The organism is Myxococcus llanfairpwllgwyngyllgogerychwyrndrobwllllantysiliogogogochensis (genome assembly GCF_006636215.1).
Classification (GTDB): Bacteria; Myxococcota; Myxococcia; order Myxococcales; family Myxococcaceae; genus Myxococcus; species Myxococcus llanfairpwllgwyngyllgogerychwyrndrobwllllantysiliogogogochensis.
Genome location: NZ_VIFM01000072.1, coordinates 1 through 44862, shown reverse-complemented (window position 1 = coordinate 44862; position 44862 = coordinate 1). Strand labels below are relative to the sequence as shown.

The following is a 44862-nucleotide window of genomic DNA, read 5'->3' as shown; positions in this document are numbered from 1 at the left end:
AGACGTGTATAAGAGACAGGAGCAACCCCAACCGCTCCCCCACCAACTCCAGCTCCCGTACGTTGTGGGGCCATGGGTAGTCCGCCAGCAGGCGCCGGGCATCCGCGCCCAGCACTGGAGGCTCCCGCCGCACCCGGCGCGCGGCGCGCGCGAGGAAGCCCTCGAACAACACCAGCACGTCCGCCCGGCGCTCGCGCAAGGGAGGCACCTCCAGCTCGAAGCCCATCAAACTCCGAGCGAGCGACGCGTCCACCTCACCGTGGGTTCCCAGCAGTGTCACGGGAACCGACGCGGTGACGAGCAACCGCACGTCCACGGGCTCCTCGCCGCCCTGCCGCGCTGGCGCCACCCTTCGAGCCAGCAGTCGAGCCAGCCGCTCAGCGGCGCTCCGGGGCAGCGCCTCGACGTGCTGGAGCAGCAACGAGCCCCGGTCCGCGCGAAGCAACGCAGACGCCACGGGAGGCTGTCCAGGCGCGCTGGCGCGGCCGAAGAGGGCCTCCTCGACGACTTCCATGGGCTGACGGCAGTCCACCACCACCAGCGGCTCCAGCGCCCGGGGCGAGCGAGCGTGGACGACCCGCCCCAACATCGTCTTGCCCGTCCCGGACTCGCCATGGAGCACCACGGGAGCGGCGCTGTTCGCCGCCCGCCGAGCACCGTCCATCAGCGCGCGCAGCGGCCTGGACGTCCCGATGAGCACGGGCGCGGGCGACTCCGCCTCCATCCGGGAGCGCACCGCCGTATAGGCCTCGCCCCCCAGACGCCCGAGCGCCGCGAGCAGTTGCCCCTCGCCCCCGGTGAACGAGGAGTCCGAGCGCGTCGCATAGAGCACGCCGAAGGGCATCCCTCCGGAGGCCACGAGCGGCGCGCACATCTCCGTCTCCGACTGGACCAGCTCCTTGCGCTCCAGCGCCACCTGCGCCAGCGAGCGAGGCACGGACATGGACTCCGCGCCCGACACCGCCGCGGTCAGCAGCCCTGTGTTGCTTCCCAGCAGCGCCGCGGCCCGGTCGGCGCTGAGGGCTCGAGCGACTTCATCCGCCAGCCGCCGCAACACCATGGCCTCGCTGGTGGCCCCCAGCAGCGCCGTGCCCGCCGAGTACAGCGCCGCGGCGGCGCCCACGTGAGGCAGCACCTCTTCAATCGGGACGTGGCCAGGCGACGTCGGCCCGCCTTCCACGAGGGTCACCGGGGGCGGCTCGAAGACAGCCACCGTCAAACCCACCCGGACGCGGTCTCCGGGATGCAGCACCACCTCGCCGCTGATGCGCGCGCCGTTCAGCAGCGTCCCGTTGCGAGAGCCCAGGTCCGTCAGTCGGACCTCTCCCTCGTGGACGGTCAGCTGGGCGTGCTTGCGGGAGACCTGGTCATCGCGCAGGGGGATTTCGCAGGACGGGCTGCGGCCAATGGCCATGTCCGAGAGCACCTCGAAGCGGCGCCCCGCGGACGGGCCAGTGAGCAGCAGGAGTGCGGGCATGGGGCGCGGAGCCTAGCGTCCCGGAGGACGCGGGCAAGCGCCGCCGTGTCGCCCTACATCGGCCTTTCGGCGTTCAACAGGGTCCGGATCTCCCCTTCATCCAGGGCGCGGCCCTCGCGGCTGAGCGCCAGGGCGTTGACCTGGGTCTCTTCGACCTCGACGTGAGCGCCCTTGCGCCACTCGGTGGTGTGCACCGCGCCATCCACGAGCTTGCCGACGAGGGTGCCGTCGTCCCGGGCCATGAGTTCCAGCCAGAGGTTCTCCACCACCGTGTTTCCATCCGGGTGGGTGTCGAAGGGGGCTCGGACGAGGAAGGTGAGCGGCTCCATCAGCCCCCGGCGCTGGAAGCGCGCGAGGAAGGAGGGCAAGAGCGCCTGGGCCTCACGGCGCATGGACTCCGTCTGCTCCTCGGGCTCCTGGGTGAAGCGCTCCCGGTACGGCGCCAGGAGCTGGGACGTGTTGTGGCGCCCCAGGGGGGACACCACCGTGAGGAAGAGGCCCTCATGCCCCTCGAAGGTCTCCAGCGGCACGCCCAGCAGGTTGGCGCGCGCCTCCTCGGAGGGCACCACCATGAACGCCTGCCCCTCGCTGGTGCCCACCTGGGAGCGCAGCGCGGGCCCCTGACCGAAGGCCAGGTCCGTGCACAGCTCGTGCAGGAAGCTCTCCGCGGGCAGCAGGTCCTGCTCCGCGAGGTGGAAGATCTCCAAATCCCGGGCGCCGAACTTCTCCATGCCGTGCGAGTGCACCCACAGCGGCGTGTCGCCCTCCGTCACCTCCACCGCGTGCAGGTGGACGTGGTCCCGGATGTCGAAGTCCAGCTCGGTGATCTCCACCACGTCCTCGGGCTCGTGCAGCTTGAAGGCCGCCAGGTCCACGAGCACGCCGGGCACGTGCTCCAGCAGGGTGCGCACGGCCCACAGCGCCTCGAACACGGGCAGCGTGGGCTGCGCCCCACCCGGCTCCAGCGACAGGTGGTAGTAGGCCTTCGCCTTGCTCAGGCGCGTGAAGGCCTCTGGACTGCCGCTGTACGCGGCCTTGTTGAACTTGGGCAGGCCCTCGGGGCCCACCGTCAGCCGGACATGCACCTCCGAGCTGTCCGCCCGGAGCACGAAGCCCTGGCCGTCCTCGTCTGGCGTGAACTCCACCTCGTCCGTCGCGAACGAGGCTCGCAGGGCATCCAGCGGTGCGGGCCCTTCTTGCTCGGTCGCCAGGAGGTAGACCTCCATCACAGGTGCTTCTCGATTTGCTGAAAGAGGTCCACGCGGTCCACCAGGTCGGTCAGGTAGTCGAGCTTGTCGGTGGCCAGCACCAGGACTGGAGACAACCGGTAGGCACCGAACCATTCCTCATACAGGGCATTGAGGCGCTGGAGGTAGCGGGTGGGGATGTCCTTCTCCATGGAGCGGCCGCGCAGGCGGATTCGCTCCTTCAGCGTCTGCACGGGGCAGCGCAGGTAGATCATCAGGTCGGGCGGACGCAGCGACTCGGAGATGGTCTCGTAGAGCTCGCAGTACGTCTTCCAGTCCCGCTTGTCGATGAGCCGCTGGCGGTGGAGGTTCTTGGCGAAGATCTCCGCGTCCTCGTAGAGGGTGCGGTCCTGCAGCACGGTACCGGGCGTGCGCTCCAACTCCCGGTGGAGGCGGAACTTATGCGTCAGGAAGAAGAGCTGTGAGCGGAAGGCCCACGTCTTCATGTCCTTGTAGAAGTCCGCGAGGTAGGGGTTTTGGTCATTGGGCTCGAAGGACGGGGTCAACCCGTACTTCCGGCAGAGGAACGACGTGAGCTCCGTCTTCCCGGCGCCGATGTTGCCCGCGATGGCGATAAACTTTTTCCTGGCCACGCCACCCCTGCTTGTAACCCCGCCAAGCTGCGCGCACCAGCAACAAGGTAAGGAAGGCTCGTGGTAGAAGAAGTGCATGCCCCCGAGCCGTCCCTCTCGCCGCGCCCCTGGGCGCCGCCACCTCCCGGGGTGCGGCCGCCTGTCCGGCCGTCCGGGACAGGACATCTGGCCTCGGGGCTGCCCTCGGGCCGCGACTTCCGTCGGCCCGACGAACCGGCCCCGAGGAGGGGGCTGAGGGATGCGTAAGCTCTTCTGTGTCGTGACGGCGGGCGTGTGGACCCCCATCAGCTTCGTCCTGGCCATCCTGGCGATGGTGTTGACGTTGAGGCCGGCCAACTCCGTCTGGGTGGCTCGCAGGATCTGGTCCCCGGTGTTGCTCTGGGCGGGTGGCGCGAAGTTGGAGGTCCTGGGTCAGGAGAACGTGGACCCGCGGCGGGCCACCATCTACGTGGCCAACCACCAGTCCACCATCGACATCCCGGCGCACTTCATGGCCGTGCCCGTGCCGTTCCGTTACGTGGCGAAGGACCAGCTCAAGTGGGTGCCGTTCATCGGCTGGTATCTCGCGCTCGCCGGTCACGTCTTCGTCAACCGGAGCAACCGTTCCAAGGCCATCGCCTCGCTGGACGCGGCGGCGGCGAAGATTCGCGGCGGGACGAGCATCTTCCTCTACCCCGAGGGCACTCGCTCCCCGGACGGCCACATCCTGCCCTTCAAGAAGGGCCCCTTCGCGCTCGCGCTCAAGGCCCGCGTCCCCATCTGCCCCGTCACCATCGAGGGCTCCGGCAGCCTGATGCCCAAGGACAGCTGGAACATCACTCCCGGCCCCATCCGCGTGAAGATTGGCAAGCCCATCGACACCACGGGCTTCGCGGAGAATGACCGGGAGGGCCTCGCCCGCGCCGTGCGAGAGGTCATCATCGCCGACAGCCTCGCGCTGGGCGGCAAGGGTGGCGACCCCGAGGACTCCGTCGCCGCCGCGGGCCTCGAAGGCATCAGCGCCGCCCGCGCCACCTCCACTCCCTGAGACGTTCTCCCGTGCCGACGACTCCCGCCTTCCGCTTTCGCCCCTGGGCCCGCGCCGCCGTACTGGGCCTGGGTCTGCTCGCCGCCGGCTGCGGCCACACCACCTCGGCCACGACGGGCGCCCCCCGGCCCACCGACGAGCGCTCCCGGGCGCGGGCGTACCTGGAGGAGAACCAGCCGCAGAAGGCGCTCGGACTCCTGAAGGACCTGCACGCGAAGGCCCCCGAGGACCTGGACGTGGCCCGCACCCTCACGGAGGCCCAGGTGAAGGCGGGCCGCACCGACGCGTGGATCGAGGAACTCCAGGCGCGCATCGCCACGAGCGAGCGGGCGGTGGACCAGTACATGCTCGGGCTGGCCCTGTTCTCCCGGGCGAAGGACGCCGGCGCGCCGGCAGTCACCGCCTTCGAGCGAGCCATCACCCTCTCGCCGGACACGGCCGAGTACCATCACCGCCTGGGTGTCGCCCGCCTGGAGTCCGAACAGTACGCCGCCGCCGTGGAGCCCCTGCGTCGCGCGGCGGCGTTGGCCCACGAGCGCACCGCCTGGCGCCTGCCCCTGGCCAAGGCGCTGCACCGCACGGGAGACCCGGCGGGCGCGGTGGAGGCCCTGGGCGTGGTGGTCCGAGGCCGGCCCGCCCCGTCCGACGTGGCCACGGCGCGCGCGCTGATGGAGCAGATCAGCGACCCCTTCGGTGGCATCCCCAAGGCAGCCGAGGCCAAGCTCGAAGAGGGCCTGCGCTACCTGAACGACCTGGATGCCCCCCAGCACGCCATCCTCGCCTTCGAGGAGGTGCTGCACGACTACCCGGATCTGGCGGTGCTGCACTCGCTGCTGGGCCTCGCCTATCAGCGCCTGGACGACGCGGGCCGCGCGGTGGACGAGTTCAAGCAGGCCATCGAAAGCGCTCCTCGCGACGGGAAGAACCACCTCTACCTCGGGGAGCTTTACGCCTCCCGTCAGCGTCCGGACGCGGCCCGTGCGTCGTTCGAGAAGGCCGTCGCGCTGCATCCGCTGCTGGACGCGGCCTGGTTCCGGTTGGGTGACCTGCATCTCGATCGCAGGGACCTGGCGGCGGCCCGCGAGGCCTTCATCGTGGCGGTGTCCCTGTCGCCCGACTCCATCCCCGCACGGGGAAAGCTCGCGCTCGTGTACCAGCTCGACGGCGACTACCCCGCCGCGGAACGCGAGCTGCGCTACGTGGTCGAAAAGGACCCGGAGAATGTGGAGTTCTCGCTGCGGCTGGGGCTGCTCTTCACCGAACAGTCGATGAAGTCCACGCGTCCGCAGGTGAGGAAGACGGCGGCCGAGGAGGCCGAGCGCTGGCTCTCCAAGGTGCTGGAGGCGCAGCCGGAGAACGCCATCGCCTCGCGTGCGCTGCAATCCCTCAAGGGCCAGTAGCCACCAACGGGTCGTGCCCTCTACACTTCGCGCTCGATGAGTGATGGCCGCAAGTCTCCGCGCACGGCAACCAATCCCGGCACGCAGCCCCGGACGCCGAGCAGTCCAGGCATGCCTCGCACGCCGACGGATCCAGGCACCCTGCGGGTGATGTCCGCCGCGCGCACCGCGCCGCTCCAGAAGGGCAAGCAGGACGGCGCCCTCGGACAGCGGCTCGCGGGCGAGGCGTCCAATCAGGCCCTCAATGCGCTCTCCATCCTGAAGGAGTTCGCGGGCGACTTCCGTCAGCGGGATCGCTTCTTCAAGTACAAGGCGTCCATCGTCGCCGGGTGGCTGGCGTTGACGGTGGCGAGCTTCGCCATCGCCTGCCCCGGCAGCTCCGTTCAGACAGGGGACATGGACGCGCGGCTGGTGCTCAGCGACAAGTTGGACCGGCCCTCCATCACCATCTGGAACGAGAGCAAGGAGGCGTGGAAGGACGTCACCCTCATCGTCAACGGCCAGTACCGCGCGGCCGTGCCTTCGGTGGGCGCTGGTGAGTTCATCACCATCACCCCCAAGCAGCTCATGGGCACCAGCGGCGCCGCCCCCGCGGACCTGCGCTTCAACACGCTGGAGATGCGCAGCAGCGACGACAGCGCGAACCTCACCGAGGACCTGCTCAACGAGTGGAAGCGCCTGCTCGGACCGAAGTAGCTCCGTGAAGCCCCGCAAACACGAAGGGCGCCCTTCCCCACGGGAAGAGCGCCCTCTGCGTTTCCACCAGCCCCTCCTCACGAAGGGGCATGGAGACGGGCCTTACTCGGCCTTGGTCTCTTCGGCGGGAGCGTCGGCGGCGGGCGTGGCCTTCTTCTCGGGCCGGTCCACCAGCTCCAGCAGCGCCATCTCCGCGGCATCACCCCGGCGGAAGCCGAGGCGGATGATGCGGGTGTAGCCGCCGGGACGCGTGGCGTAGCGGTCCTTGTACTCGCTGAAGACCTTCTGCAGCACGTCGCGGTCCTTCACCGTCCGAGCCGCCAGACGCACGTTGGAGAGCCCACCACGCTTACCCAGCGTGATGATGCGCTCCGCCAGCTTCCGGGCCTCCTTGGCCTTGGGAACCGTGGTGCGGATGGCCTGGTGCTCGAGCAGCGAGGTGACCATGTTGTTGAGCATCGCGAGCCGGTGGCTCGTGGTGCGGTGCAGCTTTCGTTGTCCGACCTTGTGACGCATCGTCGTGCTCCGGGTCCCCGCGTGGGGGCCACCACTCCGGCCGTATCAGGTACCGGGTGGGAAGGGCGAACCCGACACGAGGCTCGCCACTGCTGGTTGGGCCTGGTCAACCGCACCAGTCCCCTTCCCTCCGCGCCGCGTGCTGCCATGTCGCGGGCACGGAGGAAAGTACCACGAAGACTCTACGCCTTCGGCGCCGCCGGGGCCGGAGCCTGCTTCGGGGGCCAGTTCTCGAGCTTCATGCCGAGCGACAGGCCCATCTCCGCGAGGATCTCCTTGATCTCCTTCAGCGACTTGCGGCCGAAGTTCTTCGTCTTGAGCATCTCGGCCTCGGTGCGCTGCACCAGGTCGCCGATGGTCTTGATGTTCGCCTGCTGCAGGCAGTTGGCGGAACGCACCGACAGCTCCAGCTCATCCACCGAGCGGAACAGGTTCTCGTTCAGCTTCGCCTCTTCCTTCGGCGCCTCGGCGATGACCGGCTCCTCCGTCTCGTCGAAGTTCACGAAGACGGTGAGCTGCTCCTTGATGATCTTCGCCGCGTACGCCACCGCGTCCTGAGGGGACACCGAGCCGTCCGTCCAGACCTCGAGCGACAGCTTGTCGAAGTCGGTGACCTGACCGACGCGCGCGTTGGTGACCTGGTAGTTCACCTTGCGGGTGGGCGAGAACAGCGAGTCGATGGGGATGGTGCCGATGGGCGCGCCGATCACCTTGTTCGAGTTGGCCGGCACGTAGCCACGGCCGCGGCGGCACGTCAGCTCCATGCGGAGCTTGCCACCCTCGGAGATGGTGCAGATGTGGTGACCCGGGTTGAGGATCTCCACGTCGGCGTCGGTGATGAGGTCGCCCGCCTTCACTTCCTTGGGCCCTTCCGCCTCGATGCGCAGCGTCTTCGGCTCGTTCGTGTGCATCCGAAGGAGGACTTCCTTCAGGTTCAGCACGACGTCCGTGACGTCCTCGGACACCTCGGGGATGGTGGTGAACTCGTGGTCCACGCCCTCGATCTTCACCGAGGTGATGGCCGCGCCCTGCAGCGACGACAGGAGCACCCGGCGCAGCGAGTTGCCCAGGGTGGTACCGAAACCACGCTCCAGCGGCTCCGCGATGAACTTCCCGTAGGTGGGCGTCAGGCTGTCCTGGTCCACCTCCATGCGGCGCGGCTTGATGAGGTCACGCCAGTTCTTCGCAATGTACGTATCAGCCATGGTGTACGACTCCTCGAGACGTGCGCCACCACCGACTTACCCACCGGAAGGGCGGGAGGATGGCCACGTAGGGGACTGCGATAAAGCACGACGCCCCGGCCTCGTCGGCCAGGGCGTTGAGTACGTCGTCCAGGCCCGAATTGGCCTGGCGCGGCGATTACTTGGAGTAGAGCTCCACGATGAGCTGCTCCTGGATGGGCATGGTCAGGTCCTCGCGGTTGGGGACCGTGCGAACCGTGCCCTTGAACGACTTCTTGTCCAGGTCGATCCACTGCGGAACGCCACGGCGGTCCACCGTCTCCAGCGCCTCGGAGATACGGAGCACCTTGCGGCTCTTCTCCACGACCTCGACGGACGTGCCGGGCTTGATGGAGAACGAGGGGATGTTGACCTTGCGGCCGTTCACCTGGAAGTGGCCGTGGCGGACCAGCTGGCGCGCCTCGTTGCGGGTATCCGCGAAGCCCATGCGGAACACCACGTTGTCCAGGCGGAGCTCCAGCTGCTGCAGGAGGTTCTCACCCGTCTTGCCCTTGGCGGCGGACGCGCGGTGGTAGTAGCCGCGGAACTGGTTCTCCAGCAGGCCGTACATGCGCTTGACCTTCTGCTTCTCGCGCAGCTGCACGCCGTAACCAGAGAACTTCACGCGGCCCTGGCCGTGCTGGCCGGGGGGATACGGGCGGCGCTCGATGGCACACTTGTCCGTGTAGCAGCGGTCGCCCTTCAGGTACATCTTGAGGTTTTCGCGCCGGCAGATACGGCAAGCGCTCGCGGTGTAACGGGCCACAGACTTCTCCTTAAAGGTGATCTGGAGCCGCCCCCACGCCGGTGGCGCGAAGGGCGGCCCGGACGAAGGGGTTAGACGCGGCGGCGCTTGGCCTGACGGCACCCGTTGTGCGGGATGGGCGTCACGTCGCGGATGAGGTTGATCTTCAGACCGGCGGCGGCCAGCGCGCGCAGCGCCGACTCACGGCCCGCGCCCGGACCCTTCACGAACACGGACACGTTCTTCAGCCCGTGCTCCATCGCCTTCGCCGCGGCATCACCGGCGGCCACCTGAGCGGCGAACGGGGTGGACTTGCGGCTTCCCTTGAAGCCACGCGCCCCGGCCGAGGACCAGGAGATCACGTTCCCGGACACGTCCGTGATCGTGATGATGGTGTTGTTGAACGTGGACTGGATGTGGACCACGCCATTGAGAATGCTCTTCTTGCCCTTGCGCTTGGCCTTCTTCGCGGCAGGGGCCTCGCCCTCGGTGCCCGTGGGCGCCGCAGCCGAAGTATTGGTCTCGTCAGCCATGTGAGTTGCTGCTCCTGAGAGGAGGTGATCGACGCCGGCACCTCACGGGCCGGCGCTGCGGTTTACCGAGCCGGAGCGGCCGGCTTCGCCCGAACGATGCCGCGCTTGGGACCCTTGCGGGTACGCGCGTTGGTGTGGGTGCGCTGGCCACGGACAGGCAGGCCCTTGCGGTGACGGAGACCCCGGTAGCAGCCCAGATCCATCAGGCGCTTGATGTTCATCGTCACTTCACGCCGGAGGTCACCCTCGACCTTGTAGCTGGCCTCGATGATCTCACGGATCTTGCGAGCCTGGTCCTCGGTGAGGTCCTTGGTCCGGGTGGTGGGATCGATGCCCGCCGCCTCGATGATGTCTTGCGCGGACTTGTTGCCGATCCCGTAGATGTACTGAAGCGAGATCACGGCGCGCTTGTTGGGCGGCAGGTCGATGCCGGCGATACGAGCCATCTTCGGTCTTCCTTCTGGAGTGGAGTTGGTCTGGAGCCAACAGCCTGTCGGCGGTTAGCCCTGGCGCTGCTTGTGCCGGGGGTTGGAAGCGCAAATCACGCGCACGATGCCCTTGCGGCGAACAACCTTGCACTTGTCGCAGATCTTCTTGACGGACGCCCGAACCTTCATGGAGCGAACTTCCTTCCTTCGAACAGATGAAAAGCCATGAGGGTCGCCACCCTAGTCCCAGAGCGGCGCCCTTTTCTACTTCGCCCGGTACGTGATCCGTCCGCGCGTCAGGTCGTACGGAGACAGTTCGACCTTCACCTTGTCTCCCGGGAGGATGCGGATGAAGTGCATCCTCATCTTGCCCGAGATGTGCGCGAGCACCTTGTGGCCATTATCCAGCACCACGCGGAACATCGCGTTGGGGAGGGGCTCCATCACCGTCCCCTCAACTTCGATGGAATCATCCTTCGGCAAGCGTCAAACCCTCTTCCCGGACCACGAACCTTCTGGAAGCGCGGCGGATTATCACTTTGGTCCGCAAGTGGCAAGCGTCCCGCGCGGGAAAACTCGGATTCCTACCAACCCACCATAACACCCTCATATTTCACCCGCAGTCCCGGCCCCTTCACGCCCCTCGGGTGAGCACCTCGGCTCCGCCATCCGTGATGAGGATGGTGTGCTCGAAGTGGGCGGACAACTTCCGGTCCGCCGTCACCGCCGTCCAGTCATCGTCCAGGAGCTCCACCTCGTGGGTTCCCTGGTTCACCATCGGCTCCACCGCGAGGACCATCCCCGACCGGAGCTTCATCCCCGCCCCCGCCTGCCCATGGTTGGGCACGTGGGGGAGCTCATGGAGCTTCCGGCCAATCCCATGGCCGGTAAAATCCCGGACGACAGCGTACCCCCGAGCCTCCACGTGCCGCTGGACGGCATGCCCGATATCCCCCAACCGGTTGCCCGGCTTCATGGCCTGGATGGCCTTGTGGAGGGACTCACGCGTCGTGTCCAACAGGGACCTGGCCTCGGCTGACACCTTTCCCACCGCCACCGTCCTGGCCGCGTCCCCGAACCACCCCCGGTACGACACCCCGAAGTCGAGCTTCATCAGGTCGCCCTCGGCCAGCTTCCGCCGCTTGCTGGGGATGCCGTGGACCACCTCATCGTTGATGGAGGCACATAGCACACACGGAAAGCCGAGGTAGCCCTTGAACGCCGGCCTGGCGCCCCGCTCCGCCGTCAGCCTCTCCGCCAGGGCATCCAAGTCCCAGGTGGTGATTCCCGGAGCGACCGCCTTTTCCAGCGCGTCCAGGACATCGGAGACAATCCGACCCGCCTGGCGCATGAGGGCTATCTCGTCCCGGGATTTGCTCGCCACCTGGCTCATCAGCGCTCCGTACGCGCCATCCGCGCACGGAGAACGGGTGGCAAGCGGCAATGGGCGCCGCAAGCGCCCAACGTCCGCTCGCCGGCCCGTCCGGCCATCAGACCTTGCCCCGACCCGCGGCGCTCTTGATCTCCTCGTAGATGCCGTCTGGCGAGCCCACACCGTCCACGCTCTTGAGCACGCCCTTCTTCGCGTAGAAGGCCTTCAGCGGGGCCGTCTCCGCGTCGTACTTCTGGAGGCGCTTCTCGATGACGTCTGGCATGTCATCCGGACGCTGCACCAGCCCCGTGCCGCACTTGTCACAGTACCCCGCGCGCTTCGGCGGGCTCTGATCCACGTGGTAGACGCTGCCGTCCACGGGGCAGACGCGCCGGCCGGAGCCACGCTCCACCAGCGTCGTGTGCGGCACCTCGAGCGAGACGACCGCGTCGAGCTGCTTGCCCAGCCGCCCCAGCATCCTTTCCAGCGCGTCAGCCTGGCCCGGCGTGCGCGGGAAGCCATCCAGCACGAAGCCCTGGGCCACGTCTGACTGCTTCAAGCGCTCCTCGACGATACCGATGACGACTTCGTCCGGCACGTACTGGCCCGCCGCCATCAACGGACCCGCGACCTTCCCCAGCTCCGTCCCCTCCGCCACTGCCTTGCGGAGAATGTCACCGGTGGAGATCTGCGGGATGTGGAAGTCGGCGAAGAGCTTCTTCGCCTGGGTACCCTTCCCCGCGTTCGGCGGTCCCAACAGGATCAGGTTCATGTGCTCCTCTCAGCTCCCAAGGAAGGCACGGAAGTCGTCGGCCACGAAGCTTCCAAGCGCCCCCCATGTGCACCACCGAATACCTTGAACGACTCCATCCCGGAACGACGAGGCGCCCCTCCCCACGACGGGGAGAGGCGCCCGGGACGTGGAACGTCGTGACTCAGGCCGCCACGCGCACCCGGCCGCGGATGCGGGGGCCACGCGGCCCGGCGAAGCCTTCGTAGTTGCGGCTGATGAGGTGACCCTCGATCTGCTGCACCGTGTCCAGCGCCACGCCCACCACGATCAGCAGCGCGGTGCCGCCGAAGGTGAAGCGAACGTTGAGCATGCCGCTGATGACGGATGGAATCACACAGATGACCGCCAGGTACAGCGCACCACCGAACGTGAGCCGGTTCAGCACTCGCTCGATGAACTCCGCCGTCTGACGACCCGGACGAATGCCCGGGATGTAGCCGCCCTGCTTCTTGATGTTGTCCGCCACGTCATCCGGCCGGAAGGTCAGCGCCGTGTAGAAGTAGGCGAAGAAAATGACCATCAGCACGAAGAGGCCGTTGTAGATCCACAGGTTGCCTTCGATGGCGCGCTGCAGGTCCTGCAGGAACGGGAACCACGTGCCCAGCGTGGCCGGGAACGACAGCACCGCGCCCGCGAAGATGGGAGGGATGACGCCAGCGGTGTTGACCTTCATCGGGAAGTACGTGGCCTGGCCCGCGAACATCCGGCGGCCCGCCATGCGCTTGGCGTACTGGATGGGGATGCGGCGCATGCCGCGCTCCACATAGACCACCACCGCGATGATGAGGAGCATGAAGACCAGCAGCGCCAGGACCTCGGCCACCGCGATGACTTCCTGCCGCGTCAGGTCCAGCAGCGACTTGGCGCCCGGGAGCACGCCAGCGACGATGCCCGCGAAGATGATGAGCGAGATGCCGTTGCCGATGCCGCGCTCGGTGATGCGCTCACCCAGCCACATGATGAACGCCGTACCAGCCGTCAGGCTGATGACCGTCATGAAGGTGAACCAGACGCTGTCGTCCGGAACCACCACTTGGTTGAAGCCACTCTGGCCCCCATCGGAGCGCCCCAGGGACGCCAGCCACCGGGAGATTCCAATACCCTGGATGACGGAGAGGACGATGGTGCCGTAGCGGGTGTACTGATTGATCTTCTGCCGCCCCGCGGCGCCCTCCTTCTGCAGCCGCTCCAGGCTGGGGATGACCACCGCCAGCAGCTGCATGATGATGGAGGCGCTGACGTAAGGCATGATGCCCAATCCGAAGATGGACATCTGCTCCAGCGCGCCGCCGGAGAAGAGGTTGAACAGCGACACCAGTCCGCCCGACTGCTTCTGGGCGTCCATGAAGGCGTTCATCGCGGCCCGATCCACGCCGGGCGTATTGATGAAGATGCCGATGCGGTAGACGGCCAGCAGGGCTAGCGTATACGCAAGCCGGCTGCGCAGCTCCGCGATGCGGAAGACGTTGGCGAAGGCATTGAGAGCCACGGGGTAGCCATCCTCTTCGTGAGGGTTCTGCCAGGACGACAAAACGCCCCTGTTCCACGGACGGGAAAGGGGCGCAGAAGCCTACACAAGCGAAATGGCGCGCACCACCGTCAAGTGATGCGCGCCGAACATGCTCAAGCCTTGGGCTGCCGAGGGGCCTTGACGCCCTTGCCAGCATGGGCCTTCGCGGCCGCTTCGGGCTTGTGGGCCATCAGCGGAAGGACATCCACCGCGCCGCCCGCCTTCTCGACCGCGGACTTCGCGGCCTCGGAGGCCTTGTGGACACGGATGGTGACCTTCTTGGTCAGCGCGCCGTGTCCCAGCAGCTTCACGCCGTGGTAACGACCCTTGACCAGACCGACCTTCTTCAGAGAGGCCTCATCCACCGTGGAGCCCGCGTCGAAGTGGGTGTCCACATCCGACAGGTTCACCACCGCGTACACCGTGCGGTTGGGGGAGTTGAAACCAAACTTCGGAAGGCGGCGCTGCAGAGGGCTCTGACCGCCCTCGAAGCCCTCGAACCGCATATTGCCGGAACGGGCCTTCTGACCCTTGCCACCGCGGCCGGCCGTCTTGCCCAGGCCAGAACCCTGGCCGCGACCCACCCGCTTCTTGCGGTGCCACGAGCGCGAGGGACGCTTCAAATCGTGCAGAGTGCTCATTGTCTCAGTCCTCTCGTGCTCAGGCCTTGGTCTGCTTGGCCTGGTAGGCGCGCGCGCGATCCCGCAGGGCGATCTTGCGCGGCTTGCGGCGCTTCGGCGCCGGCGCCTCGGTGCTCACCGTCTCCAGGGAGACCAGGTGCTTCACCTTGAACGCCATCCCACGGATGGCAGGGGTGTCCTTGAGCAGGCGCTCTTGACCAAACTTCTTCAGACCCAGGCCACGGATGGTGGCCAGCATGTCCTCGGAAGCGCCCGCGTAGCTCTTCGTCAGCTTCACCTTGAGCGCCATGACTAGCCCCTCTGCTCCCCGGCGAGCTTCGCCGACTCGACGTCCTTGCCACGCAGCCGCGACACCTGCGCCGCGCTCCGCAGCAGCTTCAGGCCAGCAACCGTGGCCTTCAGCACGTTGTGCGGATTCCGCGAACCCTGGCTCTTCGTCAGGATGTTGCGGATGCCCGCCGCCTCAAGAACCGCGCGCACCGCGCCACCGGCGATGACGCCCGTACCTTCGCTGGCCGGCTTCAACAGCACCCAGCCGGCGCCGAAGTGCCCGAGCACCTCGTGCGGAATCGTGTGACCCATGAGCGGGACGCGGAAGAGATTCTTCTTCGCGTTCTCGCCACCCTTGCGGATGGCCTCGGGGACCTCGTTGGCCTTGCCCAGGCCGACGCCCACGTGTCCAGCGCCGTCGCCCACCACCACCAGGGCGGCGAACGAGAACCGGCGGCCGCCCTTCACGACCTTGGCCACGCGGTTGATGTTCACCACGCGGTCGGTGAGGTCCAGATCGTTCGGATTGATCGGAGTTGCCACTTGGAAATCCTTTCGAAAGCTAGAACTTCAGCCCGGCCTCGCGCGCGGCGTCAGCCACGGCGGCGATGCGCCCGTGATAGGGGAAGCCGTTGCGGTCGAACACCACCGCCTCGACGTTGGCAGCCTTGCACTTCTGCGCGATCAGGGCACCCACCCGCTTCGCGTCCGCCTTCTTGTCGCCTTCGTCCTGGCCCTTCAGGTCCTTGGACAGCGACGAGGCAAACGCGAGGGTCTTGCCAGTGGTGTCGTCCACCACCTGCGCGTAGATGTGCTTGAGGCTCTTGTAAACGGAAAGCCGCGGCCGCTCGGTGGTGCCCGAGAGCTTCTTGCGGATGCGGTTCTTCCTCTTGAGACGGGAATCGATCTTCGTCGGCATGGCTGCTTCCTTGTCCTTCCGGCGGCGATGCGGACTTCCGCCGCCGGATGATGCCGTCGGACCCCACGGGCCCGACGGGATTGGGAACCCTCAGGACAGACGAAACGACTAGGTCGTTCCGGTCTTGCCCTCCTTACGGCGGATGCGCTCCTCGGAATACTTGATGCCCTTGCCCTTGTACGGCTCAGGCGGACGCAACGAGCGGATGTTCACCGCCGTCGCGCCAAGCGCTTCCTTGTCCGCCGAGCGGAGCGTCAGCCCCACGGTGGGGAGGCTGTCCTCGGTGCGGGCCGCCTTGTCGACTTCGGCCGTCACACCCTCCGGCAGGTTGAACACCACCGGGTGCGAGTAGCCCAGCGCGAAGTGGATGGCCTTACCCTTCACCTCGGCGCGGAAACCAACGCCGCGGATGTCCAGCTTCCTCTCGAAGCCGGTGGACACGCCCTTCGCCGCGTTCGCGAGGATGGTGCGGGTCAGGCCGTGCAGGCTGCGCGCCTCGCGAGAATCATCCTCGCGCAGCACGTTGACCTGGCCGTCCTTGATCTCCACCTTGACCCGGGCGGGCAGCTTCACGGACAGCTTGCCCTTGGGGCCCTCGAAATTCACCTGCTGGCCGGCGACGATGGCCTTCGTCTTGTCGCCGAGCTTGATCGCCAGTTTTCCAATCCGACTCATGGTTGCCTCGGTCCTGTATGCCCGGGGCGCGCACTCTCACGAGGCGCGGCCACCAGGCAGCTGGCTAGTAGACGGTGCAGAGCAGCTCGCCGCCCGCCTTCTGCTTGCGGGCCTCGGAGTCCACCAGGATGCCGCGGGACGTGGACAGGATGGAGATACCCATTCCACCCAGCACCTGCGGGATGTCGCTCACGCCGCAGTAGCGGCGCAGGCCCGGCTTGGACACGCGGCGGATGCCGGTGATGGCGGGGCTGCGGTCCGGACCGTACTTGAGCTGCACGGTGATCTCGCTCTGCGGCGAGCCCTCGGGGGTGGCGACGGCGAACTCCCCGATGTAGCCCTCATCCTTGAGGACCTTGATGATCTCGAGCTTGAGCTTCGAGTGGGGAATGACGACCTTGTCGTGACGCGCGCGCGAAGCATTGCGCAGGCGGGTCAGCATGTCGCCAACAGGATCATTGACCGGCATGAGCTACCTTCCAAGCAAGAGCCCTCATCGAGCATCTCGCGTTCGCGGCCGCCGCGCCTGCCGGGCCCATCCCGGGGGTTCGCGCCGACCGCCACTGCTGAGGTTGAAACTTCGATTGAGCGAGCTCCTCCCGGAGCGCGCCCAGGGTGCCGATGAGCCCTTCCGAGCCCTTCAGCACCCTGCCCTTCCGGCTACCAGGACGACTTGGTGACGCCGGTGATCTCGCCGCGCAGCGCACGGTTGCGCAGGCAGATACGGCACATCTTGAACTTGCGAAGGAAGGCGCGCGGCCGACCGCACAGCGGGCAGCGGTTGTACTGGCGCACGGCGAACTTCGGCTTGCGCTTCGCCTGGGCGATCTTGGAGAGCTTGGCCATTGTCTTGAGGTCCTTGGCTCGAGGGCTTACTGACGGAACGGCAGGCCGAAGTGACGCATCAGCGCCAACCCCTGCTCGTCGTTCGCGGCGGTGGTGACGAAGCTGATGTTGAGCCCCTTCACCTTCTCGATCTGGTCGTAGTTGATCTCAGGGAAGATGATCTGCTCGCGCACGCCGAGCGTGTAATTGCCCTTCCCGTCGAAAGCCTTCGGGGACACGCCCTTGAAGTCACGCACGCGCGGCAGCGCCACGGTGATGAGGCGGTCCATGAACTCGTACATGCGAGTACCACGCAGCGTCACGGCGGCACCGATGGCCTGACCCTGACGCAGCTTGAAGTTCGCGATGGACTTGCGAGCGCGCGTGACGATGGGCTTCTGACCCGTGATCGCCGCGAGCTGGTCCACCGCCGACTCCAGGATCTTGTTGTTGGCGAGTGCCTCGCCGAGACCCATGTTGACGACGATCTTCTGGAGACGCGGAACCTCCATCGGGTTCTTGAGGCCCAGCTCCTTCATCAGGGCGGGCACCCCTTCCTTGCGGAAGCGCTCCTTCATGCGGGCCGGCTTGCTCTCGAGGCCTTCCTCGATGTTCGCCGCGAAGCCAACCTTCTTGGCCTCTTCCTTCTTGCCCCGCTTCGCCTTCTTTTCCTTCTGGTCCGGCTTCTTCTCGTCAGCCATCGTCGTATCCTCTGCTTCGGGGCGCCGTTGTGGACCCAGCGCGTCCGATCAGTCCTTCATCTGGAAACTGAAAACACCGCGAGGGCCCCGGAACCACCCAGGCCCTCGTTGCCTGCACTCCCCCCTACCCGCCCACCAGGGCGGGCAGAAGGGCGCGCATACATGCCCCAACAGGGACTCCTAGTCAATCAGCGCGTCGCAGTTCTTGCAGAACCGCTGGAGCTTCTCGCCCTCGGTCTTGACCCCCACGCGGGTCGGCTTGTCGCACTTGGCGCACACGACCTGGACATTCGCCAGGGCGATGGTGCCGGGCTTCTCGACAATGCCACCCTCGGGATTCTGGGGCGTCTTCTTCTGGTGACGCTTGACCAGGCGCAGACCCTCAACTGTCACGCGACCCGCCTCGCGGTCGATCTTCAGCACCTTGCCGCGCTTCGTCGCAGGACTCTTCTCGGAGGCTTCGGCCCCGGCCATGACCTGGACCGTGTCTCCCACTTTCATCTTCTGCATGGCTTCCTCGTCTCTCTGGCTGCTCGCCGTCCGGCCTGCGGTCCTCTCAGAGGACTTCGGGCGCCAGCGAGATGATCTTCATGAACTTGCGGGCGCGGAGCTCACGGGCCACCGGCCCGAAGATGCGCGTACCAATGGGCTCCATGTCCTTGTTGATGAGGACCGCGGAGTTGCCATCGAACTTGATGAAGCTGCCGTCGGGACGACCCACCTCGCGCTTGGTGCGGACGATGACGGCCTTGGCCACGTCACCCTTCTTCACCTTCGAGTTGGGCAGCGCCTCGCGGATCGACACGACGATGACGTCGCCGATGGACGCGTACTTGCGCTTCGAACCGCCGAGCACCTTGATGCAGAACACCTTCTTCGCGCCCGAGTTGTCCGCCACGTCGAGCACGCTCGTCATCTGAATCATCTGAGAATCTCCTATCGCCGGTGACTCCACCACACCGCCTCACGGCCGCGCAGGTGGAGGTGCGTGCTAGACGTTCTTGCTCTTCTCCAGCACCTCGACCACACGCCACCGCTTGTCCTTCGAGGCAGGCTTGGTCTCGGCGATCCGGACCCGATCACCCTCGTTGATGGTGATCTTCTTCGGATAGTCGTGGTCCTCCACGTGCGCCTTGTACTTCTCGCGCAGGCTCATGATCTTCCCGTACTTCGGGTGGGGAGCCCGGCGCTGGACGGTGACCACGACCGTCTTCTGCATCTTGTTGGAGGTGACGATTCCCACGCGCGTCTTCGGACGGCCGCGGGAGGAGGTCTCTGCCTTGGGCGCTTCAGTCGTTTCAGCCATCTTTGTTCTCACTGTCTCTCATGCACCCGGGCGCTCTCGCGTCCCGGATGGCCGCACGCACCCGCTTCCGGGCGAGCGCGCTTGGAGGAATCGCGACGTCGGCCTTAGGCCTTCGCCGCCTTCTTCTTCTCGCCGAGAACCGCCAGCACCCGGGCCAGGTCACGCCGGTGCAGGGTTCGCTCCGCCGGGCTGTCCAGCGAGCCGGTCCGCCGCTTGAGCTGGTCCTGGAACAGCGTCTCACGCAGTTCCGTCGCCCGCCGCTGCAGGTCGTCCGCCGACAGCTCCCTCAGTTCCTTCGCAGTCGCCATTGCTATCTCCACATGCGTGCGGGAGCCCACCCGAAGGCGGCTCCCGCCGCGGTGCCTAGAGGCTCAGGTCCGTGCGCGTCACGATACGCGTGAGCACCGGCAGCTTCGCCTGCGCCAGCTTCAGCGCCCCCGTGGCCACCTCGGTCGTCATCCCCTCCATCTCGTAGAGGATGCGGCCGGGCTTCACCACCGCGACGTAGTACTCCACGCCACCCTTACCGGTACCCATTCGGGTCTCGGCGGGCTTCTTGGTGATGGGCTTGTCCGGGAAGATTCGGATCCAGATCTTGCCGCCGCGCTTCACGTGGCGGGTCATCGCGATACGAGCCGCCTCGATCTGCCGGGACGTAATCCACCCCGGCTGCAGGCTCATCAGGCCGAACTCACCGTAGGTCAAGTCGCTGCCACGGTGCGCGGCGCCGGGCGTGCGGCCCTTGTGCATCTTGCGGTACTTCGTACGTGCAGGCTGAAGCATCGTCGCTGTCCTTCACTGCCCTGCCCCGGGCGCCCTCTCTCGAGAGCGCCCAAAGCGGGAGGGCTCTTAGCGGTTGGAAGGCATGGGGGCCTGGCCGCCCTTGCCCGGGAGAACCTCGCCCTTGCAGACCCAGACCTTGCAGCCGATCTTGCCGTAGGTCGTCTTGGCCTCGGCGAAGCCATAGTCGATGTCCGCGCGGAGGGTGTGCAGGGGCACGCGGCCCTCGCGGTACCACTCGTAGCGAGCCATCTCGGCGCCACCCAGGCGGCCCGAGCAGGCCACGCGGATGCCCTTGGCTCCGAACTTCATCGCAGTCTGAAGCGCCTTCTTCATGGCGCGACGGAACGCGATGCGACGCTCGAGCTGCGTGGCGATGTTCTCCGCCACCAGCTGCGCGTCGGTCTCCGCCTTGCGGACCTCGACGATGTTGAGGAAGACCTCGTTCTTCGTGAACTGCTGGAGGTCCTTCTTCACCGTCTCGATGCCCGCGCCGCGCTTGCCGATGACGATACCCGGACGCGCGGTGTGGACGTTGACCTTCACCTTGTTGGCTGCGCGCTCGATCTCCACCTTGGACACGCCCGCGTGGTTCAGCGACTTCTTCACGAACTCGCGGATGCGGATGTCTTCATGGAGCCACTGCGCGTAGTTCTTGTGCTCGAACCACTTGGAGTCCCAGGTCTTGATGACGCCAAGCCGGAACCCGATCGGATGAACTTTCTGTCCCAACGTGAATCTCCTTGAACGTCCGGGCTGGGCCCGACGGGTCCTACTTCTTGGCCTCGGCCAGCACCACATGGACGTGGGCGGTCTTCTTCTTGATCGGGGTGGCCCGACCCATGGCGCGCGGCATGAACCGGCGCTGGGTAGGACCCTGGTCCACCGAGATGGTCTTGACGTAGAGCGTGTCCACGTCGACCTGACCCTTGGACAGGTCCGTCGCGTTGGCCACGGCGCTCTTGATGAGCTTCTCCACCGGCAGGGCCGCGGCGCGCTTGGTGAACTTCAGGATGTTGAGGGCAGCCTCGACGGGCTTGCCCCGGATGAGCGCCGCAACGACAGACAGCTTGCGGGGGCTCATGCGCAGGAAACGCAGATGTGCAGTCGACTCCATGGTCATCTCCTCAGGCTCTCAGGCAATGCGCCAGGCTACTTGCCCGGGGCCTTGGCGACCTTCTTCTCCGCCGAGTGTCCACCGAACGTACGCGTCGGGGCGAACTCGCCGAGCTTGTGGCCCACCATGTTCTCCGTGACGAACACCGGGATGAACTTCTTCCCGTTGTGCACCGCGAAGGTGTGACCCACGAACTCCGGAAGGATGGTGGAGCGGCGGGACCACGTCTTCACGACAGTCTTCTTGTTCGTCTTGATCATGTCCTCGATCTTCTTGACGAGGAAGTCGTCGACGAACGGACCCTTCTTGATCGAACGAGCCATGGCTTGCGAATCCTCTTACTGGCTGCGCGCGCCCTGGCGGCGGCCGCTCACGATGAACTTGTCAGTACGCTTGTTGGTGCGCGTGGTCAGACCCTTGGTCTTCTTGCCCCACGGCGACACCGGGTGCGGGTTGCCCTGACCGGACTTACCCTCACCACCACCGTGCGGGTGGTCCACGGGGTTCATCGCGAGACCACGAACCGTCGGGCGGATGCCCAGCCAGCGGCTCTTACCCGCCTTACCGATGCGGATGATCTCGTGCTCGATGTTACCCACCTGGCCCACGGTGGCGCGGCACTCGATGAGGACCATGCGGACGGTTCCAGAAGGCATACGCACCTGCGCGTAGCGGCCCTCCTTCGCCATCAGCTGTCCAGAGGTTCCTGCGGAGCGGATGACCTGGGCGCCACGGCCCGGCTTCAGCTCCACGTTGTGGATGATGGTACCCACCGGGATGTTCTGCAGCGGCAGGGAGTTGCCCGGACGGATGTCGGCGGTCTCGCCGGCGAACACCGTGTCGCCCACATTCAGGCCCACCGGGGCCAGGATGTAGCGCTTCTCACCGTCCGCGTACGTCAGCAGGGCGATGTTGGCGGTGCGGTTCGGGTCGTACTCTACCGCGGTGACCTTGGCCGGCACGCCGTCCTTGTCACGACGCTTGAAGTCGATGACGCGGTAGCGGCGCTTGTGACCACCACCCTGGTGACGTCGGGTGATGTGTCCGTGCACGTTGCGGCCACCCGAGCGCTTCAGCGGCTCGGTCAGCTTCTTCTCGGGCGCGTCCTTGGTGATGTCCGCGAAATCGGACACCGTCATGTGACGGCGGGCGGCGCTTGTCGGCTTGTACTTCTTGATGCCCATGGTGTGTTCCTCAGGCTGACCTCAACGCCGTAGCGTCAGGCCGCCCCTCCCTCGAAGAGTTCGATCGAGTCGCCTTCCTTGAGGGTGACGACCGCCTTCTTGAAGTTGGGCCGCTTGCCGATGCTCCGACCCACGCGCTTGATCTTGCCGCGAACGACGTTCGTGTTGACGCCCTCGACGGTGACCTTGAACAGCGTCTCCACCGCGCGAGCCACGTCGTGCTTGGTGGCCTTGCGGTCCACGATGAACGAGTACTGGCGGAACTTCTCGCGGGCCTTGTCCAGCTTCTCGGTGATGAGCGGGCCCTTGATGACGTCGCTGAGATTCATGAGAGCGCCCCCTCGAGGGTCTTCGCGGCCGCGGAGGTGAGCACGAGGTGCGAGTGCTTCAGAACGGCCTCGAGGTTGAGACCCTCGGGAGGAAGCACGTCGAACTTCGCCAGGTTCCGCACGCTGCGGTGCAGGTTGGTGTTGCTCTTCTCGTCCACCACGAGAGCGTTCTGCAGCTTCAGGCGCTTGGTGAGCGCCTCGAAGGCCTGCTTGCTCTTGGGGGCGTCCAGGGAGAACCCGCTCAGGATGATGAGCGTCTTCTCCTTGGCGCGCAGGGACAGCGCCGACTTCAGCGCGCCGCGACGCACCTTGCGGGGCGGGCGGTAGAAGTAGTCGCGAGCCTTGGGCGCCATCGCCTTGCCGCCGCCCACCCAGTGGGAAGCGCGGATGGAACCCTGGCGGGCGCGGCCGGTGCCCTTCTGCTTCCAGGGCTTCTTGCCGCCGCCGCTGACCAGCGAGGTGTTCTTCACACCCACCGTGCCGCGACGCCGGTTGATCTGCTGCATCTTCGCGACCTCGTAAAAGAGGTGCGCGTTCGGCTCAGCGCCGAAGATGTCGTCGGAGAGCTCAATCTCCGACACCTTCTTCAAATCGAGGTCGACAACGTCAAACTTCGCCATGGCACTTTCCTCGCGGGGGTCGGAGTGAAACCACTCGGACGCCCACCCGCTTCCTAGGACTTGATCTCGACGTCAACGCCGGCCGACAGATCCAGCTTCATGAGCGCATCCAGCGTCTGCTGCGTGGGCTCGAGAATATCGAGCAGGCGCTTGTGCGTGCGGATCTCGAACTGCTCGCGGCTCTTCTTGTCCACGTGCGGCGAACGCAGCACCGTGAACTTGTTGATGCGCGTAGGAAGGGGGATCGGACCGGCCACCTTCGCGCCCGTGCGCTTGGCCGTCTCGACGATCTCACCCGCGCTCTGGTCCAGGAGCTTCGAGTCGTATGCCTTCAGCCGGATGCGGATCTTCTGTGTCGCCATTCGCAAGAACCTCTTAGAACGAACTTTGTGCCAACGCCCCGGGAGGCGCTACGACCGACGTCCCCTGGTTGTCACAGAGCCGTTTCTTCAGAACGAAGGGGCGCGGTGATTACCATCCCGCCCCGGTGTATGCAACTGGATTTCCTCCGGCTCCCTGGAAATTCCCCGAGGGGATGTCCATGGGAGCCGGGAGGAGGCCTGCTACTCGATCACTTCCGCCACGACGCCGGCGCCCACCGTGCGGCCACCCTCGCGAACAGCGAAGCGCAGCTCCTTGTCCATCGCCACCGGGGTGATGAGCTCCACCTCGATCGCGATGTTGTCGCCCGGCATCACCATTTCCACGTTCTCAGGCAGCTTCACCGTTCCCGTCACGTCCGTCGTGCGGAAGTAGAACTGGGGACGGTATCCCTTGAAGAACGGGGTGTGGCGACCACCCTCTTCCTTCGACAGCACGTAGATCTGCGCCTTGAACTTGGTGTGCGGCTTGATGCTGCCCGGCTTGGCCAGCACCTGCCCGCGCTCCATGTCCTCGCGCTTCAGACCACGCACCAGCGCGCCGATGTTGTCTCCCGCCCGGCCCTCATCCAGCAGCTTGCGGAACATCTCCACGCCCGTGACGACGGTCTTCTGCGTATCGCGCAGACCGACGACTTCAACTTCCTCGCCAACCTTGATGATGCCACGTTCCACGCGGCCCGTCGCCACCGTTCCACGGCCGGCGATGGAGAACACGTCTTCCACCGGCATCAGGAAGGGCTTGTCCGTCGCGCGCTGCGGCGTCGGAATGTAGCTGTCCACCGCCTCCATCAGCTTCAGGATGGCGCCCTCGCCGACCTCGCTCGTATCACCCTCGAGCGCCTTCATGGCGGAGCCAGGGACGATGGGAATCGAGTCGCCGGGGAAGTCGTACTTCTTCAGCAGGTCCCGGACTTCCATCTCCACGAGCTCGCGCAGCTCGGGGTCGTCCAGCAGGTCCACCTTGTTCAGGAAGACCACGATATACGGGACACCGACCTGGCGCGCCAGCAGGATGTGCTCACGCGTCTGGGGCATCGGGCCGTCCGCGGCCGACACCACGAGAATCGCGCCGTCCATCTGCGCCGCGCCCGTGATCATGTTCTTCACGTAGTCGGCGTGACCCGGGCAATCCACGTGCGCGTAGTGCCGGTTCTTCGTCTGGTACTCCACGTGCGCCGTGGAGATGGTGATGCCGCGCTCACGCTCTTCCGGCGCCTTGTCGATCTGGTCGTACGCCAGGAACGTGGCGCCGCCGGTCTTCGCCAGCACCTTCGTGATGGCCGCCGTCAGCGACGTCTTGCCGTGGTCCACGTGTCCGATCGTGCCGATGTTCACGTGGGGCTTGTTACGCTCGAACTTTTCCTTGGCCATGACAACTCCTCAACCGGGGCTGAGCCGGTCAACCACCCGGCGCGTCTCGAATCCCGCAAAACTCACTGCGAAGGTGCTGCGTCCTGCTCCAAACCCGCCACAACGTCAACTGAAATCGCCCGCAGGGCCGCCTGCCGTGGCCGTCAGTACCGGTTCAGCGCCGTCTTGGGCGCTGGCGCGTAGTGACTGAACTGCATCGTGTACGTCGCCCTTCCCTGGCTGCGGCTGCGCAGGTCTGTCGAGTACCCGAACATGGCGGCCAGGGGGACCTGCGCCTGGATGGCCTGCAACCGGCCGGGCCGGGGCGCCATGCCCATGACCTTGCCGCGGCGGCCGTTGAGGTCGCCAATCACGTCGCCCATGAAGTCGTCAGGCGTGACGATTTCACAGCTCATGATGGGCTCGAGCAACACCGGGGAGGCCGCGCGCACCGCGTCCTTGAAGGCCAGGGAGCCGGCGATCTTGAACGCCATCTCGCTGGAGTCCACGTCGTGCATGGAGCCGTCGTAGGCCTCCACCTTCACGTCGACCATGGGGTAGCCCGCCACCGGACCGTTCTGCAGGGCCTCGGCGACGCCGTCGCGGACCGCGTCCACGAACTCCTTGGTCACCGCGCCGCCCGTCACCTTGTTCTCGAAGGCGAAGCCCTTGCCAGGCTCGTTGGGCATCACCCGAAGCCAGATGTGGCCGTACTGGCCCCGGCCGCCCGTCTGACGGATGAACTTCCCCTCGGACTCCGTCTGGGTGGTGATGGTCTCGCGGTACGCCACCTGCGGCTTGCCGATGTTCGCGTCGACCTTGAACTCGCGCAGCAGCCTGTCGACGATGATCTCCAGGTGCAGCTCGCCCATGCCGGCGATGATGGTCTGCCCCGTCTCCTCGTTCGTCTTCACGCGGAACGACGGGTCCTCCATCGCCAGGCGCTGGAGCGACTGGATGATTTTGTCCTGGTCCGCCGTGGACTTCGGCTCAATCGCGATGTCGATGACCGGCTCGGGGAACTCCATCCGCTCCAGGATGATGGGCTGCTTGTCGTCGCAGAGCGTGTCGCCGGTGCTGGCCAGCTTCAGCCCCACCACCGCGCAGATGTCACCGGCGTAGCACTCGGTGAGCTCGTCCTTCTTGTCCGCGCGCATCTGCACCAGGCGGCTGACGCGCTCGCGCTTGCCCTTCACCGAGTTCCACACCGCCGTCCCCGCCTCCAGCTTCCCGGAGTACACGCGAAGGAACGTCAGCGTCTGGGACTGGAACGCCGGGTCGTTCATGATCTTGAACGCGAGCGCGCTGAAGGGCGCATCGTCCCGCGTCTCGCGGATGGCATCCTCGCCCTTGGGCGTCTTGCCATGCACCGGGGGGATATCCAGCGGGCTCGGCAGATAGTCGATGACCGCGTCCAGCAGCGGCTGCACGCCCTTGTGGCGGAACGCCGATCCGCAGAACACCGGGAACAGCTTCAGCGCCACACAGCCCTTGCGGATGGCCGCGCGGACCTCCTGCTCGGTCAGCTCCAGGCCCTCCAGGAACTTCTCCGTCAGCGCGTCGTCCTGCTCCGCCGCCGCCTCGAGCAGTTCCGCGCGCGCCGCCTCCGCCTGCTCGCGGTAGTCTTCCGGAATCTCCGCGACGTCGTAGCGACTGCCCTGCTCCGAGTCGACGAACACCAGCGCCTTCATCGTCAGCAGGTCGATGACGCCGCGGTGCTTGTCCTCGGCCCCCAGCGGCAGCTGCATCCGCACCGCGCGCGCGCCCAGCTTCTCGCGGATGGTGCTCACGGACATCTCGAAGTCCGCGCCCACCCGGTCCATCTTGTTGATGAAGCAGATGCGGGGGACCTTGTACTTGTCCGCCTGACGCCAGACGGTTTCGGACTGCGGCTCCACGCCGTTCACCGCGTCGAACACGGTGATGGCGCCGTCCAGGACGCGCAGCGAACGCTCCACCTCGATGGTGAAGTCGACGTGCCCCGGGGTGTCGATGATGTTGACGCGGTAGCGATGCTCACCGCGACTCCAGAAGGCGGTGATGGCCGCCGACGTAATCGTGATGCCGCGCTCGCGCTCCTGGACCATCCAGTCCGTGGTGGTGTTCCCCTCGTGCACCTCGCCCATCCTGTGGATGGCGCCGGTGTAGAAGAGGATCCGCTCGGTGGTGGTCGTCTTGCCGGCATCGATGTGCGCCATGATGCCGATGTTGCGGTAGCGCTCCAGGGGATGCTCGCGAGCCATTGCGTCGGTACCTCTCCATGAGGGCGGGAGGGCACAGGGCCCCGTCTCACGTACCCACCCGGACGATTTCAGAGAACCTGCTTCACCTAAAGAAACCGCCCGGATGCAACCTCTGCATCCGGGCGGGATACCGCGAGGCCGAAAGACCTACCAGCGGTAGTGCGCGAAGGCCTTGTTGGCTTCCGCCATCTTGTGCGTGTCTTCACGCTTCTTCACCGCGTTACCGCGGTTGTTGGCGGCGTCCATGATCTCGCCGGCCAACTTCTCCTGCATGGTCTTCTCGCCACGCGCCTTGGAGTACGTGATGATCCAACGCATCCCGAGGGCAACGCGACGGTCCTGACGGACCTCGACGGGCACCTGGTAGGTGGCGCCACCGACGCGGCGGCTCTTGACCTCAAGCACCGGCTTGACGTTGTCGAGGGCCTTCTTGAACGTCTTGAGGGGGTCTTCCTTCGCGCGCTCTTCGATGAGGGCAAAGGCTCCGTAGCAGACGCCTTCCGCGATGGACTTCTTGCCCTTCCGCATCAGGTCGTTGACGAACTTGGTGACGAGCCGGTCCTGGAACTTCGGATCCGGAAGAATCTTGCGCTTGGCGACTACGCGACGACGAGGCATCTCTTCTCTCTTCCCTTACGCCCCACTCTCCTTGGAGAGTCGCTGCAACCGGGGCTTCTTGATCTGCTGAAGGAAACAACCAGGACGCTCCCCAGGGTGCGGGGCTCAACGTCCAAACTCTGAAACAACGAAGGTGGTCTGCTGCTCTCAGCTCGGGCGCTTGGCGCCGTACTTGGAGCGGCTCTGCTTGCGGCCCGCCACGCCCACGGAGTCGAGCGTTCCACGAACGATGTGGTAGCGCACACCCGGGAGGTCCTTCACACGACCGCCACGGATCATCACCACCGAGTGCTCCTGGAGGTTATGGCCCACGCCGGGGATGTAGGACGTCACTTCGATTCCGTTGGTCAGACGAACACGCGCCACCTTGCGGAGGGCCGAGTTCGGCTTCTTCGGAGTCGTGGTGTACACGCGGGTGCAAACGCCGCGCTTCTGGGGGCACTCCTTGAGCGCGGGGCTCTTGCCCTTGATGTTCAGCTTCTCGCGGCCCTTGCGGACCAGCTGGCTAATGGTCGGCACTGATACCTCTTCCTCGGGTTGGCCACCGCCAGAAATACGGGGCGGCGCATATCTACCTACAGGACTACTGAAAAGGGCCGCGAGTATAGGGACCGACCCCACCGTGTCAAGCACGGCATGACGCAGACCCGAACAGGTCAGCGCCAGCGAGGTCATTCCCAGTGACTCGACAACCCAGGGTACAACAGGTCGCTCCTCTACTCCGCGTGCGCTCAGAAGTCGAGGACCATCACCACCGCGTCCTCGCCCTCGTCCGCGTAGTAGTTCGGACGGATGCCCACCGGCCGGAAACCGAACGCGCGGTAGAGCTGGATGGCCGCCTCGTTGCTCTTGCGGACCTCCAGCGTGGCGAGGCAACAGCGCCGCCCCTTGCCCCGCTCGAGCACCTCTTCCATCACCGCCCTCGCCACGCCCCGCCGCCGATGCTGGGGCGCGGTGGCGACGTTGAGCACGTGAACCTCGTCGTGGACGATCCAGAAGATGGCCAGGCCCAGGAGTAGCGGTGGCCCGGACTCCTGGGCCTCTTCGACCAGGAGGATGGTGGACCACTCGTGCTGGAGCTCGCGCTTGAGCAACTCCTGCGACCACGGATTCTTGAAGGCCGCCTGCTCCAGCGCCATCACCGCGGCCAGGTCGTCCACCGTCATCTGACGGATCAGGAAGCCATGGGGCGCGCCATCCTCCCGCAGCCGCCTCATCGCTTCGCCTCCCGCGTGAAGGGCGCCACCCGACGCACCTGCGCCGAGGCCCGGACCTGAGCGAGTTCCTCCACCGCCAGGGCCGCATACCGCTCGCGGAAGAGCTTCTCCCGGATGACGTCTCGCACCGTCTCGTAGTCCGCGGGGTAGTCCGCCGAGTGCTGCTCGTAGTAGCGGCGAATCTCCGTCTCACCCACCTGGGCCCTCAGCCGGATGCGGCTGTCCAGGACGCGCTCGGCCCGCAGCCCCCGAGCCAGGACCGCCTTGAGCCCCTCCAGGTCCACGTCCCCGCGCGCCAGGAACCGCGCCAGCGCCGCGGGGCCACCGATGCGTGCGCGGAAGGACTCCAACCGCGCCTCCACCTCGGAGGGCTCGGCGGGGAACGCCTGGAGCCGGTCGGCGTTGAGCACCTGGACCCGCTGGTTGATGACCAGCTCCAGGGCGCCTCGGAGGGTCTCCTCGTCAAGAGGGGCATCGAGAGCCTGGACGCCGCCTCGCTGGACGAGGGCCACCCGGGCCTCGAACTCCAGCTCGCTCAAGGACAGGACCCGACCTTCGATGATGGCGACGACCCGGTCCACCACCCTGCCCCGCGCCTCCTTGGAGGCACCCTGGGCCCGAGCCTCGGAGACGGGCAGCACCAGGAGCCAGCCCGCCAACCACAAGGTCCCCGCTCCTGCTCGGCGCGGCGCTGCCATGGCCTCCCTCATCTTTCGGCGACTTTATACATCCGAGACCAGCCGAACAGTCCTTGCTGGCGCACTCCCACCGACTGGTTACTTTCATTCACGTACAGCCCGGCGGGAACAAATGGCGGACGACTACTACCAGATCCTCGGCGTTGATCGGACGGCCTCGGAGGAGGCCATCAAGAAGTCGTACCGGAAGCTGGCTCGGAAGTACCACCCCGACGTCAACCCCAACAACAAGGGCGCCGAGGAGAAATTCAAGCAACTCGGCAACGCCTTCGAGGTGCTGTCGGACCCGAAGAAGCGCAAGCTCTACGACGAGTTCGGCGAGGACGCGGAGAAGATAGGCTTCGACGAGAAGAAGGCGGAGGCCTATCGCCAGTACCGGGCCGCCGCCTCTCGTGGCGGGGCGGGCGGCATCCCCTACGAGGGTGAGGACTTCGACCTGGGCGACCTCTTCAACGACCTCTTCGGAGGACGCAGAGGTGCCGGAGGTTCCAGCCCAGGAGGCTTCGACCCCGGAGAGGTGTTCAACCGAGGCAGGCGCCGCCCCCCCATGGGCCCCGAGCGGGGCAACGATTTGTCCACCCAGGTTCGCGTCACACTGGGGGAAGCCGTCAACGGCGCGGAGCGGTCACTGTCCGTCACCCGGCCGGGACGGGGGGGGACCGGCCCGGACGAGCCCAGCCGCCTGACGGTGAAGATTCCCGCCGGCGTCCAGACGGGCTCCAAGGTGCGGCTCGCGGGCCAGGGCGCTCCTGGCCTGCGCGGCGGCCCACCGGGGGACCTCTTCATCGAAACGGAGGTGCTGGAGCACCCCCTGGTCCGCCGCGAGGGCGACGACCTGCACGTGGACCTCCCCGTGACGGTGTCCGAGGCGATGTTCGGCGCGGAGGTGCGCGTCCCCACCTTCCAGGGCGAGGTCACCGTCAAGGTTCCGTCAGCCTCCCAGTCCGGTCGGCAGATGCGGCTCAAGGGGCGCGGGGTACCATCCCTCAAGGGCGGAACCCCGGGCGACCTGTACCTTCATCTCCAGGTCAAGGTGCCGGATACCGACACCCCGGAGACGCGGGCCGCCGCGGAGACCCTGTCCAAGGCCTACCGCGACGATGTCCGTCGCGAGCTGACGCTCTGACCGTCTTGTCTCTTGTCCTGGGCGCCGCCCCGTCATAGACGGCCCCTCTACCTTCTTCCTCCTTACACGTCGCCGCAGGAAACGGAGCACACGCGCACATGGGCCTCTTCGACATCTTCACGGGCGGCTCGGGGCCCGAGAAAGCCCTCAAGCTCAAGCCCAAGGTCACCCAGAAGTACGGCGACCCGGCGACACGGCAGAAGGCCATCCAGCAGCTGGGGGAGATGAAGTATCCCGAAGCCGTCTCCGTGCTGCTCGCCCGCTTCACCATCACCGTGGACCCGCTCACCACGGACGCTGACGAGAAGGAGCACACGTTCGAGCTGGTGAAGGCCTTTGGCAAGGACGCCGCCGTCCCGCCCATCGTCGAGTTCCTCAGCAAGACGGAGCAGGCCACCTCCTGGGCCCTCCGGCTCCTGGGAGAGCTGGTCACCGAGGAAGAAGCCACGGGCGCTTGCGTGAACGCGCTCCAGCACCTTTCCGCCACCTATACGAAGAACCCGGAGAAGAAGGTCGTCCTCCTTCACCACGTCACCGGTCGCGAGGACGCGCGCGTGCCGCCCGCCGTGCTCCCCTTCCTCGAGGACATGTCGGACGACGTGAAGATCGCCGCCCTCAAGGCGCTCGCCTCCTTCAAGTACGAGCCGGCGCTCGAGCCCATGCTCAAGCTGTTGACGGCCGACGAGACGGCCCGCCGGGTGCAGACGTCCGCGATTGCCGCCCTGGCGGACTCGGGCTTCAGCGTGGCGAGCCATCGGGCGAAGGTGGAGTCGCTCCTGGTGGAACCGTTCGTCCTGGACAAGGACGGCCGCATCCAGCGCCGCGCCTGAGGCCGGGCTGTCGGGCAGCCGACACGGCCACTGTCCTCCGGATGGCCCTGCACATCAGGGCCGTTCCCAGGCGCTCGGAACTTGAAGCAGGATTCTCCCGTGCGCTCGAAGAAGAAAGGGGCCCTGGCAGAGGTCGTGCCGCTGCGCCCCAACACCTCGAAGAAGTCCACCCGTCGCGCCGTGAAACCGCCTCCTCCGGCGGACTCCGACGCCACCGCGCGCGCCCTCCTGGAGATGGCGCGTCACCTCACCGACAACGCCGGCCCCACCGAGGCGCTGCGCTCCCATCTCCAGACGCTCCACGCACTGCTCAAACCCAAGGTCTGCTACGTGGCCCGCTACTTCCCCTCCCGGGAGCAGCTCCACGTCGAGCATGTGCGCGGTCGCTACGACAGCCGCGTCGTCGCCGCCGTCCCGGGCGAGGGCGTGGTGGGGCGCGCCTTCTCCGAGAAGAAACTGCTGCACGAGGCGGACACGCTCGCCGTGCCGCTCGAGAGCCCCCACGGCGTCACGGGTGTCCTCGTCGTCCTCGGCGCGCGCCGCACCGTCTCCGACACGGTGCTCCAGTCACTGGCCGCGCAGCTCGCCGCCGCGTACGAGGTGGCTCGACTCCGCGACGACAGCGCCCGCCGGAACAAGGACCTCCAAACAGCCATCGCGGGCCTCAAGAGTCTGGAGCAGAACCGCGAGGAGCTGCTCGGCAACGTCTCCCATGACTTGAAGAACCCGCTCACCACCATCAAGTCCTATCTGGCGATGATGGGGCGCGAGAAGCTGGGAGCCCTCACTGACTCCCAGCGCCGCGCGGTGCAGATCTGCGACCGGAACTCCGACCGCATGCTGCGCATGGTGAATGACCTGCTGCTCATGTCCCGGCTCCAGTCCGGGAAGATGCAGCTCAACCAGCGCCCCTTCGGCCTCAAGGCCGTGGCCGAGGAAGTGGTCCGCTCCCTGGGCGTCCTCGCCGAGCACGGCAAGGTCAGCGTGTCGATTCCACCCTGCCCCGAGGTCTTCGTCCGCGGAGACCGCGAGCGCATCGCCGAGGCCATCCACAACCTCGTCGAGAACGGCATCCACCACAGCGAGGCGGATGACACCGTCGAGGTCAGCGTCTCCGCCGAGGATGGGCTCGCCACACTCAGGGTGAAGGACAGCGGCCCCGGCATGTCCGCCGAGGCGCTGGAGCACGTGTTCGATGCCTTCTACCGGGCGCAGCCGGGCGTGCCTCGGCCGCCGGGCGCGGGACTGGGAATCCCCCTGGTGGGGAAAATCGTCGCGCTGCACGGGGGGCGCGTGGAGGCGAAGAGCGTGCTGGGCGATGGGAGCACCTTCGAGATGGTGCTGCCCATGTTCGCCGGGGCGGTGAGCTCGCCGGACCTGAACCAGGCGGCCCCCAAGGCGGGCGGCATCCTGCTCGTGGAGGACGACGCGGACTGCCGGGAGGTCCTTCAGCAGGTCCTCGAGCAGGAGGGCTACCGGGTGATGGCCACCTCGGGAGCCTCCGAGGCCCGCTCCATCCTTTCGCACATCCGGCCGGCCATGGTGCTGCTGGACCTGAGGCTGAGCGAAGAGGACGGGCAGTCGGTGCTCCGCTTCATCCGAGGCAACGAGTCGCTGGCGGACATCGTCGTGTACATCATCTCGGGTGCCAGCGAGGTGGCCTCGCTCACGTCCGGACAGGGCCTGGAGCGCATCGACGGCTTCTTCGAGAAGCCACTCCAGTTGCCCAAGCTGCTGGACACCGTGGCGGCGGTGGTGCGGCCCAGCCGCCGGGCTCCGGCTGTCCCCTAACGGGGAGGAATGGACCGCGGAACGAACAAGAGGTGGCCGTAAGCCGCCTCTGCTTGGCTAGTATCCGCGCCGTCCCATGAGCTCTTCCGTCTATTCCCGCCACCGCGCCGCGTTCGCCCAGGCCCTTGCCAGCGCCCTGGGCGTGCCGGCCGCAGACATCGAACCCCAGGTCAAGCCCGCCGATCCGGCGCACGGTGACTTGAGCTTCGCCACCTTCCCTCTCGCCAAGGCCCAGAAGAAGGCGCCTCCCGCCATCGCCGCCGGACTCGCCCAGACGCTCAGCGTGCCGGGGCTCGAAATCAAGGCGGTGGGCCCCTACGTGAATGCCCGCTTTGCCCTCATGCCCTTCACGGCGGAGGTCCTCGACGCCGCTCGCTCGGCGGGCCTGGCCTACGGCGGTGACGCGGACGCGGGACGCGGCAAGACGGTGACCGTCGACTACTCGTCGCCGAACATCGCCAAGCCCATCGCGTTCCACCACATCCGCACCACGTTCCTGGGCCACTGCATCGCCAACATCTACCGGGCGCTCGGCTGGCGGGTGGAGGGCATCAACTACCTGGGCGACTGGGGCAAGCAGTTCGGCCTCGTGGCCGTGGGCTTCCAGGAGTACGGAGACCCCGCTCGCATCGACGACATGGGCCACCTGGTGGAGGTCTACGTCAAGGCGAACACGCGCGCCGAAAAAGAGCCCGAGTTCGACGCGAAGGCCCGCGACTTCTTCCGCCGCATGGAGGCCGGTGACGCCGAGGCCCTCAAGGTGTGGAACCAGTTCCGCGAGACGAGCATCCGCGGCTTCAAGACCATCTACGCGCGGATGGGCATCGAGTTCGAGCACATCGAAGGAGAGAGCCGCTACCAGGGGAAGATGGACGCGGTCATCGAGCAGATCGCCAAGAAGCCCGGCGTGAAGGAGTCGCAGGGCGCGCTCATCGTCGACCTGCCCTACGCGGAGAACGAGCCGCCCATCCTCCTCAAGAAGAACGACGGCACCACGCTCTACGCCACACGAGACCTGGCCGCCGCCGAGGACCGGTACGAGCGGTTCCACTACGACAAGGCGCTCTACGTCGTCGCGCAGGACCAGGCGCTGCACTTCCGCCAGGTGTTCCGCACGCTGAGCGCGATGGGCCAGCCGTGGGCGGACCGCTGCGTTCACGTGGCCTTCGGCCGCATTCACGGCATGAGCACGCGCAAGGGCCTGGTGGTGCAGCTCAACGACGTGCTGGACGAGGCCAAGGAGCGCGCCTCCGTCAAGGTGAAGGAGAACCAGGAGGCCGGTCGGCTCCAGTCGAATGACCCGGACCTGCTGGCCGAGCAGATCGGCCTGGGCGCCATCGCCTTCGGCGACCTCAAGCACAAGCGCGCCAGCGACTACACCTTCGACTGGGACGAGGTCCTCAGCTTCGAGGGCCACACGGGCCCGTACCTCCAGTACGCCCACGCACGCGTCGTCAACGTGCTGCGCAAGGGTGGAGGCGTGCCCGCGAGCTACGACGCGAGCCTGCTGACGCTCCCCGAGGAGCAGGCCCTGGTGCGCGAAATCATGCGGCTGCCCGAGGTCGTCAAGGACGCGGCCGAGCAGTACGAGCCGAGCCTCGTGGCGCGCCTGCTGCTGGACGTGGCCGCCGCCCTCAGTCGCTACTACACGCTGGGCAATCAGGAGCGGGACAAGCGCATCCTCGTCGAGAACGATGACGCGCTGCGTTTCGCACGACTCGCCCTCACGGACGCGGCCCGGGTTACTCTCGCGGCGGGTCTGACACTTCTGGGCATTCCAACGCCCGAGAACATGTAGCCCCGGGGGCTGCCTTGGAAACCGCGCTGTCGCCGTCTGCGAATCAGGGAGAGTCCTTGCTGAAGGCCGAGTTCGGCCCGATGGGCCGGGCATTGGGTGCTCGCTATCTGGAGAGCGTCCACTTCCCGCCCGAGGCCGAGGATGAGCTGCGCAACCTGCACGCCAAGGGTTTCGTGGTGCATGTCATGCGCTCCACGGCCTGGGTGAACTTCCTCTATCTGACCTGGGCCATGGTGCGCAGGACGCTGCCGCCCATCCGCGCGGTGTCCAACCTGCGCCCGTGGTTCACCAAGCCCTGGCGCCAGACGAAGCAGTCCGGCGCCTTCCAGGAGCGCTTCGAGTACGCGCAGCAGAACGGGGGCAGCGGTCTGGTCTTCCTGCGCCGCACCGCGCTCATGCACGCGTCGGGGAAGGAGACCCACGAGGACCCCTTCCCCGCGCTGGTGGAGCTGGCGCGCAAGTCGGACCGGCCCGTGTACCTGGTGCCGGAGCTGTTCGTCTGGGAGAAGAGCAGCGCCCGGCTCAAGCCCAACTGGGTGGACGTGGTGTTCGGAAGCCCGGAGGCACCGGGCTTCCTGCACTCGATGCTGGCCTTCTTCCGCAACTACAAGCGCGCCCAGTTCCGCGTGGGAGAGCCCATCGACCTGCGGGCCTTCGCCGAGGAGAACCCGAAGGACTCGGTGGAGGTGCTCGCGCGCAAGGTGCGCAGCACGTTGCATGTGCACCTGTCGCGGGAGACTCGCGCGGTGTTCGGCCCTCCGGCCAAGCCCCACGAGCGCGTCATCGACGAGACGCTGCGTGACAGGCAACTGCGCAAGGTGGTCGACGAGCAGGCCGTCGAGTCCAACCGCAAGCCGGAGAGCGTGCTGCGCGAGGCTCGCCGCAATCTGGAGGCCATCGCCGCGAAGCCCAGCCCCACGACGCTGGCCTTCGTCGCGCCCGTGCTGGAGTGGGTGTTCAACCGCATCTACGACGGCATGCACGTGGACGAGGCGGGCCTGCACCGCGCACTCAAGGCCGCGACGCGCGCCCCCATCGTCCTGTGCCCCAGCCACAAGAGCCACGTGGACTACCTGGTGATGAGCTGGGTGCTCTGGAACCGGGGCTACGCGGTGCCCCTGGTCGCCGCGGGCGCCAACCTGTCCTTCTGGCCCCTGGGCAGCATCTTCCGCCGCTGCGGCGCCTTCTTCCTGCGGCGCTCGTTCAAGGGCGACAAGGTCTACGCCGCGTCCTTCAAGGCGTACGTGCGCAAGCTGGTGCACGACGGCATCCACCAGGAGTTCTTCCCCGAGGGCGGCCGCTCGCGCACGGGCAAGCTGCTGGCGCCCAAGCTGGGCATGTTCACCTGGCAGGTGGAGTCCGTGCTCGAGGGCGCGCGCAATGACCTGCTCTTCGTGCCGGTGGCCATCGACTACGAGAAGGTCGTCGAGTCGGGCAGCTACTCGAAGGAGCTGGCGGGCGGAGAGAAGAAGCCCGAGGACCTCAAGGCCCTGTTGAGCACACCCAAGGTGCTCGCGGCGCGCTACGGCCGCATCCACCTGGGCTTCGATGAGCCCATCTCCCTCCTGGAGTTCATGAAGGAGCGCGGCCTCAACCCCGACGAGCCCGTGACGGACGAGCAGAAGAAGGGCCTGGTCCGCGCGCTCGGCAACCGCGTCATGTACGGCATCAGCAAGGTGTCCACCGTGACGCCGCATGCCCTGGTGAGCACGTCCCTCCTGGCGCACCGCCGCCGCGGCCTGACGCAGCGGGAGCTGGCGGACCGCATCAGCATCCTGCGCCGCATCGCCCAGGAAGACGGCGCGCCCCAGTCTCGCGAGCTGGGCAACGCCCCCAGCAACCCGGAGACGATGGGCCCCATCCAGGACGCGATGCGCACCTTCATCGACGACGAGATGGTGCGCACGCAGGAGGCGAAGGGCGACGTCATCTACCAGGTGGAGGACAACCGCCGCCCGGAGATGTCCTTCTACAAGAACACGCTGATGAACCTCGTCTCGGCGCGCAGCCTCGTGGCCAACGCCATGCTGGCCGCCGGTTCGCCCGCGCCCTACGACGCGGTGAAGGCCCGCGCCCTGTTCCTCTCGCGCCTGTTCAAGGTCGAGTTCATCTACCGGGTGAACACGACGTTCGACACCATCTTCGCGGAGACGGTGGAGCGGCTGGTCCGCATGGGCCTGGTCATCAACGAGGGCGAGTCCCTGCGCGTGGCCCCCGAGCCCCACGCCCAGCCGGAGCTGGAGTTCCTGGCCGACCTGCTGCGCGACTACCTGGAGGCCTACCTCCTGGCGGCCATGACGCTCAACGACGTGGCCAACGGCGTCGCCGAGGACCGCAAGGCCTTCATCCGACTGGCGCTGGAGACGGGCCGCGCGGAGTACCACGCCGGCCGCGTCACCGCCGCCGAGTCCCTGGCCAAGGTGACGCTGGAGAACGCAGTCACGTACCTGCAGGACCAGAAGCTCCTCGTCGAAGAGGACAAGAAGCTCAAGCTGGGGCCGCAGGCCACGGACGCGGAGGCACGCCGGCAGCTCGCCGACGCCATCCGCGAGTACCTCAAGCGCTGACCCTCACTCACGCGGGCCGCACTGTCGCCATCGGCGGTGCGGCCCGTCAGCGAGGCATGTGAGGATGCGGACATGCTCGTCCGCCCTGCCCTCCTCGCCCTCGCGCTCTGTGGTGTCCCCCTCCTCGGCTGCAAGTCGACACCACCCGAGCGCGAGACGCCCTCGCGCACCTGCGGGGACTCCATCCATGACCTCGCATGGATGTCGGGGAGCTGGCGTCAGGACAAGGCAGGCAGCACGGTGGAGGAGCACTGGACGCACGCGGACGCCGGCACGCTCTTCGGGGTGAGCCGCGCCATCGTCCGCAACAAGACGGTGTTCTTCGAGTACATGCGCATCGAAGCCCGCGCCGACGGCCTCTACTACGTCGCCCAGCCCATGGGCCGCCCGGGCACGGACTTCAAGCTGGTGCGCTGCAACAGCAACGGCGCGCTCTTCGAGAACCCCCAGAACGACCACCCCAAGCGCATCTTCTACCAGCGCCCCTCGGCGGGCCGCCTCACCGCGCGAATCGAAGGCGACGAGAACGGCAAGGCCGTGGCCCAGGACTTCGACTTCACGCGGATGTAGCCGGGCGCGCTCGGCTCACGGCGCGGTGCGGAACACCACCCGCACCTCGGTGGCCAACGGGTTGCCCTCGTAGTCCGTGAGGACGTCGCGCAGCACCAGCGTGTACTGCGTGTTGGGCGACAGCGTGGAGCCCTCGGCGACCCTGGCCTCCACGGTGTACTCCACGTCGCCCCGCTCCACGTCCTGCTCCAGCTCCGGAACTTCCGGCGCGAGGACGGTGAGCGGGACTTCATCGCGCGCGGCGAACACGGCAATGCCGGGACGCAGGCTGCGCACGTCCATCGCCTCCGAGAAGGTGATGCGCAGCGTGCCATCCGTCGCCAGCACCCCACCGCCACCCGGGTCGGTGGAGATGACCCTGGGCGGCACCGTGTCGCGTCGGTCGTAGATGGCGTCCCCTGGCTCCAGACACCCCGAGAGCGACGTCACCGACAAGGCCACCAGCAGCGTGCCCCTCACGAAAGACTGGCGCGCGCGCATCACCGGCACCCCTTCTGCGCCAGGCTCTCCGCCGAGTGGCACTTGAGGCAGGCCCGGTCATTCGCGGACGCCAGCTTCTTGCACGTCTGCGCGAAGCCCGCCGGGTGCGGGTTGATCTGCCGCCGCGACGACAGCTCGGAGTGGCAGCTCGTGCAGGACTCCTCACGGTGGCAGGAGATGCAGCTCGTCAAATCACGCGACGCGGCGATGCCGTGGTGCTGCGGGCCAGGCAGCTCCACCCAGGCCCTGTAGTCCGGGTGCACCTTCTGGTTGCGCGGACGCAGCGACTTGTCCGCGTCCATGCCCACGCCCACCCGTTCATGACACGCGGCGCAGAAGGACTGCGCACGGTGGCAGCTCTCGCACCGGGGCGAGCCCGCTCGCGCCTGCACCGGGTGCAGCGTGATGTAGTCGTTCGGGTGGATGGACAGCGGTTTCTGCATGCCGTCGTGGCACGTCTGGCAATAGCTCTCGCTGTGGCACTGCATGCACGTCATCCGGTCCGTCGACGCGCGCGCCCCGTGGTTGAACTCGTAGCGCGGCCCGTGGTCCAGGCCCAGCGGGTTGCCCTGCATGGGACGCAGCAGGCCCGAATCAAAGACGAGCTTCAGTCGCCCGGAGGGCTCCGTCGGATGGCACGTGGCGCAGGTGTTGGAGGCCACGTTGCCGTCATGGCACTTGAAGCACGTGGCCATCTTCGGCAGCTGGTTGCGCGTGGCGAGCTTCACGTCCGTCATCTCGCCGTGGCACACCGAGCACTCCACCTTCTTGTCCACGTGCTGCTGGTGGCTGAAGATGAGGTTGGCGGTGGGCATGGACAGCTTCGCGGGCTCCTTGCGCACCGTGGCGTCGAAACCCGGGTGACACGTGTTGCAGCTCGACTTCGGGTCCGTGGGCTTGCCCTTCCGCCCCGCCTCGATGTCGTGGCACGTCTCGCATTCCTCGTGCCCCGGGAGGTTGACGTCCTTGGGGGACTGACTGGCGCGGGCCGCGTCGTGGCACGTGGCGCACTCAGCCCCGGCCTCCAGGTGCTGCGCATGGTCGAAGCGCAGGGGCACGTGCTGCGCGGGATACACGGCGAGGCTGCGCTCGCGGGCCGTGGCGGCCCAGGCGACGCCGGCGCCCACCATGGTGGCAAGCGCGGCCAGGGCGAGCAGCGCGTTTCGGTTCTGGCGGTGCGGCAGCATCTACAGGCTCGCCTTCAGGTCGAAGAGCAGGAAGCCCTTCGTGTCCGAGTCGGTGAACGGGTTGAAGTTCTGCTCCACCACCAGGGAGAGCCGCGTCGCCCGCGTCAGCGCTCGACTGGCCCACACCTGGGCGCCGTAGAAGTTGCCACCCAGGCGCGCGTTGAAGCTGTCGAAGATGCGCGCGAAGGACACCCGCGCGTCCAGGGTGAAGCGCTCCCGGTCGAACGTGTAGCCGCCGGTGAGGTCCCCCCAGAGCTGGTCGCCGCCGTAGCCCGTGCGGTACGTCACATCCAACGCCGACCGGAAGGACCCCGAGCGCCACGCCGCGCCCGCGGAGCCACCGACGCTGGTGGACTCGGGAGCACCTTCGGCGTCCACCTGGGCGGCGATGGCGAGGTCCGGGTTGACGTTCTCGTTGTACTTGCTGCCAAGGCCCTGCACGTAGAAGCGCAGCGCGCCAGGGGTGAACAGGTCCACGCGCAGCCGCGCCTCGTCACGGGGCGCCCACGCGAAGTAGTACCAGATGGAGTCCGCGGCCAGCACGGGCGACAGCCGCATCACCTCCGCAGTGGCCGCGAAGCGCGTGGCATCCCAGCGCAGCTGCGTGCGCACCTGCGCCACCTTGCCCATCAGCACGTCGTAGTCCACGCCCGCCAGGACGTTGACCCCCAGCCCGCGGCCGTAGCGCGCCTCCACCGTGGCGCGCTCCAGGTTCGTCTTCCCCTCCACCAGCGCCTTGCGATAGCCGACCGACGCGTGGAAGCCCTTCACGTCCTCCATCAGCAGCTTCGCGCCGATGAGGGGCTCCATCGCATCGAGCGTCGAGTCCGCGCCCGTCACGCCTGCATCCAGGCGCCGCGCGTCGCTCTCCCGCGTCCCTTCCAACTGGTACACGGAGGAGCCCAGGAAGCTCGTGCCCTTTACCCACAGCCCGCCGTACACCTCCGCGCCCAATCCCAGGCGGCTCATGTACCGCACGCGCAAGCCGTCGAACGCGAGGATGTCCGACACGTCCGTGTAGAGCTGTCGGCCCAGGCGCCCCTCGAAGCCGCCCTTCGCGTAGCGCACGTACGCATGCAACAGCTCTGCGTCTTCGGACTTCAGACCGTCGACGCGCTCGGCCTCGCCCTTGGGCAAGCCGAAGTCAGCCCAGATGCGCAGGTTGGACTCGAAGCCCAGGTCCTGCCCGGTGGCGATTTCGAAGGCGCTGAGGCCCAGGTACTGGACGATTCGCCGCCGAGGAAGCAGCACCGGGTCATCTGGTGTGCTGCCACGCCACGCACGAATCTGGTACGCCTGCGCCTCGGTTCGCGCTTCCACCAAGAACGCCGACGCGTGCGACGTCGCCGCTCCCAGCCCCACGCCCAGGGCACACCACACACCCAGGGATTGTGAGAGCTTCCAACACGTCCGCTGCGCCGTTCGAGCCAGGATGAAGGACGTCAAGGTGCGCACAGTATAGAGAAGTCGAAGTGCGGACAGTTCAGCTTTTCGCTCCAAGGAGACGCCAAATTGGAAGATTCCGCTCCCAGCGACGCCCGGCCTCATGAGCCGACGGGTCCCTCCGAGCCGCCACCCCCAGAGCGCCCTGAGCCAGGGAGCCCACGGAGGCTCGCGCTGGCGGGGGCGGCGCTGGCGTTGGTGCTGTTCATCGCGGTGGGAGGTTCGGTCCAGTTCCTCAACGCGGCCTTCGGAATCTGGTTCACCGAGGTGTTCATCTTCCTGGGCCTGGGCTGGTTGCTGCCGCGGATGGGCGGATGGAAGCCCGCGCTGTACACCGGGCTGACGCCGCTGCCCGCGCTGCCCACCCTCTTTGGCTTCCTGCTGGGCGTGGCCAACTTCTTCGCGCTGGTGGTGCCCATCCAGTTCGTTGCCCAGAAGCTCGCGCCCGAGTGGCTGACGGAGATGTTCGACGGCTCGCGCCTCTTCGATCAGCAGACGCCCGTGGAGCTGGCCGTCATCCTCGCGGGCGTGACGGTCGCCGCTCCCTTCTGCGAGGAGCTGTTCTTCCGGGGCGTCTTCCAGCGGGGCATCACGCCTCGGCCTCCGGCATCACCGGTGAAGGCCCTGGTGATTTCCGCCGTGGTGTTCAGCGCGTTCCATCTGGACCCGGTGGGCTTCGTGGCGCGCGTGGAGCTGGGCCTGCTGTTCGGCTGGCTCTACCTGCGCACCGGCTCGCTGTGGCCGGGCATCGGCGCGCACGCGGCCAACAACCTGGTGTCCTCCGTGCTGTTCCTCGCGGCCAAGGCGATGGACCAGGGGGCGACGGACACGGACACCTCGCCGCTGGCCGTGCTCTCCCTGGCGGGACTGGGCTGGGTGGGGCTGCTGGGGCTGATGACCTTCGCGCGCCACCACGCGTCGGTATGGGGCGTGGGCGCGCCACACAGCGACGAGAGCGCCCGGGAGACTCGGCCGGTGCCGTCCCTGCCGACGCTGCTGTTTCCCTGGGTGGCGGCCGCGACGGTGTCCCTCGTCCTGCTGGGCGTCGTGGACAGGCGAGGCGTCTCCCTCAACCTCTTCGACGTGGCCAATCCCCTGACACCGCTCAAGAAGGACGCGGAGCCCGGGCTGCAGGCGGAGCGAGAGGCGTTGGAGGAGCTGCGGGCCGCCGCTCGTCGAGGCGCGGCCCCCATGGAGGCGTACCACGAGGAGCGGCTGCGTCAGGCCCGCGCCCACAAGAGCGCGGGCGGCCCCAAGCAGCCCTGACAGGCGAGAGGGGCAGCGCGGCCCCTCACACCTCAGACGAAGCGATACGAGCTGACGTGGAACACGGGGCCCACCATGGCGCTGGTGAGCACGTCACGGTCCACGTCGCCCTCGGCCTCGATGCGCTGGCCGTCCTTCTTGATCTTCCGGTCGCCACCCGCCAGTTGGTAGGTGGTGCCGTCGTCGCCTTCCAGCACCCAGACGCCCGTCTCGACGTCCCGGAAGACCACGCGCCCGGACAGCTTCAAGGCACGTCCTCCTTCTTGAGCATGGCCCGGGCGACGACGATGCAGAGGACGGTGTTGAAGCCCAGCCACGGCTTCGCCAGGAACGTGAAGGGCATCCACGACAGCGCGGGCGCGCCGGCCCACGCCGAGTACGCCAGGAAGCCCGCGAAGCCCAGCGCGAGTCCGCCCACCGCCGGACGCAGACCCTTCCAACCGATGGCCGGCAGCGACAGCAGGACCGGGATGAGCGCGCTGTAGAACAGCGGGCTCACCGTGCGACGGCCGAAGATGATGCGCTCCCAGTCGGGGATGGGCAGCGACGCCATCTCCACCACGCTCCCCGTCACGTCCGCCGAGCTCACGAACCACGTGCGCACGAAGTACACGCCCACCGTGGACAGCAGCAGCGGCACCAGGAAGGCCGGACGCAGGAGCGCGTTGAGGTAGCCCGGACGCTCGCGGCCCCGCAGGGTCAGCAGCACGAAGGCCAGCAGGCCCAGCGCCCAGTACAGCGGCGGCCAGCGCGACATCCCGCCACCCAGCGACGCGAGCGACGCCTCCGCGTTGAGCAGACCGTGGCCGTACTGCTCGGTCCACGCCTGGTCCGCGACCTTCGCCGCGCCGGCGTACAGCGCCTTCTCCACCGCGTCCGGAGTCTTCGCGCCAGCCGCGTACAGCATCGCGGCCACCGCGGCCACGTGCGGGGTGGCCATGCTGGTGCCCTGGTACGACGCGTAGACGGAGCGCGAGGGGTCTCTCGGGTCGATGGTGTTCTGGAGGATGCCACCCTGGTCGCCCTTGCGCTTGTCACCACCGGGCGCCGCGATATCCAGCTCCTTGCCGTAGGACGAGTACGGCGCGAGCGAGCCCTCGGGCCCCACCGCCGACACCGACACCGCGCCGGGATAGGCCGCGGGGAACTCCACGCGCGCGCGCCCACCGTTGCCGGCCGCGGCCACCACGGTGACGCCCTTCTTGCGCGCGTACTCCACCGCGTTGGCCATCACCTGCGAGTAGCCGCCACCGCCCAGCGACATGTTGATGACGTTGGCGCCCTTGTCCGCCGCGAAGCGGATGGCGTCCGCGATGTCCGCCGTGGTGCCGCCACCGAAGTGGTTGAGCACCTTCACCGGCATCAGCGTCGCCTCGAAGGCCACACCCGCCACGCCCTCGCCGTTGTTGGTGGCCTGGGCGATGGTGCCCGCCACGTGCGTGCCGTGCCCGTGGTCATCGTTGGCGTGCTCGTCGTCGTTCACGAAGTCGTAGCCCGGAACGAACTTCACGCCCTTCAGGTCCGGCACCTGCTTGAAGTCGTCGTGGTCCTCGTACGCGATGCCGGTGTCGAGCACCGCCACCACCACGCCCTTGCCCCGGCTGCGCTCCCACGCCTTGGGCATGTCGATCATCTTGAGGTTCCACTGCTGCGCGTACTCCGGATCATTCGGAGTGAAGCTGGCGCGGACCTCCATCAGCGGCTCGGCGGCCTCGACGCTGGGATGCTGGCGGATGCGCTCCAGCACGCCCTGCACGTCATCCACGCCCACCGCCAGGGTGAGGGCCTCGTCGGCGCTCTCCACGGAGTTGAGCTCCAGGTCCACGCCCCAGTCGGCCTCCCAGGCGTCAAACTGGGCCTGCGTGGTGCCGTCCTTGAAGTCCACGAGGATGGCGTGCGGGACGACATCCACGTCGTCCGCCAGGTTCTCGAGCGAGGCGGGAGGCGCGGGCGCACGCTCGGCGTCGCTCTCCGCGGACTTGCACGCAGGGGCTACCGTCACGGCCAGGGCCAGCGCGGCGCCACCCAGGGTCCATCGCACCATCCGCATCGGGCTACTCCTTGAGGAACGAGGCACGCTTCCGGAAGACCCTACGAACGAACGGCGAAACGATTGGGTCTGCGCAGACAGTCTGTACGTCCGCTCTCCCGGCGTGCAAGTGCGGGAGGCTGAAGAAATGTGAAGGAGTCCGGTGGGTTGCAGCGCATCGGTCATCCGCCGGAGAGCCGCTGGAGCCAGGTGGACACGGCCCGTCCCACCTGCGGCAGGTTGCGTTGGAACGTCGCCCCCGCGTCATCGATGACCTCGAAATCCCCCCCGGCCCGCGCCACCGCGGCCGCCATCGCCGCCCGGGGCATCCGCCCGTCC

At 67.2% G+C, this 44862-nt stretch carries 54 protein-coding genes; 10 read left to right on the top strand and 44 right to left on the bottom strand.

Going from position 1 to position 44862, the window contains the following annotated elements:
• The 3 genes from FJV41_RS19525 to FJV41_RS19515 all read right to left on the bottom strand — a co-directional run.
• A partial coding sequence (locus FJV41_RS19525) for an FHA domain-containing protein (protein ID WP_141644018.1) occupies positions 1-1477 on the bottom strand: 1477 nt, incomplete at its 3' end.
• Between the two features lie 53 nt (positions 1478-1530).
• On the bottom strand, positions 1531-2703 hold the full coding sequence (locus FJV41_RS19520; protein WP_141644017.1) for a DUF2314 domain-containing protein: 1173 nt from the start codon (positions 2701-2703) through the stop codon (positions 1531-1533).
• Positions 2703-3317 carry a deoxynucleoside kinase gene (locus FJV41_RS19515; protein WP_141644016.1) on the bottom strand — a complete coding sequence of 205 codons (615 nt, stop codon included), beginning with the start codon at positions 3315-3317 and terminating at the stop codon, positions 2703-2705. The genes FJV41_RS19520 and FJV41_RS19515 overlap by 1 nt, the downstream gene beginning before the upstream one ends.
• A gap of 238 nt (positions 3318-3555) precedes the next feature.
• Between FJV41_RS19515 and FJV41_RS19510 the strand changes: the two genes are divergently transcribed.
• The 3 genes from FJV41_RS19510 to FJV41_RS19500 all read left to right on the top strand — a co-directional run bounded on the left by FJV41_RS19510 (position 3556) and on the right by FJV41_RS19500 (position 6440).
• The gene (locus tag FJV41_RS19510; RefSeq protein WP_141644015.1) at positions 3556-4344 is read left to right on the top strand and encodes a lysophospholipid acyltransferase family protein; all 789 of its coding nucleotides are present in this window, start codon (positions 3556-3558) and stop codon (positions 4342-4344) included.
• A gap of 11 nt (positions 4345-4355) precedes the next feature.
• A complete protein-coding gene (locus FJV41_RS19505) occupies positions 4356-5744 on the top strand; it encodes a tetratricopeptide repeat protein (RefSeq protein ID WP_141644014.1) in 1389 nt (462 codons plus the stop codon).
• A gap of 111 nt (positions 5745-5855) precedes the next feature.
• Positions 5856-6440: a hypothetical protein gene (locus FJV41_RS19500; protein ID WP_246137287.1), complete on the top strand. Its 585-nt coding sequence runs from the start codon at positions 5856-5858 to the stop codon at positions 6438-6440.
• A 102-nt stretch (positions 6441-6542) separates the two neighbouring features.
• Here FJV41_RS19500 and rplQ read toward each other — a convergent pair whose 3' ends face one another.
• The 36 genes from rplQ to FJV41_RS19320 form a co-directional block, all read right to left on the bottom strand.
• A complete protein-coding gene (gene rplQ / locus FJV41_RS19495; protein ID WP_141644012.1) occupies positions 6543-6956 on the bottom strand; it encodes a 50S ribosomal protein L17 in 414 nt (137 codons plus the stop codon).
• 182 nt (positions 6957-7138) lie between these two features.
• Positions 7139-8161 (bottom strand): DNA-directed RNA polymerase subunit alpha, encoded by a 1023-nt coding sequence (locus FJV41_RS19490; protein ID WP_141644011.1) that lies wholly within the window; start codon positions 8159-8161, stop codon positions 7139-7141.
• Between the two features lie 157 nt (positions 8162-8318).
• Complete coding sequence (gene rpsD, locus FJV41_RS19485; protein ID WP_141644010.1) at positions 8319-8945, bottom strand: 30S ribosomal protein S4; 627 nt, start codon at positions 8943-8945, stop codon at positions 8319-8321.
• Between the two features lie 71 nt (positions 8946-9016).
• Complete coding sequence (rpsK, locus tag FJV41_RS19480; protein WP_141644009.1) at positions 9017-9457, bottom strand: 30S ribosomal protein S11; 441 nt, start codon at positions 9455-9457, stop codon at positions 9017-9019.
• A gap of 62 nt (positions 9458-9519) precedes the next feature.
• Positions 9520-9903 (bottom strand): 30S ribosomal protein S13, encoded by a 384-nt coding sequence (gene rpsM / locus FJV41_RS19475; protein WP_141644008.1) that lies wholly within the window; start codon positions 9901-9903, stop codon positions 9520-9522.
• A 54-nt stretch (positions 9904-9957) separates the two neighbouring features.
• Entirely contained in the window at positions 9958-10074 is a 117-nt protein-coding gene (rpmJ, locus tag FJV41_RS19470) for a 50S ribosomal protein L36 (RefSeq protein ID WP_002633586.1), read from the bottom strand.
• 75 nt (positions 10075-10149) lie between these two features.
• Entirely contained in the window at positions 10150-10368 is a 219-nt protein-coding gene (infA, locus tag FJV41_RS19465) for a translation initiation factor IF-1 (RefSeq protein ID WP_002614803.1), read from the bottom strand.
• A gap of 151 nt (positions 10369-10519) precedes the next feature.
• Positions 10520-11236: a type I methionyl aminopeptidase gene (map, locus tag FJV41_RS19460; protein WP_281291452.1), complete on the bottom strand. Its 717-nt coding sequence runs from the start codon at positions 11234-11236 to the stop codon at positions 10520-10522.
• Positions 11237-11375: 139 nt separating this feature from the next.
• Positions 11376-12029, bottom strand: coding sequence for an adenylate kinase (locus FJV41_RS19455; RefSeq protein WP_141644006.1), 654 nt, complete (start codon positions 12027-12029; stop codon positions 11376-11378).
• A gap of 163 nt (positions 12030-12192) precedes the next feature.
• Positions 12193-13539 (bottom strand): preprotein translocase subunit SecY, encoded by a 1347-nt coding sequence (gene secY, locus FJV41_RS19450; RefSeq protein WP_141644005.1) that lies wholly within the window; start codon positions 13537-13539, stop codon positions 12193-12195.
• A gap of 134 nt (positions 13540-13673) precedes the next feature.
• Positions 13674-14201, bottom strand: a complete 528-nt coding sequence (gene rplO / locus FJV41_RS19445; RefSeq protein ID WP_141644004.1) for a 50S ribosomal protein L15 — start codon at positions 14199-14201, stop codon at positions 13674-13676.
• A 19-nt stretch (positions 14202-14220) separates the two neighbouring features.
• Positions 14221-14490 carry a 50S ribosomal protein L30 gene (rpmD, locus tag FJV41_RS19440; RefSeq protein WP_141644003.1) on the bottom strand — a complete coding sequence of 90 codons (270 nt, stop codon included), beginning with the start codon at positions 14488-14490 and terminating at the stop codon, positions 14221-14223.
• A gap of 2 nt (positions 14491-14492) precedes the next feature.
• Positions 14493-15014: a 30S ribosomal protein S5 gene (gene rpsE / locus FJV41_RS19435; protein WP_046714290.1), complete on the bottom strand. Its 522-nt coding sequence runs from the start codon at positions 15012-15014 to the stop codon at positions 14493-14495.
• 19 nt (positions 15015-15033) lie between these two features.
• Entirely contained in the window at positions 15034-15390 is a 357-nt protein-coding gene (gene rplR, locus FJV41_RS19430; protein ID WP_141644002.1) for a 50S ribosomal protein L18, read from the bottom strand.
• 108 nt (positions 15391-15498) lie between these two features.
• The gene (rplF, locus tag FJV41_RS19425) at positions 15499-16065 is read right to left on the bottom strand and encodes a 50S ribosomal protein L6 (protein WP_141644001.1); all 567 of its coding nucleotides are present in this window, start codon (positions 16063-16065) and stop codon (positions 15499-15501) included.
• Between the two features lie 64 nt (positions 16066-16129).
• The gene (gene rpsH, locus FJV41_RS19420) at positions 16130-16534 is read right to left on the bottom strand and encodes a 30S ribosomal protein S8 (RefSeq protein WP_141644000.1); all 405 of its coding nucleotides are present in this window, start codon (positions 16532-16534) and stop codon (positions 16130-16132) included.
• 191 nt (positions 16535-16725) lie between these two features.
• Positions 16726-16911 (bottom strand): type Z 30S ribosomal protein S14, encoded by a 186-nt coding sequence (locus tag FJV41_RS19415; protein ID WP_015350175.1) that lies wholly within the window; start codon positions 16909-16911, stop codon positions 16726-16728.
• Positions 16912-16937: 26 nt separating this feature from the next.
• Positions 16938-17468, bottom strand: a complete 531-nt coding sequence (rplE, locus tag FJV41_RS19410) for a 50S ribosomal protein L5 (RefSeq protein ID WP_174459338.1) — start codon at positions 17466-17468, stop codon at positions 16938-16940.
• Between the two features lie 303 nt (positions 17469-17771).
• Positions 17772-18101 carry a 50S ribosomal protein L24 gene (gene rplX, locus FJV41_RS19405; protein WP_141643998.1) on the bottom strand — a complete coding sequence of 110 codons (330 nt, stop codon included), beginning with the start codon at positions 18099-18101 and terminating at the stop codon, positions 17772-17774.
• Positions 18102-18147: 46 nt separating this feature from the next.
• Positions 18148-18516, bottom strand: coding sequence for a 50S ribosomal protein L14 (gene rplN, locus FJV41_RS19400; protein WP_046714296.1), 369 nt, complete (start codon positions 18514-18516; stop codon positions 18148-18150).
• A 66-nt stretch (positions 18517-18582) separates the two neighbouring features.
• A complete protein-coding gene (rpsQ, locus tag FJV41_RS19395; RefSeq protein WP_174459322.1) occupies positions 18583-18909 on the bottom strand; it encodes a 30S ribosomal protein S17 in 327 nt (108 codons plus the stop codon).
• Positions 18910-19001: 92 nt separating this feature from the next.
• Positions 19002-19217, bottom strand: coding sequence for a 50S ribosomal protein L29 (rpmC, locus tag FJV41_RS19390; protein ID WP_174459337.1), 216 nt, complete (start codon positions 19215-19217; stop codon positions 19002-19004).
• A gap of 43 nt (positions 19218-19260) precedes the next feature.
• Positions 19261-19680 (bottom strand): 50S ribosomal protein L16, encoded by a 420-nt coding sequence (gene rplP / locus FJV41_RS19385; protein ID WP_141643995.1) that lies wholly within the window; start codon positions 19678-19680, stop codon positions 19261-19263.
• A gap of 66 nt (positions 19681-19746) precedes the next feature.
• Positions 19747-20409, bottom strand: a complete 663-nt coding sequence (gene rpsC, locus FJV41_RS19380) for a 30S ribosomal protein S3 (RefSeq protein WP_002633602.1) — start codon at positions 20407-20409, stop codon at positions 19747-19749.
• A 40-nt stretch (positions 20410-20449) separates the two neighbouring features.
• Positions 20450-20794: a 50S ribosomal protein L22 gene (gene rplV, locus FJV41_RS19375; protein ID WP_141643994.1), complete on the bottom strand. Its 345-nt coding sequence runs from the start codon at positions 20792-20794 to the stop codon at positions 20450-20452.
• Between the two features lie 35 nt (positions 20795-20829).
• A complete protein-coding gene (gene rpsS, locus FJV41_RS19370; protein WP_046714300.1) occupies positions 20830-21117 on the bottom strand; it encodes a 30S ribosomal protein S19 in 288 nt (95 codons plus the stop codon).
• 15 nt (positions 21118-21132) lie between these two features.
• Positions 21133-21978: a 50S ribosomal protein L2 gene (rplB, locus tag FJV41_RS19365; RefSeq protein WP_141643993.1), complete on the bottom strand. Its 846-nt coding sequence runs from the start codon at positions 21976-21978 to the stop codon at positions 21133-21135.
• Positions 21979-22013: 35 nt separating this feature from the next.
• Complete coding sequence (locus FJV41_RS19360) at positions 22014-22307, bottom strand: 50S ribosomal protein L23 (RefSeq protein WP_141643992.1); 294 nt, start codon at positions 22305-22307, stop codon at positions 22014-22016.
• The gene (gene rplD, locus FJV41_RS19355) at positions 22304-22927 is read right to left on the bottom strand and encodes a 50S ribosomal protein L4 (protein ID WP_141643991.1); all 624 of its coding nucleotides are present in this window, start codon (positions 22925-22927) and stop codon (positions 22304-22306) included. Before rplD ends, FJV41_RS19360 begins: the two co-directional genes overlap by 4 nt.
• 53 nt (positions 22928-22980) lie before the next feature.
• Entirely contained in the window at positions 22981-23289 is a 309-nt protein-coding gene (gene rpsJ, locus FJV41_RS19350; protein ID WP_002633608.1) for a 30S ribosomal protein S10, read from the bottom strand.
• A 201-nt stretch (positions 23290-23490) separates the two neighbouring features.
• Positions 23491-24681, bottom strand: coding sequence for an elongation factor Tu (tuf, locus tag FJV41_RS19345; RefSeq protein ID WP_141643990.1), 1191 nt, complete (start codon positions 24679-24681; stop codon positions 23491-23493).
• A 143-nt stretch (positions 24682-24824) separates the two neighbouring features.
• Positions 24825-26903 (bottom strand): elongation factor G, encoded by a 2079-nt coding sequence (fusA, locus tag FJV41_RS19340; protein ID WP_141643989.1) that lies wholly within the window; start codon positions 26901-26903, stop codon positions 24825-24827.
• Positions 26904-27050: 147 nt separating this feature from the next.
• Positions 27051-27521: a 30S ribosomal protein S7 gene (gene rpsG / locus FJV41_RS19335; RefSeq protein ID WP_011553340.1), complete on the bottom strand. Its 471-nt coding sequence runs from the start codon at positions 27519-27521 to the stop codon at positions 27051-27053.
• 147 nt (positions 27522-27668) lie between these two features.
• Entirely contained in the window at positions 27669-28040 is a 372-nt protein-coding gene (rpsL, locus tag FJV41_RS19330; protein ID WP_043408969.1) for a 30S ribosomal protein S12, read from the bottom strand.
• A gap of 212 nt (positions 28041-28252) precedes the next feature.
• Positions 28253-28738 (bottom strand): ribosomal protein S18-alanine N-acetyltransferase, encoded by a 486-nt coding sequence (gene rimI / locus FJV41_RS19325; protein ID WP_141643988.1) that lies wholly within the window; start codon positions 28736-28738, stop codon positions 28253-28255.
• Positions 28735-29436 carry a hypothetical protein gene (locus tag FJV41_RS19320; RefSeq protein WP_181790765.1) on the bottom strand — a complete coding sequence of 234 codons (702 nt, stop codon included), beginning with the start codon at positions 29434-29436 and terminating at the stop codon, positions 28735-28737. The genes rimI and FJV41_RS19320 overlap by 4 nt, the downstream gene beginning before the upstream one ends.
• 112 nt (positions 29437-29548) lie before the next feature.
• Between FJV41_RS19320 and FJV41_RS19315 the strand changes: the two genes are divergently transcribed.
• From FJV41_RS19315 to FJV41_RS19290, 6 genes are all read left to right on the top strand, one after another.
• Positions 29549-30562 carry a DnaJ C-terminal domain-containing protein gene (locus tag FJV41_RS19315; RefSeq protein ID WP_141643986.1) on the top strand — a complete coding sequence of 338 codons (1014 nt, stop codon included), beginning with the start codon at positions 29549-29551 and terminating at the stop codon, positions 30560-30562.
• Between the two features lie 98 nt (positions 30563-30660).
• Entirely contained in the window at positions 30661-31392 is a 732-nt protein-coding gene (locus FJV41_RS19310; protein WP_141643985.1) for a HEAT repeat domain-containing protein, read from the top strand.
• Between the two features lie 99 nt (positions 31393-31491).
• Positions 31492-33183 (top strand): ATP-binding response regulator, encoded by a 1692-nt coding sequence (locus FJV41_RS19305; protein ID WP_141643984.1) that lies wholly within the window; start codon positions 31492-31494, stop codon positions 33181-33183.
• Between the two features lie 76 nt (positions 33184-33259).
• Positions 33260-34981 (top strand): arginine--tRNA ligase, encoded by a 1722-nt coding sequence (argS, locus tag FJV41_RS19300; RefSeq protein WP_141643983.1) that lies wholly within the window; start codon positions 33260-33262, stop codon positions 34979-34981.
• A gap of 14 nt (positions 34982-34995) precedes the next feature.
• On the top strand, positions 34996-37548 hold the full coding sequence (locus tag FJV41_RS19295) for a 1-acyl-sn-glycerol-3-phosphate acyltransferase (protein WP_141643982.1): 2553 nt from the start codon (positions 34996-34998) through the stop codon (positions 37546-37548).
• Positions 37549-37620: 72 nt separating this feature from the next.
• Positions 37621-38118, top strand: coding sequence for a DUF6265 family protein (locus FJV41_RS19290; RefSeq protein ID WP_141643981.1), 498 nt, complete (start codon positions 37621-37623; stop codon positions 38116-38118).
• A gap of 15 nt (positions 38119-38133) precedes the next feature.
• Here FJV41_RS19290 and FJV41_RS19285 read toward each other — a convergent pair whose 3' ends face one another.
• From FJV41_RS19285 to FJV41_RS19275, 3 genes are read right to left on the bottom strand one after another with little or no spacing between them, the layout of a single operon-like run.
• The gene (locus tag FJV41_RS19285) at positions 38134-38598 is read right to left on the bottom strand and encodes an Ig-like domain-containing domain (RefSeq protein WP_141644021.1); all 465 of its coding nucleotides are present in this window, start codon (positions 38596-38598) and stop codon (positions 38134-38136) included.
• On the bottom strand, positions 38598-39785 hold the full coding sequence (locus tag FJV41_RS19280) for a cytochrome c3 family protein (RefSeq protein ID WP_141643980.1): 1188 nt from the start codon (positions 39783-39785) through the stop codon (positions 38598-38600). Before FJV41_RS19280 ends, FJV41_RS19285 begins: the two co-directional genes overlap by 1 nt.
• Positions 39786-41105, bottom strand: coding sequence for a hypothetical protein (locus FJV41_RS19275; RefSeq protein WP_246137286.1), 1320 nt, complete (start codon positions 41103-41105; stop codon positions 39786-39788).
• A gap of 192 nt (positions 41106-41297) precedes the next feature.
• Between FJV41_RS19275 and FJV41_RS19270 the strand changes: the two genes are divergently transcribed.
• On the top strand, positions 41298-42494 hold the full coding sequence (locus FJV41_RS19270) for a type II CAAX endopeptidase family protein (protein ID WP_246137285.1): 1197 nt from the start codon (positions 41298-41300) through the stop codon (positions 42492-42494).
• A gap of 32 nt (positions 42495-42526) precedes the next feature.
• On the opposite strand, the gene FJV41_RS19265 is transcribed toward FJV41_RS19270, so the two are convergent.
• Together FJV41_RS19265 and FJV41_RS19260 are read right to left on the bottom strand one after the other, a co-directional pair.
• On the bottom strand, positions 42527-42742 hold the full coding sequence (locus FJV41_RS19265; RefSeq protein WP_141643979.1) for a DUF5818 domain-containing protein: 216 nt from the start codon (positions 42740-42742) through the stop codon (positions 42527-42529).
• On the bottom strand, positions 42739-44544 hold the full coding sequence (locus FJV41_RS19260) for a S8 family serine peptidase (RefSeq protein ID WP_141643978.1): 1806 nt from the start codon (positions 44542-44544) through the stop codon (positions 42739-42741). Before FJV41_RS19260 ends, FJV41_RS19265 begins: the two co-directional genes overlap by 4 nt.
• Between the last annotated feature and the right edge of the window lie 318 nt (positions 44545-44862).

Coding starts and splice junctions, on each gene's coding strand:
- rpsM (WP_141644008.1), bottom strand. CDS start 9,903: ATGGCTCGTATCGCCGGCATCGACCTGCCGCCCAACAAGCGCGCCGTG.
- map (WP_281291452.1), bottom strand. CDS start 11,236: ATGCGCCAGGCGGGTCGGATTGTCTCCGATGTCCTGGACGCGCTGGAA.
- fusA (WP_141643989.1), bottom strand. CDS start 26,903: ATGGCTCGCGAGCATCCCCTGGAGCGCTACCGCAACATCGGCATCATG.
- tuf (WP_141643990.1), bottom strand. CDS start 24,681: ATGGCCAAGGAAAAGTTCGAGCGTAACAAGCCCCACGTGAACATCGGC.
- rpsK (WP_141644009.1), bottom strand. CDS start 9,457: ATGGCTGACGAGACCAATACTTCGGCTGCGGCGCCCACGGGCACCGAG.
- rpmD (WP_141644003.1), bottom strand. CDS start 14,490: ATGGCGCTCAAGGTGAAGCTGACGAAGAGCTACGCGGGCGCTTCCGAG.
- FJV41_RS19520 (WP_141644017.1), bottom strand. CDS start 2,703: ATGGAGGTCTACCTCCTGGCGACCGAGCAAGAAGGGCCCGCACCGCTG.
- FJV41_RS19285 (WP_141644021.1), bottom strand. CDS start 38,598: ATGCGCGCGCGCCAGTCTTTCGTGAGGGGCACGCTGCTGGTGGCCTTG.
- rplD (WP_141643991.1), bottom strand. CDS start 22,927: ATGGCGAAGTTTGACGTTGTCGACCTCGATTTGAAGAAGGTGTCGGAG.
- rpsH (WP_141644000.1), bottom strand. CDS start 16,534: ATGCCGGTCAATGATCCTGTTGGCGACATGCTGACCCGCCTGCGCAAT.
- rplF (WP_141644001.1), bottom strand. CDS start 16,065: ATGAGTCGGATTGGAAAACTGGCGATCAAGCTCGGCGACAAGACGAAG.
- FJV41_RS19510 (WP_141644015.1), top strand. CDS start 3,556: ATGCGTAAGCTCTTCTGTGTCGTGACGGCGGGCGTGTGGACCCCCATC.
- argS (WP_141643983.1), top strand. CDS start 33,260: ATGAGCTCTTCCGTCTATTCCCGCCACCGCGCCGCGTTCGCCCAGGCC.
- rplR (WP_141644002.1), bottom strand. CDS start 15,390: ATGCCGACGAAGATCGATTCCCGTCTCAAGAGGAAGAACCGCATCCGC.
- rpsJ (WP_002633608.1), bottom strand. CDS start 23,289: ATGGCGACACAGAAGATCCGCATCCGGCTGAAGGCATACGACTCGAAG.
- rpsG (WP_011553340.1), bottom strand. CDS start 27,521: ATGCCTCGTCGTCGCGTAGTCGCCAAGCGCAAGATTCTTCCGGATCCG.
- FJV41_RS19500 (WP_246137287.1), top strand. CDS start 5,856: ATGCCTCGCACGCCGACGGATCCAGGCACCCTGCGGGTGATGTCCGCC.
- FJV41_RS19455 (WP_141644006.1), bottom strand. CDS start 12,029: ATGAACCTGATCCTGTTGGGACCGCCGAACGCGGGGAAGGGTACCCAG.
- rplO (WP_141644004.1), bottom strand. CDS start 14,201: ATGAGCACTCTGCACGATTTGAAGCGTCCCTCGCGCTCGTGGCACCGC.
- rpmJ (WP_002633586.1), bottom strand. CDS start 10,074: ATGAAGGTTCGGGCGTCCGTCAAGAAGATCTGCGACAAGTGCAAGGTT.
- FJV41_RS19360 (WP_141643992.1), bottom strand. CDS start 22,307: ATGAATCTCAGCGACGTCATCAAGGGCCCGCTCATCACCGAGAAGCTG.
- FJV41_RS19280 (WP_141643980.1), bottom strand. CDS start 39,785: ATGCTGCCGCACCGCCAGAACCGAAACGCGCTGCTCGCCCTGGCCGCG.
- rplN (WP_046714296.1), bottom strand. CDS start 18,516: ATGATTCAGATGACGAGCGTGCTCGACGTGGCGGACAACTCGGGCGCG.
- FJV41_RS19260 (WP_141643978.1), bottom strand. CDS start 44,544: ATGCGGATGGTGCGATGGACCCTGGGTGGCGCCGCGCTGGCCCTGGCC.
- FJV41_RS19415 (WP_015350175.1), bottom strand. CDS start 16,911: ATGGCCAAGCTCTCCAAGATCGCCCAGGCGAAGCGCAAGCCGAAGTTC.
- rplE (WP_174459338.1), bottom strand. CDS start 17,468: ATGAAGGAGCGCTTCCGCAAGGAAGGGGTGCCCGCCCTGATGAAGGAG.
- rpsS (WP_046714300.1), bottom strand. CDS start 21,117: ATGGCTCGTTCGATCAAGAAGGGTCCGTTCGTCGACGACTTCCTCGTC.
- rplV (WP_141643994.1), bottom strand. CDS start 20,794: ATGGAGTCGACTGCACATCTGCGTTTCCTGCGCATGAGCCCCCGCAAG.
- rplB (WP_141643993.1), bottom strand. CDS start 21,978: ATGGGCATCAAGAAGTACAAGCCGACAAGCGCCGCCCGCCGTCACATG.
- rplQ (WP_141644012.1), bottom strand. CDS start 6,956: ATGCGTCACAAGGTCGGACAACGAAAGCTGCACCGCACCACGAGCCAC.
- FJV41_RS19490 (WP_141644011.1), bottom strand. CDS start 8,161: ATGGCTGATACGTACATTGCGAAGAACTGGCGTGACCTCATCAAGCCG.
- FJV41_RS19320 (WP_181790765.1), bottom strand. CDS start 29,436: ATGGCAGCGCCGCGCCGAGCAGGAGCGGGGACCTTGTGGTTGGCGGGC.
- rplX (WP_141643998.1), bottom strand. CDS start 18,101: ATGCAGAAGATGAAAGTGGGAGACACGGTCCAGGTCATGGCCGGGGCC.
- rimI (WP_141643988.1), bottom strand. CDS start 28,738: ATGAGGCGGCTGCGGGAGGATGGCGCGCCCCATGGCTTCCTGATCCGT.
- FJV41_RS19290 (WP_141643981.1), top strand. CDS start 37,621: ATGCTCGTCCGCCCTGCCCTCCTCGCCCTCGCGCTCTGTGGTGTCCCC.
- rplP (WP_141643995.1), bottom strand. CDS start 19,680: ATGCTTCAGCCTGCACGTACGAAGTACCGCAAGATGCACAAGGGCCGC.
- FJV41_RS19310 (WP_141643985.1), top strand. CDS start 30,661: ATGGGCCTCTTCGACATCTTCACGGGCGGCTCGGGGCCCGAGAAAGCC.
- FJV41_RS19315 (WP_141643986.1), top strand. CDS start 29,549: ATGGCGGACGACTACTACCAGATCCTCGGCGTTGATCGGACGGCCTCG.